A 51,084-nucleotide genomic window follows, 5' to 3' on the forward strand; every position below is an offset into this window, starting at 1 on the left:
GAAACTATTTTAGCAGTAAAACGATCGCTGGAAAGTATATATCTGTTAAGATTGTGACTAACTCGAAAATGAAGGCGGTTGAAACCGCTGCCGACTTTTCCCCGTGTCTGAAGCCAGGGGCTTGTGTCTCGTTTTTCGGTCAGTCTGGAATCCTTCAAATTCTAGGATAAATGACACAGGACAATTTTGAGCAACTCAATCAATAAATTTTCAGAAAAATATGTCACCTCGTCAACACTCATCTTTCCTCTCCGAACCCCTTTCTGTAACAGAAATCTTACCAGCCATTCAGCAAGGCAAAAGTCTAGCTCAAACCAACCTTCCGGGAATCAACCTCAGCCAGATGGATTTATCTGGTATTGATTTCAGTGGAGCAAACTTGATTGGGGCAAACCTCAGTCAAACCAATTTGCAAGGGGCAAATCTCAAAGGGGTTGATTTACGAAGGGCAAATCTCAGAGATGCCAATTTGAGTGGAGCGAATTTACAAGAAAGCTATCTTTTTCGTGCAGATTTACAGGGCTGTAATTTAGTCGATGCCCAGCTACAAGAGGCCAAATTAAAATTAGCTCAATATGACGATCGTACCCTGTGGCCAGAGGGATTCAATTACAAAAATTCGGGAGCCATTGGCCCCCAAGCCAATCTCAGTGGAGCTTTTCTGAATACAGCTTACCTCAGAGGCGCAGATTTACACGGCTGCAATCTGCGAGGTGCTTATCTCAGTGGAGCCGATTTAACTGGGGCAAATTTAGAGGGAGCCGCCTTAAGTGGGGCAAGTCTTCAGAATGCCTTTCTGACTGGTGCTTATTTACGAAATGCTATCTTAATTGGAGTCGAATTACAAGGAGCGGATTTACGAGGTGCTGACTTAACTGGGGCAAATTTAGAGCAATTAAAGAGTATTGCGGGCGCTGATTTTACCCTAGCACAAGGACTCACCCAAGAGATGAAAGCCATGCTTTGCAGTCGCGATCGCAAAGAATTAGGAACTTGGAATGCTTTTACTCGTAACAATACGGCTCAGAGTCTTGGCTCTGGGGTAGGATAAATTTACACTGATTGTTGAACTTCTGGAATGTGGCGTTCTAAATCGAACAGAAAACCGTGAATATATTCCTCAGTCCACTCCTCACCATAAAACCGCGTAAACATTCCCCTCGCGGGATCTTTTGCAGCACGATAATTAATATAACGTCGCTGTGCCTCAAGAATCTCTCCAAGTCGCTGACTGTCTGTGACAGGTTGCGATCGATCGACCAAATCGAGATAAGCTTGAAGATAATCCTTAAAAGCTTCAAAGACCGTAGTTTGCACGGCCTCGGTTTCCTTGGGACGAGTCCAAAGAAAAGCAGGTGAAAAGAAAGGTTTTGCCTCGTCGGGAAAATCTCCTCCCCAAGGCAACTCCTTTTGATAAGTCTTGAAAATCGGTAAAATCGGCTCTGAGTATTGCTTCTGGTAAGCCGAATCGTGAAAAAGAGGCTGCATATCTAAAGCAATTAAATGTCCACCCGGCAAGGTTACTAAGTCCGCCCCAAAAAAGGGCAAGTCATAATTTAACTGGGGAAAAATCACAAAATTAAGTACCTGGAGAGCATCACCACCCTCAACGTGAGCTGCCCGAATTTGGCGTAATTTTGAGGACTTAAAAGCATGACTTGTCGTCACAACCAACTGCTCTTTTTTCCCCTTCCCAGTTAGAGATTCTTTCCGTTCAAAACCTGCGGGAATGGGATAGGGAGCCAAGTCAAGTCGTGCTTTTAGAAGTGGGAGAGCGTAATCTAAGAAAGGCTGATAAAGAGTCATTTTTAACTTATCTTACTCCCGCTGGAACTGCTAAGGGAACAGCATCTTCAAACAAAAACTCGTACAGAAATCGCTCTGACCATTCATGCCCAAAATAGCTGCCGAATAGCCCTGATGCTGGATCGCGTTCCGCACTATACTGATCGTAATCTTTCTGTGCCTTCACAATCCGCTGCATTTCTTCGGGAGTGTTAAGCGGGGAGGCTTGCTCTAGCATTTGCCAATACAACTGGACATATTCTTGATAGGCTGGAAACAAACGATTTACAACCGTTTCTGCATCAGTTTTAGCAAACAGCAAGTTCTTGGAAAAATACTGGTTCGCATCGTAAAACTTCATTTCTAAGTCTTGCGTTAAATCCTTGTATTTATCCTTAATTGCGCTCATTGGCTCGATATACTTGTCTGTGTAGGCGCGATCGCGGAATAAAGGTTGAAAATCCAAGACCACCAAGATTTTCTTCTGTCCAAAGGCTAAAAAATCAATTCCTAATAAGGGCAGATCGTAATTATAATTCGGATAAATGACACTATTGAAAATTTGTGCCGTTTCTCCAGCATCAATGTAGGTGTAACGAATCTTTCGCAATTGGGGACATTGATAGCACCAACTTTGAATCGTGGCGGGATTTTTGCCTCTTTCACTCACCACCGATTCCAATCCAGAGGGAATGGGACGACTCTCTAGAGCAAAACGTCCAAACAGTTCTTTTTCTAAGAATTCCTGAAACGGCTTAAACATAGATTAAAATTTAGCTCCTTCAATCTTTCCCTCAAAACACAATCATAAGGGATTGCCTTAAATCTTGTCTCTGTTTTTGACAAACAAAGTAATATTTCGTTACGAAACTCTGTTGTGCGCTCAGGATTCCCAAGCAAAACCCTGTAACAAACATCATTAAACTACTGTAATTGTAATAAATCTTAACAAAGTGCCTCATAATTTTAGTATATGCTAGTAAATTATGTGTAATTTAATGACTATGCAATTAAGTGAAAGAGCAAAGCAATTAATTCCCCAAGCCAGAATTGTCAGTTTTGCCACTTGGAAAAACTTATATTCAGATGAAATAATTGCCATTTTTCAAGAGGCTGACAATCAAAGTCGATATCTCACAGATGAGGATTTAGAACGCATTAAAAATCTCGCTCCTAATCTCTCTTTAATGCTAGAAAAAGCCAGATTATTGCGAGATCGAGCTCCTAATCTTGTTGCTGATGCGAGGAAAAAGGTATTAGCCGACTTTCCCAATATCACTGAGCCTGGCAATGACCTTTATCCTCCCGAACGTGCTGAAGCCTGTTGGCGCGATTTTTGGCAGTTCCTACGCTGTATCACCTATGGAATTGCAGGTAACAGTCCTCAATTTACTAGCCAAGAAGGACTCAAAAACATGGAGCTACTCTATCAAGAATTGCGGGTTCCTGTTTCTGCGATGCTCTGTGGACTCGAACAGTTGAAAACCGTTAGCTTGCAGCAATTTAATTTTGAAGACCGGAATTTATTGAGCCTCTATTTTGACCATTTAATCACTGGGCTAAAAAAATTTAGTCAAGCTTAATCAACTAAACAGTATCAGATTCCTTACTGTTTATTTGATTAAGCAGATTTTCTAAAGCAGCAGCAACGACTCGATGATTTGAGTCTTGCCGAAGTTGACTTAAGATTTCCCTAGCCTGCGGATCGTCAAAATGTTGCAAAGCAGATGCGACGTGCTGACGCATACCTTCATACTCAGAATTAGCCAGGATTAATAACTGAGAAAGTGCAGCCTGTTCCTGATTAGTTCCGGCCAATGTACCAAGTGCATCCACAGCGGCTTCCTGAGTGGTCATATCTTCGCCAGCTAAGGCTTCCATACAGACCTCAAAGAGTTCGCTTTCGCACTCCATATCAACCAAAACAGCCAGAATACTACGACGAACTAACCAGTGGTCATCCTGAAAAAAAGTCAAGACTAAATGAGATGCAGCACATCGACCAAAAAGCGAAAGAGAATTAGCAGCCTCAGCTCGCACATTCGGCGTATTATCAAATTTCATAATTTGGAGCAATGCGGCGAAGGAATCGGCGGTTTGTTGTGTCCCAAATGCCCGGCTGACAAAGGAACGTACTAAGAATTCCGGGTCATCGAGTTTGCCCTTGAGCAAGGGAACGGCAATCTCCGGTTTATAATCCTTGAGAGCCGCGACGGCTTTGAGTCGATACTGAAAATCAGGATTGTTCAGAGACGTTTCGATTTCGTGAATCTCCATAACCACAACCAAGTATAATTTTGCTTTATTTTAACCAAAAACTTCCTAATTGTGCAAACAACCAAAGATATTTTAATACTTAATAACCTTGGCGGTTGTTATAGCTAAGCTCTTTGATCGAATCGAGTCTGAAAACAGCCGTACTTGAACCAATATTGTCGCAGTTCATGATGAGGTGTATGCAAACTGGCTTTAGCCTGATAGAGAATCACTTGTCGATGATTTCCCATCCAAAGTCGTTTGCCTGGTTCAACAGAAATTAAGCACCCTCCTAGACTGTTAACACATTCCTCAAATCGCTCAACTGCTGGATAGTCTAAAGTTTCAAAAATTAGCAATTGACCGGAAAAAATTAGGTGACGACTTCTGATCCAAGCCTGCATTTTTTTAGCAGCTATTGGGGGTAGCATCTTTCAGATACTCAGCTTGAAAACCGAGTGATTTATTTTTATTTTCAAGATTTACAGAGAAAAAGAGCGAATAATAAACTCGCTCTAGAGAAAGTAGGAGATGCCAAACTTAAAGGAAGACAAAGGTGAAGTCTAGGTAGATTTAGCCAACTTCAGTAATACTGAGAATTTTGCCTCCCATTTTCTGAATATTTTTAATTTGCTGAGACATTTGAGCATAGCTGACTTCATAGCTGATATTGCTCGCTCTGACCTTAGCACCACCAGACTTAGCAGCAGCAATCCGAAAACGTTTACCAGTTGTGCTAGAGGCTCCACTGGTACCAACGCTAGAAAGTTTGATTTTCTGAGGCAGATTGCTCGCAATCGTAGCAATTAATTGAGCTTGATTGCTGCGATCGCTAGTAGCTGCTCCTCCCAGTAAAGAAAGCATCCGATTAAACCCGACATTCTTGATACCAGTTTGGCTGCGAATGCTCCGAGGATAAGGCACAATATTCTCGCCAAAGTTCTGGATGTAATCGTTACTATCGATATAAGAATCGATTTCGGCTTCATAGCCTTGAGTGTTACAAATTTGGACGTGATGCGAAATCTCTGTCTGTTCTAAAGGAGCGCGACCAAGCAAATGCTTGCAGTTTAACTCGATGAACCGATAGGCAGAATTGGTGTTAAAAAAGAGAGACTGATACAGGTCTGATTTTGCCACTTGTCTGACAAATTCACGCACCGTAATATCACCATTGCGAAGCAAAGATTTGGCACTGGTGAGACGCTGACTTTCCATCAGGTGAGCATTTCCTAACACCTGTCGGTAAGCAGCACGAATGACGACTTGTAAATCGTCTTCCGTGGCATTGGATCGCAGTTCTACTGGGTCACTGACAAAAGCGGCTGTTAAACTGGACATTGTTTTTTCCTAACGTTAATTAAAGTTTGATTGAGAGTGTAAAAAAAAGTTACTGTTGGTTGAAATAGCTTGACATAGGCGAACACATCTGTTACTTAGGCACAGAAAAACGCTCGTTTCTATCGTTATCGCTTTCATAATTGCGAGGGCGATCGGATAAAAATAGCGATTGTTTCAGAGAGGGATAGAGAAGTAACTTTTTACTTCTCTACCCGCTAATCACTCTATGCCTCAAGCAACTTCTGTGATGCTGACAATTTTGCCACCTGCACGATGAATGCGCTGAATTTGCGGAGTCATATTCGCACCGGATACAAGATATTCAGTGTTACTTACTCGGCGAGGACTATCAAATTTAGACCCCTTGACTAAAATCTTGAAGGTCTTTTCGGTGGCATCTTTGTAAGCGCTGATCCGACCGCCTGTTGTTGGTAAAGTAATCTTGTTACCGCTATTGCCTGCCACAAAATCTACTAAGCGAGAAGCGGTAAAAGCACTATCAACTCCTGCATAACCTTGATACAGGGAAAGGGTGCGATTATAGCCGACTTGCTTTTGTCCGACTTGACTTTTTGCTCCTTGATAATAAGGGACTGTATTCTCGCCAAATTTTTCCTGATATTCTGGACTATCGAGATAAGAATCAATTTCTGCCTCGTAGCCTTCTTGGGTAGCCCGGCAAATATGCTCAGAAAGTTCCTCTTGAGCTAAAGGAGCGCGACCCAACAAATGTTTGAAGTTTAGCTCGACAAAGCGGTAAGGAGCGCAGGATTCAAAATACCGACTGCGATAAAAGTCAGATTTAGCCACAGCGCGAACAAATTCTCGTACTGTTATCGCGCCATCGCACAATTTGGATTCTGCAATCGTCAGGCGTTCACTTTCCATGACATGGGGATTGCCCAATACTTGCTTGTAAACAGCGCGAATTACCGCCTGTTTATCATCGGAGCTGCTGGTAGGCCAAAGTTCTACGGGCGCATCTAAAACGACACTCATTGAGTTTCTCCTAAAAATAAATAACGCTTCAAAACAGGGAATTAGGGATTGTGAAAGACACGCTCAGGGAGATAATTCCCCAAGTCGTTAAGGCTGAAGTTTGAGCGGTTGTTAGTTGACAGCAGTAATGCTGGAAATTACGCCGCCTTGTTTGTGGATGCGTTGATATTCTTGCGAGAGCCTATCAAATGGTACGAGATAGGCTTGATTGCTAGAGCGAAATTTAGAGACTCGGTTCATCACAGTCGTTCCTGTAGAACGATATCCAGTCACAGTAATGCGATAAACTTTGCCTTCTGTGGAGGCGCCTAATCCAGCACGAGTACGTGAATTGGCAGCAGACTCTTGGAACGCCCAACCATCTCCAACTGCACCACCTGAAGGGGGAACTATTGGTAGGGGGGTTTGCTGAATCACGAATTTATTCAGAACAGGGGATTTGCCAGAAAGACTGCCTTTGAGGTCGCTACTGGAAGCTCCCCGCAAGAGAGCAAACATATGAGTAAACCCAACCATATTTTGTCCGGGCTGGGTTTTGTAGCCTCGGTAATAGGGAACGATATTTTCCCCGTAGGCATTTTGGTATTCATCGCTGTCGAGGTAAGAATCAATGTCTGCCTCGAAGCCTTCAGTATCTAAAATGGTGCTATGTTCTCTCATTTCTTCTAAGCCATCAGGAGCCCGACCTAGAAGATGTTTGAAATTGAGTTCAATAAACCGATAGCGAGGACAAGTATCGAAAAAGCGAGAGCGGTAAGCGTCTGATTTTGCCAGAGCGCGGACAAATTCGCGCACACTGAATTCACCACTTTTGAATTGGGATTCAGGAATCGTCGCTCGTTCACTTTCCATGACGTAAGCATTACCCAAAACTTGCCGGTAAACGGCACGAATAATGGTTTCTACTTCTTCTTGTGAACGTCCTGGCATCAGTTCTAAACAGGGTGTTTCTTCAAATAAACTGACTCCAAGTCGAGATGCAGGTCCAAAAACCATTGAAAAAATCTCCACAATTGTATTACAGGAGAAACTATCATACTTCGAGGTTATATTAAAAAAATTTACATAAGTTAACATTATGCCTGATTTTGCAGCTTATTTGTACTACATAAAAAGGTTGATATCTTGGTTTGGAGTCTTTTAGTGGAAGCTTTTTGCTGTAGTACGAAGTGATTTTTTGTAATATAAGGCGATGTGACTTGAAATTATCAAGCCGATAACTTATAAGATGTGAGGTAACTCAGTGGCAAAACTTTGACGCTTTTCAAACTGTAGAGAGCCAAAACCCGAACCCCAAACCTGTTGATGAGTATTCACATCTAGACCTCGATCGAGGCTACTCCAAGTTGTTTCTGTAATCTCGACATCACTGACTAGGTAGGTGGAACAACCTCTTTTTTCGATGAGACAAAGGTTTCCAGGTTCCACACGGCCTCGAAACATTTCGCCGTCTCGTTTAAAAATCATGGAACAGTTATAGCGTCGTTGCAGACAATCTGGTTTAATAGTTTTGAGAATGCTTAATTCTCGTGCGGCTCCGGCGTACTGTATTGGGTCTTCGAGGCTATAATTTTCAATATAAATTTGAGTTCCCCGGTCAATTAAGCGATGAACTCCCTGACGATAGGGAGTCCACAGATCGTGATCGTAAACCTGTTCAGAGTAAAAGCCAATGGCATTGAAAAATTCAAAGGGTAAGGGACGAAAAAATATCCGAATATGGGCAAATTGTTGTGGGTTATCAAAGGATTGTTGATAGTTACTAAAATCCCCAGCCATCCACTGAGCTAAAGTGATTAAATCATTGCTTTTAACTGAATTCATAAGCTAAAAAGAAGGTAGAAGAAAGTTGATTAATAGCAATTAGTAATTCACTAATTCCCTGAGAGCGAACGAATCTCTGATGAAAATGAGGCGGTTACTACCCCACTTCCTCCACTGGTTTTAATTAGGGAAACACGAAACCGTAAATTAGGATTAGCAAACCAAATTTTTTCTTCGGCTGCGGCGTTATCGTAGGTAGTCAACAGCACAAAAGTTCCATCCTCTGTGATGTGATAGTCACTTGCTGCGGCAATAGTTTCAGCATAACCTCGATCTCGTAATAACTTACCGCGATTAGGCACATTTGGATCGGGGATTGGTACAAGAATGCAAGTCCCCTTAACCTCAGAATTCTCATCCCAATCTGACTCACCCTCCCAACTCATTTGAAAAGGCATTACGGCTTGGGATGGGTCAATATTATACAATTGACAGAGTTCGATTACTGCCCGATCGCCCGGTGAGATAGCAACGATATCAATGACTGACTGCACAGCTTCAAAGTGTCTGAATGTCAAATGATGGGCGCTGCGCTGCGATCGCCACCGCCCTAGAGAATTTTCAACAAACTGCTTAATATTGTTCATGGAAAACATTGTACAGGGGCAAGAGCCAAAATATTCTTGTCTTCAGAACTCCACTTTTTGCGCCCCTGTCCGCGAAAAAAAGTGCTTTTAGCCACAAAAGTAACAAATTGTTACTTTGTTTCTCAGGAATGAGACAGAGGGAACACCCCAGAGATATATTCAAAACCATCAAGTTAGTCACCAAGTTGACCAACTCTGATTCAGAAATAATTTTTCTAAGTTAAGGAGAACTCAATGCTTGACGCTTTTTCAAGAGCTGTAGTTTCAGCCGATGCCAGCACCTCCACTGTCGGTGATATTGCTGCCCTCAGAGCTTTCGTTGCCAGCGGCAACCGACGCTTGGATGCTGTAAACGCGATCGCCAGCAACGCTAGCTGCATGGTTTCTGATGCTGTTGCCGGTATGATCTGCGAAAACCAAGGCTTGATTCAAGCTGGTGGTAATTGCTACCCCAACCGCCGCATGGCTGCTTGTTTGCGCGATGCAGAAATCATTCTGCGCTATGTCACCTATGCTTTGTTGGCTGGTGATGCTTCTGTTCTTGATGACCGTTGCTTGAATGGTTTGAAAGAAACCTACGCAGCTTTGGGCGTGCCCACCACCTCCACCGTGCGTGCCGTTCAAATCATGAAGGCTCAAGCCGCTGCTCACATCCAAGACAACCCCAGCGAAAAATTTGCTGGTGCTAAGTTGCGGAAAATGGGATCTATCGTAGTCGAAGATCGTTGCGCTACTCTCGTTGCCGAAGCTTCCAGCTACTTCGATCGCATCATTTCGGCACTGAGCTAGTCTGTTGCTAATCGCAATCCGCTCAGCAAAATTGAAACTACGCTCACTGTCAAAATCACTTTAGGAGATTTAGGAAATGAAATCAGTTCTCACCACCGCTATCGCCTCTGCTGATGCAGCAGGCCGCTTCCCTAGCACCTCAGATTTAGAATCAGTTCAAGGTTCTATCCAACGCTCTGCCGCTCGTTTAGAAGCTGCTGAAAAACTGGGCAACAACCTGGATGCAGTTGCTAAAGAAGCTTATGATGCTTGCATCAAAAAGTATCCTTACTTGAACGAAGACGGTCAAGCTAACTCCACCGATACTTTCAAAGCAAAATGCCATCGCGACATCAAGCACTACCTGCGCTTGATCCAATACAGCTTAGTTGTTGGCGGCACAGGCCCTCTGGATGAATGGGGTATTGCCGGTCAACGCGAAGTTTATCGCGCTTTGGGCTTGCCTACTGCTCCTTACGTTGAAGCATTGAGCTTTGCTCGCAATCGCGGTTGCACTCCTCGCGATATGTCTGCTCAAGCTTTGACTGAGTACAATGCTCTTCTTGACTACGCGATCAACTCCCTGTCCTAATTAACTGACAGGTTTGTAATGTCGTGACAGGGTAGTTTCTACCAGACAAGTCTAGGAACTCTTGGCTCGTTGCTTTACCAATTTTGGTGAGGTAAGGGTAAAGAATTCCTAGGCTTGTTATTGTGTTTTAATAGGCATATCATATTATAGTTATTGCAGACTGCTAATTTTATGGATAAACGCTTTTTTAGTTTTTTTAATTTAACGGAAGACCAGGCGATCGCGCTTTTAGATACGCCCCAAGCTGATATAGGTGAAGAGGATTCCCGCTACATAGCTGCTTCCCACTTGATCAATTTCTCAACAGATCGATCGATCGCAGCACTGATGCGAGCAGTACAACAAACCGATCCGGTGCTGGAAAACCGGATTGTGCGCCGCAAATCGGTGGAAACCTTGGGAAGACTGCAAGCTGTGCAAGCATTGCCGGTGATTCGCACCTGTCTGGCGGATGATGATTGCTACACGGTGGAAAATGCTGTTTGGGCGATCGGCGAAATTGGCACTCAAGATCCGGATATTTTAGAAGAAATTGCTCAATTGCTGGATAAACCGGGACAAACCTACCGGGTAATTATCCACACCCTGACTAAATTAGATTATCAGCCAGCCACAGCCAGAATTCGCAGATTTGTCGATGATATTGACCCGCCGACTGCTAGTGCTGCGATCGCCGCAATTTGTCGCTTAACCAGAGACTTTTCTCAAATGGGAAAAGTTGTCGCGATGTTGCAACACAAAAATGTCCTCGGGCGCAGATTATCCATTCAGGATTTGATAGATGCGCGTTACTACGATGCAATTGGCAATATTGCCAGATGTCCGGTATCTTTAGTGTTTCGGCTCAGAGGAATTAGGATGCTAGCAAAAGCGGGAATTGCTGACAAAATCCTTACCTTTGCCACCATTCAACCTTATTTGGAACAAACCTTAAGAGACTATCCAGGGGATTTAGATTTAGTGCATAGTTATGAAAAATTACCCGACTTACCGTTTTTGATTCGCCAATTATACGAAACAGATTTTGGACGTTGCTATTTAGCCGCTAAAACGATACTTGAAAATTACTCCGAGGATGCACCAGCAGCTTTGTTTGCGACCTTTGCTGAAGAAGCAAATAATGACTATGGAGCGCATTTTCATGTGGTAAAATTGTTTGGTTGGTTAAAACATTCTGCCGCCTGCGATTTGTTATTGGAAGCTTTGCATCAATCCCAACCCCAGTTTCAAAAATCCCGTGCAGGGGCGGCGATCGCCCTGGGGGAACTGGGAGAACAACGTGCTATTCCAGAATTGAAAATCTGTCTGGAAACTAAAATCTGGGATTTGAAGTATGCTGCATTAATGGCACTAGAAAAACTTGGTGATGTCAGCGGTTATGAAATTGCTGCGGCCGACCAAGATTGGTTGGTTAGAGCTAAAGTAGATGCTCATACTTCTGTAATATCCGAATTATCTTAATAGGGCATCGGGCATCGGGCATCGGGCATCGGGCATCGGGCATCGGGCATAGGGCATAGGGCATACCTCACCACGCTTGAGAACCGCCATACAACTGTCAACTATCAACTATCAACTGTCAACTGTCAACTGCTATAAAACCACAAAAACCATGACAACAGATGCTTTGTTTGAAAAACTAAAACACCCGAATCCTCATCTGCGCGATCGGGCAATGTTTGAAATTGCTGATTCCCGCGATGAAAATACAATTTCTCGATTGGTGGGCATTTTAGATGAAGAAGATGTCACCTATCGTCGGGCGGCGGTAAAAGCCTTGGGCGCGATCGGTGAAGATGCCGTGCCATCGGTGGTTGAGGCATTGTTAAACAGTGATAATGTGACTGTGCGAGGGAGTGCGGCGAAGGTATTGGCACAAATTGCGATTAATTATCCAGAGTTGCCGTTTCCTGAAGCGGGTTTGCAGGGATTAAAAAAGGCGATCGACGATCCGAATCCTGTGGTTAATATTGCTTCAGTGATGGCCTTGGGGCAGATGGGTTCAAGAGCTTTTGAGATTTTGGTGGAGTCGCTGAATACAACGGATAATGTGGCGGTACAAGTGGCGATCGTGAATGCTCTTGCTTCTGTGGGCGATCGCCGCTGTGTAGAAGTTCTCACCACATTTGCAAATGATGAAGCCGTGGATTCCTATGTGCGGGAATCGGCGACAAGTTCTTTATCGCGGTTGGATTTGGTGATGAATTATAAGCGTGCAGGTAGTTAGATTTATTGACATTTTTGGCACCACTCTCGATCGCACACAGCACTTGCAGCCAACGCGAGCGCGGTTGGAGTTGACGCAATCAGTCGAGCTTTTTTAACTCTTGTGACTGTTCTTGCGATCGAGTTTCGAGACTCTGGCACACAAGTTCGCATAAATCAAAAATCATTACCGTATTGGATAAGCTGTTGCGGCATTTAATACCATTTCTCTAAAATCGTGCAACACTCTTCGACCCCCCCTAGCCCCCCCTTGCTAAGGGGGGGAACGAGAATACTGTTGCATTCTTTTTTAAAATTGGTATAAATTGTATGTGAAAAAACAATCAAACTCTTGTGGGGAGTAGGGTTGGGCCTCTCGCCCGCCCTGAATGTACAATTTAAATGCGCGACAGCTTATTGCGATCGCAATACCCAATACTTTAAAATTACCAGTGGGTCGATCGCCAATACCTTAACGGCACTTTCTTCCTCTTTGCTACTCATACCCCATAATCTGAAACCCAAGGATCGAGCTTAAATTCTGACGATAAAAAATCAATAAAACAAACTATCTTTGCCGGATAAAAACGACTGCGACGATAGACCGCCTGAATTTGCAACGGAGTCGGCTGATAATCCTCCAATACAACCTTGAGATCGCCCCGGTAAATCTCATCACCAAACATCCAGACCGGCGCTACCGCAATGCCCAAACCCGATAACACTGCTGCTCGAATCGCCACAGAACTATTAGTTTGAAAACAGCCCCCAACCCGCACCTTAATAGTGCCATCTGTTCCTTGAAAATGCCACTCATTGCCCGTTGCCAGATGGGTATAGACAATACAATCATGATCCGCTAAATCATCAGGTTTTTGGGGTTCTCCCGCTTGCTCAAAATAGCCTGTTGTTGCCACTGTGACGCGGCGAGTCGTGCCGATGCGATCGCCAATCAGGGAACTATCCAGACGATTACCAATGCGGATCAAAAGGTCTAAACCATCCTCTACAATGTCCACAAAATGATCCGCCATCATCAGATCGATCTTGACATCGGGATAGCGTTTCATAAAGGCTTTTAAACGGGGGACAATTTGCATTTGCCCAAAAAGCACAGGACAGCCCAATCGTAAAATTCCTGTAGCCCGTTCTTTTCCTGTTAAACTGGCCTCCGCTTCGGCGACGGTTTCCAAAATTTGCTGACAGTATTGATAATATTTTTTGCCCTCCTCGGTCAAACTCAAATGGGTAGTAGAACGAGTGAGTAATTGCACCCCCAGATATTTTTCCAGAGCGGCGATTTGCTTACTAATGGTCGGTTGCGTCGTCTGTTGTTCCCGCGCTACGGCAGAAAAACTGTTCATTTCGATCGCCCGAACAAAACTCTGCATACAGGCAATTCGATCCATAGCGTACTTATTCCAAAATGGCATATACCATATTCTATTTTGCCTGCTTCTCAAAGAAATTAAAATAGATGAGGATAGTCTCATCAACCGTTCTCACCCCAAAAACGCAGATGTTAAAACTCAAATCCCTCAGTCCTCTGTTCGCTCCCCTAGCCCTCGCTAGCGTTATCAGTGCGGGAGATATGGCTGTACATAGCTTTTTGCCCCAATTTCTAAATACGGCGATCGCTGCCCCGGAAATGACGGTTCAGCAAAAGATCGATATCATCAGTAAAAACAAGGGACAAGTTGGTAGTGGCGACCAATTGCGGCGATTTTTCTATGGCGATTTGTTACCTCTAGGAGTACAACCGGGTGGAGCAGGCATGGTGGTCAATCTCTACAACAAAGCCAACGATGTTACCTTTTCCTACTGTGCAACCTATGATGTCGTCGTAGCTGTGAAAAAAGGCAAAGTGCCAATGTTTACAGCCGCTGAAGTAAAGTAATTTGTTTTTTCCCTTGCAGATGGAATGTGAGGGAAAATTTCCTATATATTTATAGGGAAATCCTGTGAATTTACAACTTGAACTCTCGAAATTCCAACGGGAATTTTTTTCAAAAATTCCTCCTGCAAAAGCGGCAATCATGCAAGGAGCAACCCAAGCTTTAGCGAAGGAATTTCTAAGCCGAAGAGCCTTGAGAATTGACGATGAAGCCCCCGATTTTGTCCTACCAAATACTGACAGTCAGCAGATTAGTCTTTACCAGAAATTAAATCAAGGAGCGGTTCTTCTCTGTTTTTATTTTGGCAGTTGGTCTCCCTATTGCAATCTAGAATTACGGGCTTATCAGGGGCTATTACCCAAAATTCAGGCATTAGGAGCTTCAGTTTTAGCTATTTCTCCCCAAAGGCTTGATGCTTCGCGAAAAACAGCGATTAAAAACGCGCTTTCCTTTGATATTCTCAGTGATGCGGGTTGTCAAATTGCCCGTGATTATGGGGTTGTCTTTGAAATTCCCGCTCCTCTTAAGTTACTTTATACCGAACTGGGTCACGCTCTCCCCGATTACAACGGGACGGAAGATTGGCTGTTACCTGTTCCTGCGACTTTTATCATCGATCGCCGTCGTCATATTGCCCTAGCTCATATTGACGTGGACTATAGTAAGCGTTATGAACCAGCCGATGCGATCGCCATTTTACTGTCTCTGTTTCTGGCTGCTTAGTGCAAATTGATTTTGATTGTCCCTGAATCGTTCATTAATGGATCATTAACATGGAACTTCAAGATACATTGGCTTTATTACATCCGGCGATCGCCATTATTGTGGTCTTTCCCTTAATCGGAATTGTGCTGAATCGCGCCCTACTCACCCGTCAACGCCGTTTGCAAGTCGCCGATGGGGAAAAAAGTAAAATTCCGCCAGTGGTAGGTTCCGAGCACGTAGCGATCGGTAATTGGTTGAGTCGCTCAGTGGTAGGAGTTGCCCTACTGGGAATGGCCTATCCCATCTTCTCAAAAATGCTCGGTAACGACACCTTTACCAAAGAACCCTTTCGAGTCTTTTTTGCGATCGCCATTTTCCTGTTAAGCATTGCTTCTTTCACACTACTATTTAAGGCAAGAGTTAAACTCTGGCGGGGTATTTTTGCCACTTTTACGGGCATGGGATTGATTATTTTAGGAGCTCAGCCAGAAATTTATCGTCGGGATAATGAATGGTTTGTTTCCCATTATTACTACGGTATTACAGCCGCTTTATTGATGATTTTTTCAGTGGCGATCGTCCAAGATATTTATCAGGATAAAAAAAATAGCTGGCGCACCGCTCATATTATTCTCAATTCTTTTGCTCTACTGCTTTTTATCGGTCAGGGAATGACTGGTGCAAGGGATTTATTAGAGATTCCCCTCCATTGGCAAAAACAGCATATTGAGCAATGTGATTTTACCAATAAAACCTGTCCTCAACCCAAATAAAACGGTGATTTGAAAATGATGAAAGCAAGAATTTTTGCCCTAGAAGCTTTTGTGCGTTTCTCCGATCGAGTCGCTACGGTGACAGAAATTATTCAGACTGAAAATTCTAGCATCGCTATTTGGGGAGTCAAGCCTGGTCAAATTGTTAAAGCTCATTGTCACCCCGACGGACAAGATACTTGGGTGATGCTCCGGGGTAGTTTGACGTATTATTTAGGCAATGGTCAAAGCCAAAGCTTGAATGCTGGTGAAGTTGCGATCGCAGAAAAAAATCAGATTCATGGAGCAGTGAATGACAATAGTGAAGATGCTGTGTTTGTCTCCATTTATTCTGCTCCCCAGATTGGCTATGAAAAGGCATCACCTTAAGCTAATCTTTGTGTCATAAAATCAAAATCAATAAACAGCATGAAAGTTGCCAATAAAGTACATGAGTTTTTAATTCGAGTTCCTAGCCCGATGTATCTTGGCATTGCTATTTTGATTTTTGCTGCTTCTAATTCCATAACTCGTAAAATTGTGGAAATTGGACAAAATCATGCTATTAATGGCATAAATCCTATCTCACTGTGCAATGTTTTATTTGTGGGTAATATTTGTGCTTTAGGGTTAATGACTCTAATTTTTTATAAAGACTGGGCACCGAATACTCTGAAAGCTCTGACTCGTAAAGATTGGATTAGTTTAACTATTACAGGTATTTTATCGGGGGCGATCGCTCCAGCATTGATTTTTACAGCCCTGGGACAGACAAATATTACCAATATCGTTTTAATTGGGCGTATCGAACCAATTTTAACCCTTGTGTTGGGTGTTTGGCTGTTGGGTTCGCGGGTCGATTTTTGGGCAAGTGCAGGGGCCCTGATTTCCTTGGCTGGGGTGATAGTGACTGCTTTTTTAGGTAGTTCAGGGCAGATGATGACGGTGGCTGGATTTCAAATTGGAACAGGAGAAATCTTTGTGGCGATCGCTGCTATCATTGGTTCCATTGCAACCGTCGTTGGTAAACTGCAATTACAATCGATTCCCTTGGGAATTTTTACGATTTATCGCAATATTCTGGGGACGGTGATTTTTTTCATCTTGGCTAATCTCCTTTACGGGCCAAACCATTTTGCAGAAGTGTTATCTCCTTTTCTTTGGCAATGGATGATCGTCTATGCGGCGATTATTGTCGTCACGGGTCAATTATGCTGGTTAGCGGGTTTAAAAAATGCGACTTCAACGGAACTCAATTTAGCCAGTTTATTGAACCCAATTGCAGCTATAATAATGGCTTATTTGATTTTAGGGGAAACTCCTACTTTAGCTCAATATTTAGGGGGAAGTTTATTGTTTGTCGGGGTGATCTTGGGTTTGGTTGGCAACCTATATCAGGCTAAAATAAATCGAGAATTAGTTAAGCCCAGTCCTCGCGATGCAATGGAAATGGCGATCGGTTTCCGGGGAGTTTAATGTTTTTTTCTGCATTTTTAAGTAGCTGACAGGCTAATAAACTCAGTCCTAGACGCATTTCTTGCCAAAGAAACCGGGTTTTTTACCTAATCTGATGGCTCCCGCCAAAGATTTTAGCAAAAAAACCCGGTTTCTGATGTCTTTCGATTTCGGATTAAAGAATTGGAGATGATAGACTGCATAAGGATTTGGAGCTTACCTACAGTTGCATTATTTTTTTAAAATGGGTATCAATACCCAAGAGTTCAAAATTATCACTGGCTCGATCGCTCTTCAATTCGGTACGATCTCTTGTTGTCTGTAGCCCGAACGCTCTTGAGAGAGAGTGCGATCGCTTTTTGGTTGGGCGATCGCCAAGTTGTACTATACTGTCCTCTGTCAAAGACTACTAAAACCCAGAAAGGGTATATTATAACCTTAACCAGATCATTTCTTCCCCAAGGATATGTTCTACTGCTCGAATCCAAGGTGCTCTAATCCTTTCAATCCCGACAAATCTAAATTTTGTCAAAGTTGCGGCCAGCCTCACCTCAGCCCTCTATTCAGAAACCGCTACCGCGTGATTCGACTGTTAGGCGAAGGGGGATTTGGCAGAACTTATGAAGCGGTAGATACCGATCGCATGGACGATTCCTGCGTCATCAAGCAGTTTTTCCCCCAAGTTCAGGGAACATCAGCACTTCAAAAGGCTACAGAACTGTTTAAGCAAGAAGCGAAACGACTTTACGAACTCGGCGAACATCCCCAAATTCCTCGATTAATTGCTTATTTTGAACAAGACAAGCGGCTTTATTTAGTACAAGAATTGATTGAAGGGCAAAATTTACTGGCTGAATTAACTCAGCAGGGCGCTTTTAACGAAGAAAAAATTTGGCAGTTGCTGGCAGATATTTTACCGATTCTGAAATTTGTGCACGATCGCCATGTCATTCACCGAGACATCAAACTTGAGAATATCATCCGCCGCCGCACCTGCCCCAACTCATCTCTACCAACAACCGGAAATTTGCGCAATTCCGCTTTCAAAAGGGGAGGAAGGGGAGACTTAGTTCTGATCGATTTTGGGGTTTCCAAACAAGTGACGGACTCGCTGGTGAGCAAAGCAGGCACGACGGTGGGCACGCCCGGATATTCGCCGGTGGAACAAATGCGCGGTCAAGTTTTCCCCGGAAGCGATTTGTACAGTTTGGGGATAACTTGCCTGAGACTGCTAACTCAATGTTTGCCAAAAGTTGACGGTTCAGATGACCTTTATGACCCGATTAACGGCGGCTGGATTTGGAGAGAAAAATTGCCGCCCGGTACAAAAGTCAGCAGCGAACTGGGAACAGTTTTAGATAAATTGATTCAAGATTCTCTCAAAAATAGGTATCAATCTGCTGATGAAGTTATCAAACTTTTGAATCTTTCTTCTTTACCTCCCCAACCGCCCGCTGTTAAGGGAGGGCAACTTGCTGTCAATTCTTTGCTGACCAAAGGAGGGCAACTTGCGGTTAATTATGGGGAGGCAAAGAGAGGGCAACTTGCTGTAAAATATCGCCACACGAGTTTGCAACTCAATACCAATCCTCCCAATAAAAACAGCAAAACAATTAATACTAATTCACCTAATAATAACCGAAATAGATCAGAAGTTGCTGGTAATAAAACTTTTGAATTTGAGGTAGTGACAGTAGATAAGCGCGGCAACCCAACTAATGTTAATAAAAGCAAATCGCGTTTTTTTGAGGAAATTATCGGCAGCGGTAAAGTTATGGAAATGGTAGCCGTTCCTAGCGGTACTTGTTTCATATGTTCCCCCCAAAGACGAGGGCGACAGCGATGAAAAACCGCAGCACCAAGTAACTTTAGCAGCTTTCTATATTGGCAAGTTTCCTGTCACTCAGGCGCAGTGGGCGGCAGTTGCAGCTTTGCCGGAAATTAAAATGTTTCTCAATCCCGATCCTTCCCGTTTTAAAGGTGCAAATCGACCAGTTGAAAATGTTTCTTGGTACGAGGCTGTGGAGTTTTGCGCTAGACTTTATCGGAAAACTGGCAAGATAATATTGTTTGCCCAGCGAGGTCCAATGGGAATATGCTTGTCGGGGCAAAACTGTGACGGCTTTTCACTTCGGGGAAACGATTACTAGCGATTTGGCAAATTATAATGGGAATTCAACTTACGTGGATGGGCCGGAGGGAGTTTACCGCTTTCAAACCACAGAGGTTGGTATGTTTAACCTAATGCTTTCGGATTGTACGATTTGCACGGCAATGTTTGGGAATGGTGTGCGGATTCTTGGCACAATAATTACAACGGCGCGCCGGCTGACGGGAGTGTTTGGCAGTCGGGGGGCGACTTTTCGCTAAGGTTGTTGCGGGGGGGCTCTTGGAACGATCGTCCTCCGAATTGTCGCAGCGCGTGCCGTCTTAGATATCAGCCGGATTGCAAGGCTAGTATTGTGGGTTTTCGAGTGGTTGTTTCTGTTGTTTGATTTTGTGTCCGTTTCTATACTTCGTCTGGCGGCGCGGGTTTATGAAAATTTGGGTTAAGCTGTTCCACATTTAAACTGCATTATTTGTGGTCTATACCCCATACTGTAAGGGGTTCAGGCAAGAAATTTAAATGACTAACAGCTTAGTAATTAAAGATATTGGTGAACCCGTCCCGGAGTGATGTTCCGTTATACAATAACGAATAGATTTGATATATAGCGTTTCCCCACCCAGTGAGGTACAGTTAATAGTCATTGCGGGCACCGAACACACTACGAGTCGGAGCAAATGGGGTATGTCACGAACGCTTGAAATGACCAAACCTCATAATTTACATTATTTTTGTACAGTGCGTAACTCCTATGATCGATCGATCTTCTATGGCAACTCCAGATAATGAACCCCTACCTTTGCACGAACTGATTTCCCACATTCTGGAATCTGAGACAGACTTATCCGATCGCTCAGCTTGGAGAATTCCGGCACTAGGAACCATGCAGCCACTCAATCAAAGGCTTGCCAATCAGCCTGTTTTGAATTTTTTCAATGCTACCTTGCGCGGCATTGGACAGGCAATTTTTGTTAATAATCCTATTAGTGGGCTGCTGATTATCATTGCCATTTTCATCCAATCTCCCTGGCTGGGAACCCTGAGCTTACTGGGGACTGCCGCCGCTAACCTAATGGCGATCGCCCTCAAGTTGGAGCGCGGTACAATTCAAAATGGCATCTTTGGTTTGAATGGGCTGTTGATTGGTGCAACGTTGGCGTTTTTCGGGCTGCTTGGTGGCAAAGGTGTCTGGAATCCCAGTTGGATAATCGCGGCAATTGTTCTTTCTGCCCTGTCAACCGTTGTCTTGCAGACAGTGGGGACATGGTTTGCCACCCGGTTCAGAGTCGCTCCGCTTGGCATCGCTGTTCATGTAGTCTTGGTTGCCTTCCTGCTCCTGATTGCGGTTGTGCCTCAACCCTTCTTTAATATGGGTTCGCCTCCTCCCCTTGCTCCTCCCGTTTCACTAGATGTCTGGCGAGTGGCTCAATCCCTCCCTGTTAGTCTGGGGCAAGTCTTTTTCGTAGACAATCTAATTTCCATCTTTCTGGTTTTTCTGGCAGTTGTCATTTCCACTCCGATCGGTGCAATGGTTGGATTGCTGGGTTGTGCCATGTACCTGCTGGCAGGTTTGCTAGTTGGAGCCAGCCCCAATCAACTGTATAGCGGGTTTTTGGGCTATAACGCCGTTCTTACTGCTGTGGCGATCGGCGGAATGTTCTACGCTCCAAACCTCCTGAGTATTTCGCTGGGTGCAGCTTGTGCGTTCCTGGCATCGATCGCCAGCCTTCTGTTGTTCCCCCTATTCTCTGTGGCTAAGTTGCCTGTGATGGCTTTGCCCTTTGCCATTGTGACGGTAGGATGTTTGCTGATCGTGCAGCGAGCGCTGCCCTCCTTGGTACCCGTCTCGCTTTATACAATAGCCACTCCCGAAGAACACCGACAGCGTTTCCTGGTTGCTCGCGACATCATCACCCGCTTTCGCAAACAACTGACGGCGGCGATTAAGGGGGAACGTCATAACGTCCTATTTGAAAAGGCATCTCCTGAAATCAAAGGCAACCTTCGCTATATTTTTGATGCCATCGATCGCGATCGCAGTGGTGAACTTTCAACTCACGAATTAGCGACACATCTGCAATCAGCAGGAAAAGCCTTCAACGAGGGTGAGTTAACGTATTTATTCAAATCGATCGATCGCGATGGCAGTGGAGAAATCGATTTTGAAGAGTTTGGCGAATTAATGCTGCGTCACCGCCGTCTCATGTCGAGGTACACTGAATTTGTCACGTATTTTCTACCGCTTGATGCTGACGAAGATGAATCGATCAGCACCAAGGAAATGAATACGGCGCTCTCTAGTGTAGGAGAACCGCCCCTGACTCAGGAGGAAGTGGAATTTTTGCGCGATCGCACAGGAGGACAGCCGTTAACCTGGAATCGGTTTATTGAAGTGCTGCTTGTGACTTAAAGCAAAATTCCGCTTACTACAAAACTCAACAATTATATTCAGGGGTAAAAGACTATGACGTTCACCGAACGGTTTAAAAGTTTCACAATTTTGCATTCAAATGATATGCACGGAGACTTTCTCGCAGAAGCTACGGGTCTAGCAGAGGGTCATGTAATTGGTGGGATGGCGCTGCTTTCAGGCTATATCAATAAAGTTCGCCAGGAAGAAAAAAACGTGCTTTTTGTTATTTCTGGTGATATGCTCCAAGGTTCTACGATTGATGTGGAGTATAAAGGTCTTTCAACCATAGAAATTATGAATTACCTAGCTCCAGACGTAGTGACGCTAGGAAATCACGAATTGGATTATGGGTTGCCTCACTTACTGTTCCTGGAAAAAATGGCAAATTTTCCGATCGTGAATGCCAACTTGTATATCAAAAAGTACAACAAGCGCTTGATGAATCCTTATATCATCCTCAATGTAGATGGATTCGATATTATGTTCATCGGGATTATTACTGAAGAAGCTCTTAAGACCTTAAAACGTGACAGCGGTATTGGCACATTTGTAGGTCTTGAAGATGCTGCATCAGAAGTTGGTAAAATTTGCAACGCCTACAAAAATGATGACATTGACCTAACAGTCATCCTGACCCACATCGGTTTTGAAGAGGATAAAAAACTAGCGGCATTACTAGACCCGGAATGGGGTGTAGATATGATCATTGGCGGACACTCCCACACATTTTTAGAACAACCTGCGGAAGTTAACAACATTCTCATAGCACAAGCCGGAGTTGGCACAGACCAAATTGGGCGTTTCGATATTGTAGTGGATGACGATACTAACAGCATCGTTGAATGGAAGTGGCAACTCCTGCCTGTAGATAATAATCTGGCTGAGCCAGATACCGAAATCGAAAAGCTGATTGCTACTTTCAAAGAAGATGTAGATCGTAAGTACAATCGACTGATTGGACGATTAGCCCGTAAACTGACTCATCCTAAGCGTGAAGAAGAAACTGAATTGGGTAACTTATTCGCTGATATTTTTGCCCAATTAGATCGGTTAGATGTAGTTTTTGTAGCCAGTGGTGCAATCCGGGGAACAGAATTAGGCCCGCCAGTGACATTGAGCGATCTTAAACAAATCTTCCCTTACGAAGATCCTCTGCATAAATTTAGCGTTACAGGGGTACAACTCACTAAAATATTCGCACATATTATGAGACTGGAAAACAGAATCCCCGGTGAAAGTGAGTATCTTCAGGTCAGTAAAGGTGTTGAGGCAGTTTATAGAGACGCGGAAGAAAAGCTTGAATCTTTGAGCATTAATGGACAACCTGTACAAGACGATAAACACTATACCATTTGTATGGATGGCTATCGTTTCCAAAATTCAGAGCATACTCTAGGCATAACCCATGAAGAATTAACAAAATTAGCCGATCCAAAAGTAGTCACAACATCTTGCCAGGATGTGGTTGAAGAATACTTTAGTCATCATCAAAATCTTGACAGCCATATCGAAGGCAGATTTGTCTACAAGTAAAGAGACTTTCAACCCTTGCTTTACGGGTTCCGCCTGTGTAGCCAGGGTTTATATCGCCTTGTGATTAGTTTTATGGAGCAGTAATTAGCATGATCGCCCTTCCAAATCAGTCCGTGCCAGTAATAGTAGATACAGACGGTGGTGTTGATGATGCCTTGGCTCTGATTATGGCATTGAATTCACCCCAATTAGACCTGAAAGCCGTCACCGTTGTCGCTGGCAATATTAATGTCGAGCAGGCAGCTAATAATGTGTTGCGCGTCATCAGTATTGTTGAACCCGATACTTCGCCCATTGTTGCCAAAGGCTGTCAAAAACCACTGGTGAAACCCACCTTCAATGCAGCAGGAATTCATGGTGCAGATGGTTTGGGTGAGTTGGAGCAATTTAAGGAAGCTGATGGTACACCTCGCTATCCCAAACTTACTACTAAGCCATCTACAGAGAATGCTATCGATCTGCTGCTCGAGGCAGCTCAAGAGTACGATAATCTGACCATTATTGCATTAGGCCCGCTTACAAATCTAGCCACAGCGATTCAGGAAGATGGCGCAACCATGAAAAAAATCGGGCGAATCATCATCATGGGTGGGGCTGTTACAGTACCGGGAAATATTTCAGCAGCGGCTGAATTTAACTTTTTTGTCGATCCCGATGCGGCTCAAGTCGTTATGGAATCGGGGATTCCCCTCACCTTAGTTGGTCTAGATGTGGCGATGAAAGCTCCTTTATCCCGCCAAGTCGTTGAAGATAATTTACAGCGTCGTCCTTCAAAAGTTACCCAGTTTATTGCCGATTGCACGGGAATTTATATGGCTTTTTATCGTGACAACGAAGGCTTTCACGGGTGTTATTTACACGATCCCTTAGCGATGGCGGTTGCAATAGATCCCAGTTTGGTAACGACAGAATCGCTACATATGATGGTTGAAACTCAGGGACGATTTACGACTGGAATGTCACTAGCCGATCGACGCGATCGCAGAGATGAGGAAACTAATCCCCCCAATGTAGAGGCTTGTTTGGATGTGGATACTGAACGGTTTATGCAGTTGTTTGCTCAACTCGTATAAAGCGGTTCTCAATTCGATTAGAATACATCTGGAGTCAGGAGTCCGAAGCCACAAGTCAGAAATCAGAAGAGAGAGAATTGTGTTCAACTCATTTGATAGCAGCTATAAAGCATTTGGTAATATAGCGTTTTCTAGTAAGCGTGAGGTACAGTACAGAGAAACCCGGTTTCTTGAAGAAACCGGGTTTCTGAATAGCCGATCGCCCAAATTCTTGCCTTAACTAGCCTTCTTTTGAGGAGCCATTATGCGTTCCACACTCATAGCAGCCACGCTCAATGTCACCACAGCCATGCCCAGAATTGCCACAGGCTGCAACTTCTCATTGATAATTATAAACGCAAAAAGTGCGGTCATCGCCGGCCCCAAAGTGCCAATTACTGACGCTAAGGCCGCCCCCGCAAAGCGGATGGCAAAATTATTCAAAAGATAGCTAAACAGCGTCAGCACCCCTAAAACAACGCCTCCCACAATCAAACCCGGCCACACATTTTGGTCGATTTTAGGAGCCAAATTTTCCGACAGCGGCACCCACAAACTCAGCGAGGAAAATACAAAAATTGCGGCGAAATTAACTAAACTAAAAGGAATCGGGTGCAGCTTGCCCGCGGCCATTTGCGTCAGCAATACGTAACCTGCAAAGGTAATCCCAGAAGCCAGTGCCGCCGTGACTCCCGCCCCGACATTGCCGCCGCCCGGAGCTTGCACTGCAAAACTGGGCGACCCAGCCAAAATCAGACCTGCGGTAATTCCCAACATCGCCAAAAAGCCGATCGTACTGGGGCGAGCGCCAAACAATAGCCAAGAACCGAGTACGGTGACGATCGGGTAAATAAAGAAAATCGTAATCGCAATCCCCGCCGGAATATTGCCGATCGCCAAATAAATCAAAACCTGAGACAAAAACAGAAAAAATGCACTTCCTAAAACCTTGCCCCACAAAGCTCGATCGCCCGACTGGAACAACCGCCTAATATCTTTCCAAACAGAAGGATACAGAAATGTCGCCAATATCGGCATCAAAGCCATCACCACGATCAGCCGCATCAACAAAATCAACAAAGAATTTCCAAAACCTGGAGTCACCACCCCCGGAAATTCAAACAAGCCAAAAACCATCCGAGGATTTTTGCCTTTAATCAAAATTCTTAAACAAACATTAAACAGCGACAATACCACCGCCGAAGACAAAGCCAGCACCAAACCTGTCTGTACTTGAGAACCTGCTTTAGCGGGTGCAGCAGGCACTGAAGAAGGCTGCGGCACGGCTTCCCGCGGCGCATCCGCAGGTGTGGGCGGGAGAAATTGCGGGCGGACAGAATTAACAGAATTAGTTGATTCCTCGGGATAGGAATCTTGAGCGTCGAAAGGATTCTCAAGATATGTTTCTTCTTCTTCGAGTTCTTCCCTGATGCGGTTTACGAGATTTTGTAACAGCTCTTCCCCTTGCAGTTCCAGGGTTTTCATGTTGTTGAGCCGCACGGAAAGCTCGCTTTCGTAACTGGTTAAATCTTGTTCCAGCATCTGGAAACTGCGATCGATCCTTTCATCCAGCGCCGCCAGCAATTCCGACGCCCGTTCGTCGTAGTTGCTCGGCGGCAGGGGTATCGGGAACTCGCCGCTGGGAATCGGGCTGCTGAGAGAATGTCCCGAGTTAGCGCTGAGTTCGTTGAACCGCTGCACCAACAAATCCTGCAAATTGTGAGCCAAAACTTGAGCCAACTGCTTCAGCCACAATTGCTGCTGCTGAATGTATCGCCCAGACAGAGATTCCATTTGCTGAGACTGCAATTTGCGATATTGCTCCCGGAGGTCTTCAATATCGTCAATCAGGTGATTTTTTTCAGTTTGCAGCCGAGTAATGTCTTGATTTAACTGGCCTTTGACATTTTGATGCAAAGCGTCCAGTTCTTGCATTACTGAGTGGAGGACTTCTTCTGCTGATTGTACATCCTCTGGCTCGCCCTTTGACGAGTATACGTTCCGCTGCGCCATTAGCCTATAACCTCTAATTTAAACTGCACGTGAGAGTGTTCTTAAGTATTTTGGCTGCATCAGGTCGCAAGTTTTAGTGAGTTGATCTAAAAGATTGCGAGCACTGTTGAATCAATAGTAGTCGCTAAGGTAGAGATGTGAGAAATTTGCGTGAAGCAAAGCTATCCCGAAGGGAATCGCCCCAAGAACACTTTGTGCAATTACAAATCATCAGAAAAATGGGTAGAAACCCCGTCCTTTTAGGACGGCTTTACATTTTTGATTTACTACCGCCTTGGGACTGGTTGGCTCGGTGTGCTTTTGTGTTGCACTTTCAACGGGACAATTACCGCCTCAAACTTCCCAGCCCTGTACGCATAGTGTTTTGCTCTTTCGAGCCTCCCTTGCGGGGTAAAGTTAGCTTGTCGGTCAAGGTTTAATGAGCTTGTTAGGCCCGTAGCACTGTCTCAGTGACCTTAAGACTGTTTAACTACCAGCGACAGAGCAGGGAACTAGCTTCGCATTCTCCCGGTGTCGTGACTCAAAAAACGTAGCCAGTTAAGACTTAGGCTGGTCAGAACGGCTTGTTAGATTTCTCCTTCAAGCCTCATGCCTGATAGCTGAGGTTCCTGACACTACAACTTGACCTCTCCACGAATTGCTCCCGGTAATTCTCGCATATAACTCACCCGATCGCACCCGACTCACAAACCTAAGACTCAGTTGGGCGACTAAATTTGATTGGGGGGTCGCACTCCTAGCCCCTCAACGGATAACTTGATGCTGCGGCCAGAAACCGGGTTTCTTTTGCCCGCGTCTCTCCCGCACTCCCGCACCCAGATTTATTATATTAAAGGTTCCGATCTTTTGCTCGCGAAAGTTTTTAGAGGCGATCGCACCGTCAAAAAGCCACCCCGCGCCATCAAAAAATTAACACATCCCATCCCCCAAGAGCAACAGATATGGCATCCGAAATTTATGACAATTCCTTTACAAGCGATCGACAAAAACTGAATATTTCCTCAGAAGCCGAAGTATGTGTCTTTCCGGCATCATTTGCCCAGCAGCGCTTGTGGTTTCTCGACCAATTCTCACCGGAAAACCCTTTCTATAATGTAGTAACCGCACTGCGCTTAACTGGTTCCCTCAACTTAACAGCCCTAGAGCAAACCTTCAACGAAATAGTGCAGCGACACGAAACTTTGCGAACCACTTTTGCCGCAGTATCGGGGCAACCAGTGCAGCTCATCTCTGCCGCTTTCAAGACTAATTTAAAACTCTTAGAACTGCAACATTTGCCGCCAGAACAACGGGAAATAGAAGCAAATAAACTCGCCGCAGCAGAATCTATTCGCCCTTTCAATTTATCCACCGGGCCGCTGATGCGAATCACCATCCTGCGGCTTACAGAAACCGAGCATATTCTATTGCTAAATATGCACCACATAGCCTCCGATGATTGGTCGATTGGTGTGCTAATTCGAGAAATAGAAGCTATCTATACAGCGTTTATAAATCAACAGCCATCTCCCCTCTCAGAATTATCGCTTCAATATGCCGACTTTGCCGAATGGCAGCGCGAATGGCTGCAAGGTGAAGTATTAGAAACTCAGCTAGCTTATTGGAGGCAGCAATTGCACGGGATTTCAGTGTTAAATTTGCCCACAGATCGCCCTGCACCAGCTAGGCAAAATTATCGCGGAAAAACTCAATATTTAGAACTGCCTAAAAAGCTGAAAAACGAACTTTTAGCGCTCTCGCAGCGAGAAGGAGCGACTTTATTTATGACAGTCCTCGCAGCATTTCAAACTTTGCTTTACCGCTACTCGCAGCAAGCAGATATTGTTGTCGGTTCGCCGATCGCCAATCGCAACTTGACCGAAATAGAAGCATTAATCGGTTTTTTTGTCAATACTTTAGTGCTGCGAACAGACTGCTCGGGAAACCCGACATTTCGAGATTTTTTGAGCCGGGTGCGGGAAGTAACCCTGGGAGCTTACGCTCACCAAGATTTGCCTTTTGAGAAGCTAGTCGAGGAATTGCACCCAGAGCGATCGCTCAATCGACATCCGCTGTTTCAGGTGGTATTCGGGCTGCAAAATGCGCCGCTGGACGAGCTAGAATTGCCAGAATTAAAGTTGAGTTATTTTCATTTGGAGACTCAAACAACGCGCTTTGATTTAGAGCTGTATTTGTGGGAAGCTTCCGATAATTTTAGGAGCAGGTACGGCGAACATTGGGAAGATTCGGAAGGCCTGAGAGGCTTAGCTGTGTACAATACGGATTTATTTGATGAAGTTACGATCGCCCGAATGCTGAGGCATTTTAAAACGCTGCTGGAAAGCATTGTGGCTAATCCCGAACAAGGAATCGCTAACTTACCTTTATTGAGCGAGGATGAAGTGAATCAATTATTCAGAGAATGGAACGATACTCGCACAGATTATCCTCAAAATAAGTGCATTCATCAGTTATTTGAAGAGCGAGTTGAGCAGCATCTGGAGAATGTCGCCCTAACTTTCGACAGCCAGCACCTGACTTACAGAGAACTCAACAGTCGCAGCAACCAACTGGCGCGCTACCTACAAAAAATGGGCGTGGGGGCGGAGGTTTTGGTGGGGCTTTGCGCGGAAAGATCGATCGACCTAATTGTGGGGATGTTGGCTATACTGAAGGCTGGAGGAGCATATCTGCCGTTAGATCCGAGCTATCCGCGCGATCGGCTAAACTTGATGCTGGAAGATGCTCAAGTTAAAGTCTTGCTAATTCAAGATAAATTGATTGAGAATTTCCGAGACTTCTCGAATACAGTGATTAAGTGCGATCGCGATTGGGAACACATAGCCAAAGAAAGCGCCGAAAATCCCGCCAACACCGTAACAGCAGACAACCTAGCTTACGTTATTTACACATCAGGATCGACAGGAAAACCCAAGGGAGTTGCTGTCACCCACAAAGCAGTAAATCGGCTGGTACTCAACACAAATTATATAAAAATAGAACCTACCGATAAAATTGCCCAAGCATCAAACGCTTCATTCGATGCAGCCACATTCGAGATTTGGGGAGCCTTGCTTAACGGCGCTCAACTCGTGGGAATTAGCACAAATATTACCCTTTCGCCTCACGATTTAGCCTTAGAACTGCGCCAACAAGCCATCACAGTTTTGTTTTTAACAACAGCCTTATTTCAACAAATTGCTAGAGTTTTACCGCAAGCTTTTGATTCGCTGCGCTGCTTGCTGTTCGGCGGAGAAGCGGTCGATATTAGATGGGTGAAAAAACTTCTCAAACACGCGCAAACCACTCAATTAATTCACGTTTACGGGCCTACAGAAAATACCACATTTTCGGCTTATTATTGCGTGCAAGACGTACCCGAAACCGCAACATCTATCCCCATCGGCCGCCCGATCGCCAACACGCAAATTTATCTCCTGGATGCGGATTTGCAGCCGGTGGCGATCGGTGTTATAGGTCAATTGTACGTCGGCGGTGACGGATTGGCGCAAGGCTACCTCAACCAGCCAGATTTAACTGCTGCTGCATTTATTCCTAATCCTTTTAGCAATAAATCTGGTTCATGTCTTTATAAAACAGGTGATTTAGGTCGCTATTTAGCTGACGGCAACATCGAGTTTTTAGGTCGCATTGACGACCAAGTAAAAATTCGCGGCTACCGCATCGAATTGGGAGAAATTGAAGCGGCTTTGTGCCAGCATCGCCAAGTGCGCGAAGCAGTAGTAATTGTGAGGGAAGACATCCCCGACGATAAACATTTGGTAGCTTATGTTATTCCTGAAGGCATCAATAAAAAATCAGAAAGTCAAAATCTAAAATCAAGTGACTTGCGCCAATTTTTGCAAGAAAAGTTACCCGGATATATGGTTCCGGCAGCTTATGGAATGCTGGAGAATATGCCGCTGACGCCCAACGGCAAAGTCGATCGCCGAGTATTACCTAAGATAGATACAAACAGAGAGGATATAACAGAAAATTATGTAGCGCCTCGGACTGATATCGAAGACGTGCTAGGGAAAATTTGGGCTAAGGTTTTGAACAAACAGCAAGTTAGTATCTACGATAATTTCTTTGAATTAGGCGGGCATTCCCTGCTAGCAACTCAGTTAATTTCTCGCATCCGAGACGCTTTGCAAGTCGAGTTACCTGTCAGCAATTTGTTTGAGGCCCCGACTGTGGCGAGTCTGGCAAAATATATTGAAACAATGCGCTGGGCCGCGAAAAGTCAAACAACTACCAACCCGATCGATGATACTAGAGAAGAGGTAGAATTTTGAAGATAGTTGAGTTTTTATCCTACCTTCGCAGTCTAGATATTAATGTTTTTGTTGAGGGCGAGATCCTGCGCTGCAACGCTCCCGAAGGAATTATTACACCAGAACTGCGCGCCGAAATTTCTCAGAAAAAAGCCGAAATTATTTCATTTTTAAAAGCAGCTAATCGTACTTCTAGTTTCACTCATACACCGATTGTTCCGATGGGGAGGGACGGAAATCTACCGCTTTCCTTTGCACAGCAGCGCTTGTGGTTTCTCGACCAATTAGTACCGAACAATCCCTTCTATAATGTTCCCGCAGCATTGCGTTTGACAGGTTCGCTCAATTTTTCGGCGCTGCAACAAACCTTCAATGAAATTGTGCGCCGCCACGAAGCTTTACGCACGACTTTAGCAGTAGTTTCGGGGCAACCTGTTCAGAGAATAGCTGCTGCTTTCCACCTTCCAATTAATGTAGTGGATTTGCGAAACTTGCCAAAGGAATCTCGACAAACTGAAGCAAACAGGCTCACCACTGAGGAATCTCAACGCTCTTTCAATTTGTCCAAGGACTTGTTGCTGCGAGTCACATTATTGCAGTTAGATGATGCCGAATATTTACTAATGCTGAATATGCACCACGTTGTCTCCGATGGTTGGTCTATCGGAGTGCTTATTCAGGAATTAGGCGCACTTTACACGGCATTTGCTAGCGAAAAACCTTCGCCTTTACCGGCTTTGTCGATCCAGTATGCAGATTTTGCAAAATGGCAGCGCGAATGGCTGCAAGGGGAAGTTTTAGAAACGCAGCTTGCTTACTGGAGACAGCAGTTAAACGGCATTTCTATGCTAAATTTGCCTGCGGATCGACCCAGGCCAGCAATTCAAAGTTACCGAGGCAAAAGGCAATTTTTGCAACTGCCAAAACAACTGAGCGAGGCTTTAGAAATGTTTAGCCAGCGCGAAGGAGTGACGCTGTTTATGACAATGCTGGCAGCTTTTAAAACTTTGCTTTACCATTACGCGCAGCAAGAAGATATTGTGGTCGGTTCGCCGATCGCCAATCGCAACCGCAGTGAAATTGAAGCATTAATCGGGTTTTTTGTCAACAGTTTGGTGCTGCGTACAGATTTGTCGGGAAATCCAACTTTTCGGGAAGTTTTAAACCGAGTCAAAGAGGTAGCATTAGGAGCTTACGCTCACCAAGATTTGCCGTTTGAGAAGTTAGTAGAAGAACTGCACCCCGATCGCGCGTTGAACCAAAATCCCTTATTTCAGGTGGCGTTTGCGCTGCAAAACGCGCCGGGGAATCGGTTAGAATTGCCAGAATTAACACTCAGCCCGCAGCAGTTAGATGTGGGTACAGCGCGGTTTGATTTGGAGTTTCATTTGTGGGAGCGATCGCCCAACAGCTCGGGAAGCAACCAATCGCCCAGCAATAAGCTGTGGGTTGATAGCTCGGAGGGCATCAGCGGCATGGTTATTTACAGCGCCGATTTATTTGATGAAGCTACGATTTGCCGAATGTTACGGCATTTTCAAACGCTGTTAGAAAGCATTGTCTCAAATCCAGAAGATCGCATCGCAAACTTGCAATATTTGAGCGCCCAAGAGCGCTATCAGTTGTTAGTTGAATGCAACAATAATCAAGCAGATTATCCGCAAGATTTGTGCATTCATCAGCTATTTGAAATGCAGGCGGATCGGACACCGGATGCGGTGGCGCTGGTATTTGGAGAGGAGCGAGTTACCTACCAGCAGCTCAATCTCCGCAGCAACCAACTAGCACGTTACCTGCAAAAAATCGGAGTGGGCGCGGAAGTTTTAGTCGGGCTTTGTGTAGAGCGATCGATCGAGCTAATTGTCGGGATGTTGGCTATCCTGAAGGCGGGCGGAGCTTATCTAATTTTAGATCCGAGCAATCCTGTTGCGCGATCGCACTTTATGCTAAAAGACGCTCAATTATCTGTGTTGTTAACTCAGCAAAAATGGGTAGAAGATTTGCGATCGCCCAATTTACAGATAATCTGTTTAGACACAGACTGGGAGATGATTTCCCAAGAAATCGCCGACAATCCCACCAGCGCAGTCACAGCCGAAAATCTGGTTTACGCGATTTACACCTCCGGTTCCACGGGAAAGCCGAAAGGAGTGGAAATTGAGCACGGGAGCTTGTTAAATCTCGTTTTTTGGCATCAAAAAGAGTTTGGAGTCTCAGCGGGCGATCGAGCAACGCAAATTGCAGCAATAGCTTTTGATGCTTGCGGGTGGGAAATTTGGCCTTATCTCGCCGCCGGAGCTAGCATCTACTTTCCCGAAGATGATATTAGGCGAGATCCTGAAAAACTACAAAACTGGTTAGTATCAAAAGCAATAACAATAAGCTTTTTGCCAACACCTTTAGCCGAGAAAGTTTTGCTATTAGATTGGCCTCAAACAACAGCTTTGCGAATCTTGCTCACAGGCGGCGAAAAACTGCAACAACATCCTTTAAAATCCCATCCATTTAAGCTAGTAAATAATTACGGCCCAACCGAGAACACCGTCGTCACAACTTCCGGTTATATTCCTGTAACAGAGCAAACAGACATCGCCCCGACAATTGGCCGCCCCATTGCTAACACTCAAATCTACATATTAGACAAATATTTGCAGCCAGTTGCGATCGGCGTTGTTGGCGAATTGTACATCGGCGGAAACGGACTCGCTCGCGGCTACCTCAACCGCCCCGATTTAACCGTACAAAGCTTTATTGTCAATCCTTTTAAACCAAATTCAGGCACCATTCTCCCTGACTTGTTTAGGAACAGGCAAGATGCCTGTTCCACAAGAGATGAATTTTATTGTGGAACAGGCAAGATGCCTGTTCTCGATAATGGTGCAACATCTCAGTTAAAACCAAATTCAGGAGAGCGAATTTACAAAACCGGCGACTTAGTGCGCTACAGAGCCGATCGCAACCTTGAATTTTTGGGACGCATTGACGAACAAGTAAAAATTCGCGGTTTCCGCATCGAATTAGGAGAAATCGAGACAGTATTAACTCAACATCCGGCGGTGCAGCAAACTGTAGCAATAGCTTCGGAAGATGGACAGGGAAATAAACGTTTAGTAGCTTATATTGCGCTGAATCCAGAATATAGCGTTGCCCGCGAAAAAAACCCAATAATGCAATTGCAGGACGAACAGGTTTTGCAGTGGCAAATGCTCTACAATGAAACTTACAATCAACCTGCTGTTGACTCAGATCCAACCTTTAATATTGTCGGCTGGAATAGCAGTTATACTAATCAGCCAATCCCAGCAGAACAGATGCGCGACTGGGCGAACAATCAAGCAGCCCAAATTTTAGCTTTGCAGCCGAGCCGAGTGTTAGAAATTGGCTGCGGCACAGGTTTGTTGCTGTTCCAAATTGCGCCTCGCTGCACTCAATATTGCGGAACAGACTTTTCACCTATTTCGCTCAACTATATTCAGCAGCACTTGGCAAATCAAGAGTTAGCGAATGTAACGCTGCTTCAGAAAATGGCGACTGACTTTGAAGGAGTAGAGACAGCAGCTTTTGACGCGGTGATTCTCAACTCTGTCGTGCAATATTTCCCGAATATCGACTATCTCGTGCAGGTGCTAGAAGGTGCGGTGAAAGCAACTGCTCCCGGCGGCTTTATATTCATCGGAGATGTCCGCAGCTTGCCGCTGCTGGCCGCTTTTCACGCTTCGGTACAACTGTATCAAGCCGAACCTTCTCTCGCGGGCGAACAGTTGCAGCAGCGAGTACAAATGCAAATATTTCAAGAAACAGAGTTAGTTATTGAACCAGATTTTTTTAGCGCATTAAAGCACCGCTTTCCGCAGATTGGCGGCGTAGAGATTCAATTAATTCGCGGTAGTTACCACAATGAGTTAACTGATTTTCGGTACAATGCTATTCTGCATATTACGTCGGAAACAAATCCCGCCCAATCCCCGGCAGAAGGGGAGTTGGGGGGATCAAAACGGCTGGATTGGTCGGCTGAAAATCAGAATTTGACTGTTACCAAGGTGCAACAAATATTATTGCAAAATCAACTCGATGTTTTAAGAATTGCTAATGTGCCTAATGCGCGGGTAACGGCAGCAGTTAAGGCGGCAGAGTTGCTGTCTGTTGGCGATAAATTTCCAACAGCAGGTCAGTTGCAGAAAGCCGTGGAAAAAGTCGAGGATTTAGGAGTAGATCCCGAAGGGTGGTATGCTTTGGAAGTTCCGTATAATGTTAATATTAGTTGGTCTAATTCCGACAGTCAAGGGCGCTACGATGTAGTGTTTGCACGGGGCAAAACCAGAGATTTTGTGCGAGAAACCCGACGCGATAACTTGCGTCCTTGGCGCTCTTATGCTAACAATCCCTTACAAGCTAAAGCAGCGCGGAAATTAGTGCCACAGTTGCAGGCTTATCTAGCAGAAAAACTGCCTGAATATATGGTTCCGTCGGCTTTTGTGGTGCTGGAGTCGCTACCTGTGACGGCTAACGGAAAGGTCGATCGCCTCGCTTTGCCTGTACCGGAGCCGATTAAGTTAGAATGGGCTGGCGGTTATGTTGCGCCTCAGACTTCTATTGAGGAAGTTTTAGTGAAAATTTGGGCTGAGGTTTTGGGGATAAAGCGAGTGGGTATCCGCGACAATTTCTTTGAATTAGGAGGCCATTCGCTGCTGGCGACTCAGCTTGTTTCTAGAGTGCGAGATGCTTTCGGGGTAGAGTTGCCTTTGCGCCGGGTTTTTGAAGCACCGACAATCGGAGATTTGTCTAAGATTGTGGAGAGTTTAAAGGATAAGAATGCTAAAAGCGAAGTTCCGGCTTTAGTGCCGATTTCGCGCGATAGTCGGCGGCGGAAGCTATCATCTTTTAATAGACCTCTTGGATAAATTTTTGATCGGTCAACCGCAGATATAAGGCAGATTAACGCAGATTAACGCAGATGATTTTAAGAGGGTTGGTGAATGAGTGCAAGAGAGATAATCTAGAAAGTCAATAAAAATGATGGCTGTTGAATAGGTGCAATTTCGATAAATATGCAGCAAGAAATAGAAGTTTTTGTATTCCCCGCATCGTTTGCTCAGCAGCGGCTTTGGTTCCTCAATCAATTAGCACCGGACAATCCTTTCTATAATGTCTCAACCGCGCTCCGCTTAACAGGTTCGCTCAACTTCAGATCCTTAGAGCAAACCTTCAACGAAATTGTGCACCGGCACGAAACTTTACGCACCACTTTTACGCTTTTGGAAGGCGAACTCGTACAAGTTATTGCTCCCATTTTAACCGTATCTATTCCCACAATCGACTTACAAAATCTTTCGCCAAATCAGCAAGAAACCGCAGCGCTGCAACTCGCAACCGATGCAGCGCAATGCGCTTTCGATTTAGCCGCCGGGCCGTTATTCAAAGTAACGCTGTTACAACTCAGTGAAACAGAACATATATTGTTGTTGAATTTACATCATATTGTGGCTGATGGTTGGTCGATTGGAGTGCTAATTCGAGAGCTGGGAATGCTCTACACAGCATTTGTAAAAAATGGGCTCTCGCACTTACCAGCACTGCCCGTGCAGTACGCCGACTTTGCAGAATGGCAGCACCAATGGTTGCAGGGCGAAGTATTAGAAACTCAGTTAGCTTATTGGCGGCAGCAGTTAAACGGAATTACTACACTCAATCTACCAACAGACAGGCAAAGACCTGCCGTTCCATCCTACCGCGGCGCTAAACAATTTATAACACTATCACCTGCTTTGAGCGAGGCGCTAAAGTCATTTAGCCAGCAAGAAAGCGCGACTTTATTTATCACTCTACTAGCCGCTTTTCAAACTTTGCTGTACCGCTATACAGGACAAGTAGATATTGCAGTAGGAACGCCGATCGCCAATCGCAACTTGAGCGAAATAGAAGCATTAATCGGTTTTTTTGTCAACAGTTTAGTGCTGCGTGCAGATTTATCAGGAAACCCAACTTTTCGGGAACTATTGCATCGGGTAAAAAACGTCGCAATGGCAGCCTACGCTCACCAAGATTTGCCCTTCGAGAAGTTGGTTGAGGAAATGCACCCCGATCGCGAATTGAGCCGCAACCCCCTATTTCAAGTTAGTTTCAGCCTGCAAAACACTCCTGTAGCAGCGCTAGAATTGCCGGGAATTGCTTGCGAGGCGATCGACTTTGACGCGGGAACCGCCAAGCTCGATTTAGAGTGCCACTTGTGGGAAGATGCAGGAAGTATTCAAGGGCAATTTGTCTACAGCACAGACTTATTTGATAGCGCCACAATTGCGCGCATGGCGGGACATTTCCAAACGCTGCTCGAAGCCATTGTTGCCAATCCCAAACAGCACCTCAGCGACTTGGCTTTGCTAACAGCGCCAGAATACCAGCAATTATTAATCGATTGGAATGACACTCAGAGAGATTATCCGCAAAACCAGTGTTTCCATCAGCTATTTGAAGAGCGAGTCGCGCTAACGCCCGATGCTGTAGCCGCCGTCTTTGAAAACCAGCAGTTAACCTACCGCCAACTCAACAGCCGAGCCAACAAACTTGCACATTACTTGCAGCAATTGGGAGCAGCACCAGAAATTTTAGTGGGGCTTTGTGTAGAACGTTCCTTAGATGCGATCGTCGGAATCTTAGGCATTATCAAAGCAGGCGCAGCCTACCTGCCTTTAGATCCAACTTATCCTCAAGAGCGCCTTAACTTTATGTTAGAAGATGCTGGCGTGTCAATTTTGGTAACTCAGCAGCACTTAGGCAAAAACTTGACGCATCCGGAAAATTTCGGAGTTTTTTCAGTAGTCTGTTTGGACTGCGACAGAGAAATTATCGCCCGACAAAACCCCGAAAATCCAACTACAAATATCCTACCAAAAAACCTAGCCTACGTCATTTACACATCTGGTTCAACCGGAAAACCAAAAGGCGTTTTAATCGAACATCGGGGACTGTACAACTTAGCACTAGCTCAAATTGAAGCTTTTAACTTAAACTCAAATCACCGCATTTTGCAATTCGCATCCCTGAGTTTTGATGCCTCAATCTTTGAGATTGTCATGGCCTTGGGAACCGGAGCAACACTTTACTGTGCCAAGAAAGAATCTTTGTTGCCCGGACAAACATTAATCCAATTTTTGCAGGACAATGCTATTACCCACGCTACCCTCCCGCCCTCGCTGCTAGCTGTCCTTCCAAACGCCGAACTTCCGGCCCTGCAAACAATTATCTGTGCTGGCGAATCCTGTTCCCCGGATGTTGTTAAATGCTGGGGTTCCAGGCGCAGATTTTTTAACGCTTACGGCCCTACAGAAGCGACAGTCTGGTCAAGTTTAGCCGAAATTGGCGATTCCCTGCGGGATAGCTTCGCTTCACGGCAAAAACCGCCAATCGGCCGCCCAATTGCGAACACTCAACTCTATATTTTAGATGAAAATTTACAGCCTGTACCCGTCGGAATTCCCGGTGAATTGTACATCGGCGGCAGCGGATTGGCGCGAGGCTACCTGAACCGCCCCGAATTAACCGCCCAGCGATTTATTGCTAATCCGTTTAGCCAGAAAGCAGGAGAACGAATTTATAAAACTGGTGACTTAGCTCGCTATTTTCCGGATGGCAATATTGAGTTTTTAGGCCGCACTGACGAACAGGTAAAAATTCGCGGTTATCGAATAGAATTGGGAGAAATTGAAGCGCTGCTGGTTCAGCATCCAGCAGTCAAAGAAACAGTGGCGGTTGCTGAAGATAATTTGTCTGGCAACAAACGCCTTGTTGCTTATATCGTTCCGAATCAGACTCAGGCGCTCAATCCCTTAGAATTGCGCAATTTCCTCAAAGAAAAGCTACCCAACTACATGATTCCCAATGCTTTTGTGGCGATCGACTTTCTGCCCCTAACTCCCAACGGCAAAATCGATCGCCTGCGCCTACAAGCATCGGCAAATATCACTAGCAAATCAACAAATCGAAGCTGCATTGCACCTCGCACGCCAACCGAGTCAACTCTAGCCAAAATTTGGTCAGAAATCCTGAATGCCCAACCAGTTGGTATTCGCGACAACTTCTTCGATTTGGGTGGAGATTCCCTGCTGGCAATCCGCCTCATCAATGAGATTAACCAGCAATTTGAGCGCGAGTTGCCGCTATCTGCTCTTTTTTTAAATCCGACAATTGAAGGTTTAACCGATTCGCTAAATTCAGGAAGAAATTCTCTGAAATGGTCGCCTTTAGTTGCAATTAAGCCTCGCGGTAAAAATCCCCCGTTTTTCTGCGTCCATCCCATCTTTGGCGTCGTATTTCCTTATTGCGAGTTAGCATTTCAGCTAGGAGAAAATCAACCGTTTTACGGGCTGCAACCAAAGGGGATTGACGGCGAAAGTTCTCCGCTAACTAGCATTGAAGACATGGCGGCTGACTACATCGCAGCCTTGCGTACAATTCAACCAAAAGGGCCTTATTTTTTAGGAGGCTGGTCTTTTGGAGGTTTGGTTGCTTTTGAGATGGCTCAACAGTTACTCGCAGCCGGGGATGAAGTGGCTTTGCTTGCTGTGCTGGATACTTTAGCGCCGGTTTCTGCTAACAAACCTTCTTTTTGGGACGGTTGCAAGTTTATTCTGACTACAGTTTCGCGCTCTATCTGGCCTTTTATAGTAGATTATTTTCGCTTGGTGGCTGCTGCGGAAAATGTTCAAAGTGGCGGTATTTTTGCCAAATTTCCGCAATTAAATAAGATGCTTAATTTGGTAGCTAATTTTTTGCATCGCTGGAATTGGAAACAGGCGGTTATGGTTAGCATCCTATCTCAGGAGTCAAAAGAAAGAAGCTGGCGCGAGCTGGCAATTCCTTCGATGTTTACTGTATTTCAGGCTAATAGTCAAGCAACTCTCAGCTATCGACCGAAAATTTATCCGCAGCGAATTACTCTGTTTAGATCGAGGGAAAAGCTAAGCACGAACCATCAAGATCCGACTCTTGGCTGGAGCGATTTAACGGCGGCACAAGTAGAGGTGATTAGAATTCCTGGGAATCATCTTACTATGCTGAGAAAGCCAGGGGTCGAGGTGCTGGCTCAACAGCTAAAGCAGTTCTTGGATCGGGAATTAAGTGATTGAGTTACCTGCGGGCTTGTGCGAGGTAAAAAAAGTGCGATCGCCAGAAGCAAACTTTGTGAAACTAGAAATCATATCAAATCTGTTAAGAGCGGAATTATTCCCTCTATTCTTTTCATCTGCGTGAATCCGCGTCAATCCCTTGTCATCTGCGGTTAATACATTCTCTTTTTTTAACCGCAGATGAGGGCAGATCAACACAGATTAACGCAGATAAATTAGATCAATTCCGGTTGCACTATCCATCCGTGATTGTTGACTGTTGACTGTTCTGAAATGCCTCAATCTAAAATCTAAAATTTAAAATCCATTGGGCGATGCTGAAGATGATAGCACCCAAACCTGCTGCGATCGGAATTGTCACTAGCCAAGCCGAACCAATTGACAGCAAAGTTTGCAAGCGTACTGTTTTCCAAGCTTTGACAAGCCCGACTCCGACAACTGCACCGACTAAAGCGTGGGATGTGGAAACTGGCAAACCGAAGCGGGATGCTAGCAAGACTGTGGTGGCTGTGGCTAATTCCGCGCAAAATCCGCCGCTGGGTTGGAGTTCGATAATTTTTTCGCCGACTGTGGCAATTACATTTTTGCCCCAGATGGCTAAACCGATGACTATTCCTGCGCCTCCGACGACTAAAATCCACAGGGGAACACTGAAATCCTCTGAGGGAAAGGAACCTGTGCGCCGGATGTAGGCGATCGCAGCTAGGGGAGCAACTGCATTTCCTACGTCGTTGGAACCGTGGGAAAATGCTACAAAACAGGCGCTCAAGACTTGAAATCTCGCCATTTGTTGCTCGATGAGAGAGTGGCGGGGAGGGGGAGAGGGGGAGAGGGGGAGAGTGGGAGAGGGGGAGAGGGGGAGAGGGGGAGAGGGGGGGAGGGGGAGAGTGGGAGATTGGGAAAATATTCTCTCTTTCTTATTCCTTGCCTCCGTTACATCCGTTACATCCGTTACATCCGTTGCATCCGTTACATCCGTTACAAAATCCGCTGCCGAACCTTCTTCCTTCTCAACTGATTCTAATTTTTTCCAGCTATTGAGTGTGAGCCCGATCGCCCCAATACTCCCGATGCCAATGACAATATCGTGAATTGGCAGATTCCAGCCAAATCGATCGTACACAAAGGCGATCGCCCCTGTCTGCACCAAAGCAACATCCACAATAGACGGCAGTACAATTATCCCAAATACGCTCAGCATTGCTGCACTCAGCCAAGGTATCCACTCGCGCATTTGAGATAGAGGATCTGGTCGATCGAGAATCGAATACTTCACCACACTGTAAAATAGCGCTGCTAAAGCACCGCTGGCAAAAGGTGTCGCCACCCAAGTTAGGGAGATCGTGCCGATGGTTCGCCAATCAACCGCATTAATTCCGGCTGCAACACAGCTAAAACCCGCGATCGCGCCCACCACTGCATGGGATGAAGAAACTGGCAAACCTCGACTGGTAGCGATTTGCAGCCAGATCCCGCAAGCTATCAGCACTGACACCATCCCGATCAAAAATACTTGCGGTTGAGCAGCGAACACTTCTGCATTCACAACTCCTGTTGCGAGAGTTTCGGAAACTCCTTGGCCGAACAGCACTGCGCCGGAAAACTCCAGTATGCCTGCAACAATTATTGCCTGCCGCAGCGTTAGCGCCTTCGAGCCTACGGATGTCCCCATCGAGTTAGCGACATCGTTTGCCCCCAAGTTGGCGGCGACGTAGAAGGCGAGTGCAGCCATTGCCCCCAGTTGCAGAAATACGACCCCAGAGGTATTTAACATAGAAGTTTTTTGACATAAAACTGGTAGTTCGATATATGATAAGGGATTGTCAGTAACCCAGGTCTAAAAGACACTGGGCTTGCAAGAGCAATTCGCGCAAGCCGTACTGACCAGCCTCAGTCTTAAGTGACTACGTTTTTTGAGTCACGACACCTGGAAATGCGTAGCTAGTTTCCTGCTCTGTCATTTGCAATTAAACAGTCTTAAGGTCACTGAGACAGTGTTGCAAGTCTAAAAAGCTCTTAAAACATTGGCGAAGCTAACATTACTGGAATGGCAAGGCGCTCCCGGCAATACAGGGATTAGACAAGTACCATTCCTCTACTTGTCTAGCCCCGAAAGGGGTAGGCGGTTTAAACCGCTCGTGTCGTTTCCCTCTCTGGGCTCAAGCCTCTGAGTGTCCAACTTACCGAGTTTTTTTATGAAAGGCGCAGAAATAATCCGTTCTATCGAAACGGCAGAAATAAATAGAGTCAAGGTAGAACTCAGCAAAGTTCTCCCCGAAATTTACGTCGGCGACACAGTGCGAGTCGGCGTGAGAATTAAAGAAGGCAGCAAAGAACGGGTTCAGCCCTACGAAGGGACTGTGATTGCCATGCGTAACGGCGGGATTAATGAAACAATCACCGTCCGCCGCGTGTTTCAGGGCGTCGGAGTGGAACGGGTGTTTTTGATTCACTCGCCCCGCATCGCCACGATCCAAGTGATGCGCCGCGGGAAAGTTCGCAGAGCAAAACTTTACTACCTGCGCGATCGGGTGGGCAAAGCTACTCGCGTCAAACAGCGGTTCGATCGCTCCCTGTAGGAATGCACCCAGCTTCCCCTTGGTTCATCAGAAAATTGGGTAGAAACCCCGTCCTTTTAGGACGGCTTTATCTTACAATATAATTGGTCAACGACCCACCCGTGACGATGGATCAGACAGCCTATACGAGCGAAGTTCAGCTTGGTGCTGACGGCGAAGCAAAATCGGTAGACCGGGAAAAGAGGATAGGGCAATGGTAAACATCCCTAGAATCAAAACTACGAAGAATTCCGTTTGGTATTCGACACGTAAAAACCGCAGGGCTTGTGGGGTTAGTCTGTGGAGCAAACATAAGACCAAATCTCTTTGAGGGTGGAGGCAGTTGCGAAGAAACAGAAATTCAAATCGTGAGGTTTGGGAATCCCCGTCCGCGACGGTCGGGGTGGATGTCAAGGTTCATGGGAAATTGAAAAAAATCAAAAAAAAGTTTCCCATTTACGAGCGCACTGTGTTAAAATAGAAATCTAGAGGTTAAGCGAATTTCAGCAACCTCACCTGTGCGCTCTTAGTTCAGTTGGTAGAACGCAGGTCTCCAAAACCTGATGTCGGGGGTTCAAGTCCTCCAGGGCGCGCTGAATCACCAAACATTAAATTCTGCCCGAAAGCGCCCGGATTATTGGCTGGCAACAGTTAAAACCGCAAACTTTCGGGTAGAATTAATTTTTGTGGGCGGTTCGCAAAAAATGCCATCAACAAATGCTCGGTGTGGCTTCTGGCTCGTCGGTTTCGGCGGCATTCACACCGTTTATGGGTTGGGCTTGTAAAAAAGTGATGGCTTTGGATTTGAGATTTGGACTTGGGCGTAAGTGGTTAGTGTCAAAAAATCAGATAGCCGCGAGCTACTCACACAATTCTTTAATCTAAAATCTAAAATAGCAAGGGGGATTCAATCGTGGCGAAAAAAGACGAAGCTCAAGAAACTCAAGAAATAACGGCGCCTGGGTTTAACCCTGCGGGTTTTTTTAAGGAAACTAGAGAAGAACTCGACAAAGTGGTTTGGCCTAGCCGGCAGCAGCTAATCAGCGAGTCTTTGGCCGTGCTTTTGATGGTAATCCTCTCAGCAAGCCTGATCTATTTTGTGGATAATTTCTTTAACTGGGGCGCGGGAAAGGTGTTTGGGCCATGACTTTTGCATCAGAAGAATCTGAGTATTCCACAGAAGCGACGGGACAGGCAGCATCGCCAGATGTGCCGGAGATTGATGCTCGCTGGTATGCTGTTCAAGTTGCCTCTGGCTGCGAGAAGCGCGTGAAGGCCAACTTGCAGCAGCGGATTCAAACTTTGGATGTTGCCGATCGCATCGTTCAAGTCGAAATTCCGCAAACTCCGGCAATCAAAGTCGGCAAAGACGGTTCCAGGCGGCAGTCAGATGAAAAAATCTTTCCCGGCTACGTACTCATCCGTATGTTTATGGACGAGGATACGTGGCAGGTGATCAAGAATACCCCGAATGTAATTAACTTTGTCGGGGCAGAGCAGAAACGCCGCTACGGGCGCGGCAGGGGTCACGTCAAACCGCTACCTCTGAGTCATTCGGAAGTAGAACGGATCTTCAGAAACGCTCAGGAATCAGAACCGGTTGTCAAAGTATCGATGTCTGCTGGAGACCACGTTGTGGTACTTTCCGGGCCGTTTAAGGATTTTGAAGGTGATGTGATTGAAGTTAGCCCGGAACGAAACAAGCTCAAAGTTTTACTCTCGATTTTTGGGCGCGATACGCCTGTAGAATTGGAGTTCAATCAGGTTCAGAAACAGAACTAACTAATGGCAAAGAAAGTTGTTGCAGTAATTAAGTTGGCGATTACAGCGGGAAAAGCCAACCCAGCTCCTCCGATCGGCCCGGCTCTGGGTCAGCACGGCGTCAATATTATGATGTTTTGCAAGGAGTACAATGCTAGAACCGCAGACCAAGCGGGTCTGGTGGTTCCGGTAGAAATTTCGGTTTTTGAAGACCGCAGTTTTACGTTTATTCTCAAAACTCCGCCGGCGTCGGTTTTGATTCAAAAAGCTGCTGGCATTGCTAAGGGTTCGGGTGAACCTAACCGCAAGCAAGTAGGGACAATTACACAGGCTCAGTTGCGAGAAATCGCTGAAACAAAAATGCCTGACCTCAATGCTAATGATGTTGACGCTGCTATGAAAATTGTGGCGGGAACGGCTAAAAATATGGGCGTGGCGATCGCCGATTGAAGGAAGAAGGAAGAAGGAAGAAGGAAGAAGGAAGATTTTTCCTAGTCCAAGTTCCAAATTGCTAATCCAAAATTCCTGATTTTGAAGCTAAAATCTTCAAGCTCAAATCGCAAATCCTAAGTCGGTTCAGGGGGAGAAGCAAAGCTTCGCTAGTAACCGAAAACGGGTAGATTTTAAGATTGTCCGATAGGTTCAATCTAAAATCTAAAATCTAAAATCGACTGACCCCAGGAGATAACAATGGCAAAGAAAGTATCCCGAAGACTGCAAGAACTTCAAAAGAAAGTTGAAGAGAGGCCTTACCTACCGCTGGAAGCTCTGCAACTTTTGAAAGAAACAGCAACCGCTAAGTTTGGCGAATCTGCTGAAGCTCACATCCGTTTGGGAATTGACCCGAAATATACTGACCAACAGTTGCGGACAACTGTATCGCTGCCAAAAGGCACTGGTCAAATAGTCAGAATTGCGGTGATTGCTAAGGGCGAAAAAGTTAAAGAAGCTCTGAATGCCGGCGCGGATATTGCTGGTTCTGAAGAGTTGATCGATGAAATTCAGAAGGGCATGATGGACTTCGATTGCCTGATTGCTACCCCAGATGTGATGCCGTTGGTCGCAAAATTGGGCAGATTGTTGGGCCCGCGCGGTTTGATGCCTTCTCCGAAAGGTGGCACGGTGACGGCTGACATTGCTCAGGCGATCAACGAGTTTAAAGGTGGTAAGATGGAATTCCGTGCCGATAAAACTGGCATCGTTCATGTTATGTTTGGCAAGGCCGCTTTTTCAGCGGAAGATTTGCTGGTCAACCTTCATGCTTTGCAAGAAACTGTTGACCGCAACCGTCCTTCGGGTGCTAAAGGTCGCTACTGGCGCAGTTTGTATGTATCCGCAACAATGGGCCCGTCGATCGAAGTCGATATCAGTGCCCTGCGCGATACCAAAGTTGATGCTGCGTAGAAAGAATTAAGCAGAAGGCAGAAGGTAAAAGACAGCTTCGGCTGTCTGTGTAAGTCTCTCACAAGACTTACGCCAGACCCTTGCTAATGTCTGCCTTCTTGTGATAGCCTAATCAAAAATCAATAAGCTGAAGACCGCAGGTGCCGATCGCTTAATTTCCTGCCGAGGCTGAAGAAATAAAAACTCAAGACTCAAAGATTAGAAATTTTCTATTTTTAATTCTGACTTGTTAATTTTTAATTCTCTGCCCCGGCTTGATGGTCGGGGTTTTTGACGGGAAATTTTCAATCCTAAAAGGAGGTGAAATAAGTATGGGCAAAAGTTTAGCAGTAAAAAATGAGATTATTGCAGACCTCAAGCAAACCTTGAGCGAATCTCAATTGGTAATCGCGATCGACTACACGGGCTTAACTGTTGCTGAAATCACAGATTTGCGGCGGCGTTTGCGTCCGAAAGGCAGCAGTTGCCAAGTGGCAAAAAACACGCTGATGCGAATTGCTGTTGAAGGCAACGACACCTGGCAGCCGATACAGGAATTGCTGACCGGTACGTCGGCATTTGTGTTCGTGCAAGAAGATATTGGCGGCGCGATTAAAGCTTACCAAGAATTCCAAAAAGCTTCTAAGAAGACTGAACTTCGCGGCGGCGTGATGGAAGGACGGGTGCTGAAAGAAGCTGATGTTAAAGCATTAGCCGATCTGCCGTCGAAAGAACAACTCATGGCTCAAATTGCTGGCGCTATCAACGGTGTCGCAACCAAGTTGGCTGTGGGTATCAATCAAGTTCCTACTTCGATCGCTCGCGGTCTTAAAGCTTATGCTGAAAAAGACGGCGGTTCCGCAGAAGTAGAAGCAGAAGTAGAAGCAGAAGCACAACCTGAAGCGCAACCTGAAGCAGAAGCACAAGCAGAACCTGAAGCAGAACCTGAAGCAGAAAGCGCATCTGCTTAAATAGTTTTGGTTGGGGATTTTGAGTTTTGAATTAAGAAATCTTGAACTTAAAATTCACAACTGACAACTGACAACTGACAACTGACAATTAATCAAATCGAATTAGGAGTTCAAAAAATGTCTACTGCAACTGATGAAATCTTGGACAAACTTAAGTCTCTGACTTTGCTCGAAGCCTCTGAATTGGTCAAGCAAATTGAAGAAGCTTTCGGCGTCAGCGCTGCTGCTCCTGTAGGCGGCATGATGATGATGCCCGGTATGGGTGGCGGAGCCCCTGCTGAAGAAGTAGAAGTACAAACTGAGTTCAGCGTGATTCTTGAAGAAGTTCCTGCTGACAAGAAAATTGCAATTCTGAAGGAAGTCCGGGCGATTACCGGTCTGGGTCTGAAGGAAGCGAAAGACTTGGTAGAAGCTGCACCGAAGGCAGTTAAGGAAGCTATTGCTAAGGAAGCTGCTGAAGAATTGAAGAAACAGCTTGAAGCTGTGGGCGCAAAGATTTCTATCAAGTAGTCAGAGAATGTAGTTGATATCAATTCCGGTGAAACCGGAATGATGGTTGACTGTTGACTGTTCCCTAAACGGAACTCCCCCGCATACGGGGGAAGTTCCGGTTAAGCTGTTGGGACAGTTCCTCCGTCAATCACGTGTTCTGTACCGGTAATAGACGCTGCGCGCGGTGATGCCAAAAACGCGATCAGATTTGCCACTTCAGCCGGTGTTGATGGTCGCCCGAGTGGAATGCCACCCAGCCATTCCATAACGATCCGCTTGCCTCCTTCGTAATCGGTGCCTGCTTGTTGGGCAAGGCGTTCGGCTAAAGCCACGGATGCCTCGGTTTCTACCCATCCCGGAGACACGCGCAAGACTCGTACACCTTTTGGCGAGACTTCTTTAGACAAGCTTTTGCTGTAGGTTGAAAGCGCGGCTTTGGCTGCCGCATAAGCAGTGGTTGAGTCCGGCAGGGGAAGCTGGTGTTGAATTGATGTGACATGGATAATTACCCCCTCCCCTTGCGTCACCATTCCGGGCAGTAGGGCACGGTCTAGGCGTACTGCGGGAAAAAGGTTGAGATTCAATTCCTGTTGCCATTCTCGATCGTCGAGTGCCGCAAAACCGCCAGCCGGTGCTGATGAACCACCCAACACATGAACGATGATATCTACGCCACCAAGACGTTCGTTAACGGCGTCCACCACAGCGTTACATCCCTCTAGGGTCGTCAGATCGGCGGAGATAAACAGTTTTTCTGGAAAGGAGCGAGGGCGGACTCGTGCCGCAGTCAGCACACTGGCTCCACAATCTTGAAAGAGAGTGACAACGGCTCCACCAATTCCTTTGGTGCCAGCAGTAACCAATACTCGTTTCCCGTTCAGTTCTAAATTCATAGACATCAGTTAATCTCCAGAGATTGGATTTTGCCACTTTTAAGTTGAAAAGAGTGACGGAGTTGTATCGGGCTGCCGGGAAAATTCCCGGTGATTTTGGCAACGACTGTCACAGACTCTCCCACTTGAGCGGTGCTAATTGGCTCTGTACAATATTCAAATTTTTTCCGCGACTCCTGAAGCCACGACTGAATCGCTCCATGCCCTCGATGAGTCTTGCCTTCGTCAAACACTACGGCATCCTGCGTGAAACAATCCGTTATCCGGGTAGTGTCTGTGCCGTTACAGGTGACGAAATAGGTGCCGATCAATTCAGCCAGTTGCAGATTCATTTTTGTTTCTCTTGCTGGAAAGTTGCTGTACAAGAATTCTCTGCTTAGACTTGCAAATAATCAAGAACGCACGAAAAAGTAAGTTGCACACCTATGAGAAAGGTTTACACCCCCTCGACGGCAGCGGCAGATGTCGCAGAAGTGATACGGTTGCTGGAAGGGCGCTGGAAGCTGGTCATCCTCTTTCATTTGTTCGACGGCAAAGTGCAGCGCTATTCTGATTTCGAGAAACTTATTCCGGGCATCTCCCAAAAGATGCTGTCCCAGCAATTAAAGACGCTGGAAGCTGACGGGATTGTGATCCGAAAGATCTATCCGCAGGTACCGCCTAAGGTTGAATATAGGCTGACCGCGTGGGGACAGGCTTTGTGCCCTGCTCTGGATGCACTTCTGAATTGGGCGGAGCAGAAGGGTCGTTTCGAGGACTCAGCTTAACAAAACATTGCACTAGACATCTCCAGAAATTCTAAATTTTGAACGATATTATTAGGGTTTCAGCCCTGTTTTTCGTAATTATTGGAGATGTCTACTGGGCAAATCGGTGAACGTGGCGTTAGACCGCCAGGTCTCAATTAGGACGGTCGCTTGAAGTTACTTGCAGGGCATTCAAAATTAAAATCGCTAAGCATGAGTAGCTGTAACGACGATTTGTAACAACAATTAGTTAGTGCAGCCGTCGTTTAATCGGAACTTACCCCCTGCGGGGTAGTTCCGCCTAAATTTAATCGCGCGATAGTTACATCTCTCGCGCGATTAATTATTTTTTGCGCTAGGGAAACGGCACGGTGCGGTGGCCTCTTAGATTTTAGAGGCGGCTTCCATTTGTCGCACTACTGTTAAAGCTGAATAGGAAACACCGGCAGTGCCTTCTCCGGGATGGGTGGAGTCGCCTACTAACCACAAGTTTTTAATTGGTGTGCGGTTGGCAAATCCGAAGGGGCCGAAGGTTGGTATTCGCTGCCCGATGCCGCCGACAACTCCTTTATCTCTCGCTGTGTAGCGGGCAAAGGTGCGGGGTGTGGCGGCTTCTTTGTGTACAATTTTTTCGGGCGTCAAATTGAAATATTCGCTCAAACGGGCGATCGCCCCTGCGGTATATTTTTCCTTCAATCCTTCATAATCAACCGAATTCCACCACATTCTAGTATCGGTAAATGACGAAGCGATAATTGTCGCCATTCCCTTCGGTGCTCGGCCATCACCCGGATGACTGACTGAAACAAATAATGAATTATTCTCCCCAATCTCACCTTCGTAATCGTAGAGAAACTGAAGGTGGGGCGGACAATTTTCTGGAATTGCGCTTTCATGCACTCCCAAATATATCACGAAAGCACCGGATGCGGGCGGCAATTTATCTACTCGATATTTGTAGCCTGCCATTTGATTTGGGAGTTTGTTTGTTGTCTCTGAAGTCTCTGATTTAACGGATAAATTCTCTGTTAATTTTTCTAAAACAGGCTGGCTTGACAACAATTTTACTAGATTTTGCGCGGTCACGTTGGCAACAATGCGATCGGCAGTTTCTGTCCAAACTTCGCCTGTTTTGTGATTGCGAATCACTGTACCGGTTGCTTTGCCGTTGGCGGTGACAATACTTTCAACTGTGTGACGGAGTAAGACTTTGCCGCCGTAGAGTTCGATCGCCCCTACGAGTCGATCGCTCAACACCTGCATACTTCCTTCTAGATGATACAATCCCTGCGGCTCTTGCGAAACTCCTAAAGCCGTCGCCGCATAAAGTAGCGCCGTTTCTTCGGTATCGACTTGAGAATACAATTTTAACTGCAAATCCAGAAAAGTTCTCAAGCGCAAATTGTCGCCCAACCCGCAAAGCCGCAAAGCATCTCCCACCGTCATAAAAGTGAAAGGCAAAGTAATTAAAGTATCCGGGCGAACAGCTTGAATTAATTGCCAGAAATCCCAGAAGTTTCTGGGCGGTAAAACTGGATCGCGCCCTTGAAATTTCCAGCTAGCTTTGAACAGTGCAGACAATAATTGCCAAAAAGGTTCGCTTCCGGGAAACTGCCGCTGCCTTTCTTGCTGCCACTTTTGCGGGTCTCGCCACACGCTAATCGGTGTCGTTTCTCCCGGCAAAAACACCGCACAAGCCGGATCGCAGGGTGTGGCGGCGGGAAGTTCTATGTCTAATTCTGAGAAAATTCGGTGGTGAATTCCTCCGGGTTCCAATCCTGCAACCTGCGTGGCGCCGACATCGAAGGTAAAGCCTTGGCGTTTGAAGGTGGAAGCGCACCCGCCGGGGACGATCGCCTGCTCTAAGACTAGCACTTTGTATCCTCTGCGGGCTAGCAAGGCCGCTGCTGTGAGCCCGCCGATTCCGCCTCCGATTACCGTCACGCGGGATTTGCGTTGAGAGGTGCGATCGCTCGTCATAATTTATTTACTGTAATATTTCTTAATAGTATGCTCATATTTTGCAATAGACCTCTTGCAAAAATCCTTTTAATCAAATTCTGGAACGGGCAAGATGCCCGTTCCACAAGAAAAAAAATTTTGTGGGATGGGCATCTTGCCCGTCCTAGTTATTTTTGCAAGAGGTCTAATAAAAAGCTCTTGTAGCGACAGGTTGAAATCTATGGCTACAAGAGGAAGGAGTCCGAGTTGAGAGGACGTTTTGTTTTAGGGGTAAGCTGCTCCGGGCGCACCCGGAGCGTTAGACTGTGCCGTGCTGATGAGAGAATCAGCGACGGCGCCACTTGTTGAGATAAGCTTCGCCAATCCCAGCCACAGCCTGCACTTGAGCTAGCTGTTCGCGTAAAGCTTTGATGGTTCTTAGCTGTTCTTGAGACTGTTGCTGCAAAGCGTCGTTACTTCGCTGTATCGCCGCACTGTGGCTCAATTGATTTTCTAGAGATTGCAACTTGGTCAGTTGAACTTGGAAGTCGCCGATCGCACTTGACTTTTCTGCCAACTGGTGCTGTAAAGATTCGTAACTTGACTTCGCTACAGTTTCGGCTAATTGGCTTTCGAGATTTTGCTTTTCGCTGGCTAATTGCTGCTGCAAAGAAGCGAT

42 protein-coding genes, 1 tRNA gene, 2 pseudogenes and 1 other annotated feature are annotated in these 51,084 nt (G+C 45.7%); of the genes and pseudogenes, 29 read left to right on the top strand and 16 right to left on the bottom strand.

Features of this window, described 5'->3' with window-relative positions; genetic code table 11:
- Positions 1-220: 220 nt before the first annotated feature.
- A complete protein-coding gene (locus QUB70_RS13150; RefSeq protein ID WP_332980896.1) occupies positions 221-1,051 on the top strand; it encodes a pentapeptide repeat-containing protein in 831 nt (276 codons plus the stop codon).
- Between the two features lie 2 nt (positions 1,052-1,053).
- On the opposite strand, the gene QUB70_RS13155 is transcribed toward QUB70_RS13150, so the two are convergent.
- Together QUB70_RS13155 and QUB70_RS13160 are read right to left on the bottom strand one after the other, a co-directional pair.
- Complete coding sequence (locus QUB70_RS13155) at positions 1,054-1,806, bottom strand: phycoerythrobilin:ferredoxin oxidoreductase (RefSeq protein ID WP_332980897.1); 753 nt, start codon at positions 1,804-1,806, stop codon at positions 1,054-1,056.
- A 7-nt stretch (positions 1,807-1,813) separates the two neighbouring features.
- Positions 1,814-2,548: a 15,16-dihydrobiliverdin:ferredoxin oxidoreductase gene (locus tag QUB70_RS13160; RefSeq protein WP_332980899.1), complete on the bottom strand. Its 735-nt coding sequence runs from the start codon at positions 2,546-2,548 to the stop codon at positions 1,814-1,816.
- 241 nt (positions 2,549-2,789) lie between these two features.
- On the opposite strand from QUB70_RS13160, the gene QUB70_RS13165 reads away from it, so the two are divergent.
- Positions 2,790-3,368, top strand: coding sequence for a phycobilisome protein (locus QUB70_RS13165; RefSeq protein WP_332980900.1), 579 nt, complete (start codon positions 2,790-2,792; stop codon positions 3,366-3,368).
- A gap of 4 nt (positions 3,369-3,372) precedes the next feature.
- Here QUB70_RS13165 and QUB70_RS13170 read toward each other — a convergent pair whose 3' ends face one another.
- From QUB70_RS13170 to QUB70_RS13200, 7 genes are all read right to left on the bottom strand, one after another.
- Positions 3,373-4,062 (bottom strand): HEAT repeat domain-containing protein, encoded by a 690-nt coding sequence (locus QUB70_RS13170; protein WP_332980902.1) that lies wholly within the window; start codon positions 4,060-4,062, stop codon positions 3,373-3,375.
- A gap of 104 nt (positions 4,063-4,166) precedes the next feature.
- Complete coding sequence (locus QUB70_RS13175; RefSeq protein ID WP_332980903.1) at positions 4,167-4,472, bottom strand: CpeR family transcriptional regulator; 306 nt, start codon at positions 4,470-4,472, stop codon at positions 4,167-4,169.
- A 142-nt stretch (positions 4,473-4,614) separates the two neighbouring features.
- Positions 4,615-5,382: a phycobilisome rod-core linker polypeptide gene (locus QUB70_RS13180; protein ID WP_332980905.1), complete on the bottom strand. Its 768-nt coding sequence runs from the start codon at positions 5,380-5,382 to the stop codon at positions 4,615-4,617.
- Between the two features lie 231 nt (positions 5,383-5,613).
- Positions 5,614-6,381 carry a phycobilisome rod-core linker polypeptide gene (locus tag QUB70_RS13185; protein WP_332980907.1) on the bottom strand — a complete coding sequence of 256 codons (768 nt, stop codon included), beginning with the start codon at positions 6,379-6,381 and terminating at the stop codon, positions 5,614-5,616.
- Positions 6,382-6,492: 111 nt separating this feature from the next.
- Entirely contained in the window at positions 6,493-7,377 is an 885-nt protein-coding gene (locus tag QUB70_RS13190) for a phycobilisome linker polypeptide (protein WP_332980908.1), read from the bottom strand.
- A gap of 225 nt (positions 7,378-7,602) precedes the next feature.
- A complete protein-coding gene (locus QUB70_RS13195) occupies positions 7,603-8,205 on the bottom strand; it encodes a chromophore lyase CpcT/CpeT (protein WP_332980909.1) in 603 nt (200 codons plus the stop codon).
- Positions 8,206-8,255: 50 nt separating this feature from the next.
- Positions 8,256-8,792: a phycobiliprotein lyase gene (locus QUB70_RS13200; protein WP_332980910.1), complete on the bottom strand. Its 537-nt coding sequence runs from the start codon at positions 8,790-8,792 to the stop codon at positions 8,256-8,258.
- A 234-nt stretch (positions 8,793-9,026) separates the two neighbouring features.
- On the opposite strand from QUB70_RS13200, the gene cpeB reads away from it, so the two are divergent.
- From cpeB to QUB70_RS13220, 4 genes are all read left to right on the top strand, one after another.
- Entirely contained in the window at positions 9,027-9,581 is a 555-nt protein-coding gene (gene cpeB / locus QUB70_RS13205; RefSeq protein WP_332980912.1) for a C-phycoerythrin subunit beta, read from the top strand.
- A gap of 76 nt (positions 9,582-9,657) precedes the next feature.
- Entirely contained in the window at positions 9,658-10,152 is a 495-nt protein-coding gene (locus tag QUB70_RS13210; RefSeq protein WP_332980913.1) for a bleomycin hydrolase, read from the top strand.
- Between the two features lie 171 nt (positions 10,153-10,323).
- On the top strand, positions 10,324-11,613 hold the full coding sequence (locus QUB70_RS13215; RefSeq protein ID WP_332980914.1) for a HEAT repeat domain-containing protein: 1,290 nt from the start codon (positions 10,324-10,326) through the stop codon (positions 11,611-11,613).
- A 151-nt stretch (positions 11,614-11,764) separates the two neighbouring features.
- Positions 11,765-12,379, top strand: a complete 615-nt coding sequence (locus tag QUB70_RS13220; RefSeq protein WP_332980916.1) for a HEAT repeat domain-containing protein — start codon at positions 11,765-11,767, stop codon at positions 12,377-12,379.
- Between the two features lie 478 nt (positions 12,380-12,857).
- Here QUB70_RS13220 and QUB70_RS13225 read toward each other — a convergent pair whose 3' ends face one another.
- Positions 12,858-13,790 (bottom strand): LysR family transcriptional regulator, encoded by a 933-nt coding sequence (locus QUB70_RS13225; protein WP_332980917.1) that lies wholly within the window; start codon positions 13,788-13,790, stop codon positions 12,858-12,860.
- Between the two features lie 86 nt (positions 13,791-13,876).
- On the opposite strand from QUB70_RS13225, the gene QUB70_RS13230 reads away from it, so the two are divergent.
- The 9 genes and pseudogenes from QUB70_RS13230 (at position 13,877) to QUB70_RS13285 (ending at position 24,290) form a co-directional block, all read left to right on the top strand.
- The gene (locus QUB70_RS13230; protein WP_332980919.1) at positions 13,877-14,254 is read left to right on the top strand and encodes a hypothetical protein; all 378 of its coding nucleotides are present in this window, start codon (positions 13,877-13,879) and stop codon (positions 14,252-14,254) included.
- Positions 14,255-14,318: 64 nt separating this feature from the next.
- Positions 14,319-14,975: a peroxiredoxin-like family protein gene (locus tag QUB70_RS13235; protein ID WP_332980920.1), complete on the top strand. Its 657-nt coding sequence runs from the start codon at positions 14,319-14,321 to the stop codon at positions 14,973-14,975.
- A gap of 50 nt (positions 14,976-15,025) precedes the next feature.
- Complete coding sequence (locus QUB70_RS13240) at positions 15,026-15,730, top strand: DUF4079 domain-containing protein (RefSeq protein ID WP_332980921.1); 705 nt, start codon at positions 15,026-15,028, stop codon at positions 15,728-15,730.
- Positions 15,731-15,745: 15 nt separating this feature from the next.
- The gene (locus tag QUB70_RS13245; RefSeq protein ID WP_332980923.1) at positions 15,746-16,099 is read left to right on the top strand and encodes a cupin domain-containing protein; all 354 of its coding nucleotides are present in this window, start codon (positions 15,746-15,748) and stop codon (positions 16,097-16,099) included.
- Positions 16,100-16,138: 39 nt separating this feature from the next.
- A complete protein-coding gene (locus QUB70_RS13250) occupies positions 16,139-17,185 on the top strand; it encodes a DMT family transporter (RefSeq protein WP_332980924.1) in 1,047 nt (348 codons plus the stop codon).
- Positions 17,186-17,630: 445 nt separating this feature from the next.
- Positions 17,631-19,659: pseudogene (locus tag QUB70_RS13255) on the top strand (SUMF1/EgtB/PvdO family nonheme iron enzyme).
- A 363-nt stretch (positions 19,660-20,022) separates the two neighbouring features.
- Entirely contained in the window at positions 20,023-21,681 is a 1,659-nt protein-coding gene (locus QUB70_RS13275) for an urea transporter (RefSeq protein ID WP_332980928.1), read from the top strand.
- A 54-nt stretch (positions 21,682-21,735) separates the two neighbouring features.
- A complete protein-coding gene (locus QUB70_RS13280) occupies positions 21,736-23,217 on the top strand; it encodes a bifunctional metallophosphatase/5'-nucleotidase (protein ID WP_332980930.1) in 1,482 nt (493 codons plus the stop codon).
- An 89-nt stretch (positions 23,218-23,306) separates the two neighbouring features.
- A complete protein-coding gene (locus tag QUB70_RS13285; RefSeq protein WP_332980931.1) occupies positions 23,307-24,290 on the top strand; it encodes a nucleoside hydrolase in 984 nt (327 codons plus the stop codon).
- 216 nt (positions 24,291-24,506) lie between these two features.
- Here the strand turns inward: QUB70_RS13285 and QUB70_RS13290 are convergent, their stop codons facing one another.
- Positions 24,507-26,282 carry an EamA family transporter gene (locus QUB70_RS13290; protein ID WP_332980933.1) on the bottom strand — a complete coding sequence of 592 codons (1,776 nt, stop codon included), beginning with the start codon at positions 26,280-26,282 and terminating at the stop codon, positions 24,507-24,509.
- Between the two features lie 759 nt (positions 26,283-27,041).
- Between QUB70_RS13290 and QUB70_RS13295 the strand changes: the two genes are divergently transcribed.
- From QUB70_RS13295 to QUB70_RS13310, 4 genes are all read left to right on the top strand, one after another.
- Positions 27,042-27,275, top strand: coding sequence for a hypothetical protein (locus tag QUB70_RS13295; RefSeq protein WP_332980934.1), 234 nt, complete (start codon positions 27,042-27,044; stop codon positions 27,273-27,275).
- Complete coding sequence (locus QUB70_RS13300; protein WP_332980936.1) at positions 27,224-30,559, top strand: non-ribosomal peptide synthetase; 3,336 nt, start codon at positions 27,224-27,226, stop codon at positions 30,557-30,559. Before QUB70_RS13295 ends, QUB70_RS13300 begins: the two co-directional genes overlap by 52 nt.
- Positions 30,556-35,439 (top strand): amino acid adenylation domain-containing protein, encoded by a 4,884-nt coding sequence (locus QUB70_RS13305; protein WP_332980938.1) that lies wholly within the window; start codon positions 30,556-30,558, stop codon positions 35,437-35,439. The genes QUB70_RS13300 and QUB70_RS13305 overlap by 4 nt, the downstream gene beginning before the upstream one ends.
- A gap of 147 nt (positions 35,440-35,586) precedes the next feature.
- A complete protein-coding gene (locus QUB70_RS13310) occupies positions 35,587-39,660 on the top strand; it encodes a non-ribosomal peptide synthetase (RefSeq protein WP_332980941.1) in 4,074 nt (1,357 codons plus the stop codon).
- 283 nt (positions 39,661-39,943) lie between these two features.
- Here the strand turns inward: QUB70_RS13310 and QUB70_RS13315 are convergent, their stop codons facing one another.
- Positions 39,944-41,434, bottom strand: a complete 1,491-nt coding sequence (locus tag QUB70_RS13315; RefSeq protein ID WP_332980944.1) for an inorganic phosphate transporter — start codon at positions 41,432-41,434, stop codon at positions 39,944-39,946.
- A gap of 421 nt (positions 41,435-41,855) precedes the next feature.
- On the opposite strand from QUB70_RS13315, the gene rplS reads away from it, so the two are divergent.
- From rplS to rplL, 9 genes are all read left to right on the top strand, one after another.
- A complete protein-coding gene (gene rplS, locus QUB70_RS13320) occupies positions 41,856-42,239 on the top strand; it encodes a 50S ribosomal protein L19 (RefSeq protein ID WP_332980945.1) in 384 nt (127 codons plus the stop codon).
- Between the two features lie 499 nt (positions 42,240-42,738).
- Positions 42,739-42,811 (top strand) — tRNA-Trp (locus QUB70_RS13325).
- Positions 42,782-43,003, top strand: a complete 222-nt coding sequence (locus QUB70_RS13330; protein ID WP_332980947.1) for a hypothetical protein — start codon at positions 42,782-42,784, stop codon at positions 43,001-43,003. The genes QUB70_RS13325 and QUB70_RS13330 overlap by 30 nt, the downstream gene beginning before the upstream one ends.
- Before the next feature lie 128 nt (positions 43,004-43,131).
- Positions 43,132-43,365, top strand: a complete 234-nt coding sequence (gene secE, locus QUB70_RS13335) for a preprotein translocase subunit SecE (RefSeq protein WP_332980948.1) — start codon at positions 43,132-43,134, stop codon at positions 43,363-43,365.
- On the top strand, positions 43,362-44,000 hold the full coding sequence (nusG, locus tag QUB70_RS13340) for a transcription termination/antitermination protein NusG (RefSeq protein WP_332953948.1): 639 nt from the start codon (positions 43,362-43,364) through the stop codon (positions 43,998-44,000). The genes secE and nusG overlap by 4 nt, the downstream gene beginning before the upstream one ends.
- A gap of 3 nt (positions 44,001-44,003) precedes the next feature.
- A complete protein-coding gene (gene rplK / locus QUB70_RS13345; RefSeq protein WP_265239320.1) occupies positions 44,004-44,429 on the top strand; it encodes a 50S ribosomal protein L11 in 426 nt (141 codons plus the stop codon).
- A 240-nt stretch (positions 44,430-44,669) separates the two neighbouring features.
- On the top strand, positions 44,670-45,383 hold the full coding sequence (rplA, locus tag QUB70_RS13350) for a 50S ribosomal protein L1 (RefSeq protein ID WP_332980950.1): 714 nt from the start codon (positions 44,670-44,672) through the stop codon (positions 45,381-45,383).
- A 109-nt stretch (positions 45,384-45,492) separates the two neighbouring features.
- Positions 45,493-45,665 (top strand) — a sequence feature (ribosomal protein L10 leader region).
- 29 nt (positions 45,666-45,694) lie between these two features.
- The gene (gene rplJ / locus QUB70_RS13355) at positions 45,695-46,333 is read left to right on the top strand and encodes a 50S ribosomal protein L10 (protein WP_332980953.1); all 639 of its coding nucleotides are present in this window, start codon (positions 45,695-45,697) and stop codon (positions 46,331-46,333) included.
- A gap of 117 nt (positions 46,334-46,450) precedes the next feature.
- Positions 46,451-46,843, top strand: a complete 393-nt coding sequence (gene rplL / locus QUB70_RS13360; protein ID WP_332980954.1) for a 50S ribosomal protein L7/L12 — start codon at positions 46,451-46,453, stop codon at positions 46,841-46,843.
- Between the two features lie 101 nt (positions 46,844-46,944).
- Here rplL and QUB70_RS13365 read toward each other — a convergent pair whose 3' ends face one another.
- Positions 46,945-47,718: an SDR family oxidoreductase gene (locus QUB70_RS13365; RefSeq protein WP_332980956.1), complete on the bottom strand. Its 774-nt coding sequence runs from the start codon at positions 47,716-47,718 to the stop codon at positions 46,945-46,947.
- Positions 47,719-47,723: 5 nt separating this feature from the next.
- The gene (locus QUB70_RS13370) at positions 47,724-48,050 is read right to left on the bottom strand and encodes a nuclear transport factor 2 family protein (protein WP_332980957.1); all 327 of its coding nucleotides are present in this window, start codon (positions 48,048-48,050) and stop codon (positions 47,724-47,726) included.
- Positions 48,051-48,143: 93 nt separating this feature from the next.
- Here QUB70_RS13370 and QUB70_RS13375 point away from each other — a divergent pair, with 93 nt between their 5' ends.
- Positions 48,144-48,485 carry a winged helix-turn-helix transcriptional regulator gene (locus tag QUB70_RS13375; RefSeq protein ID WP_190740656.1) on the top strand — a complete coding sequence of 114 codons (342 nt, stop codon included), beginning with the start codon at positions 48,144-48,146 and terminating at the stop codon, positions 48,483-48,485.
- A gap of 363 nt (positions 48,486-48,848) precedes the next feature.
- On the opposite strand, the gene crtD is transcribed toward QUB70_RS13375, so the two are convergent.
- Entirely contained in the window at positions 48,849-50,444 is a 1,596-nt protein-coding gene (gene crtD, locus QUB70_RS13380; RefSeq protein ID WP_332980958.1) for a C-3',4' desaturase CrtD, read from the bottom strand.
- Between the two features lie 307 nt (positions 50,445-50,751).
- Positions 50,752-51,084: pseudogene (locus QUB70_RS13385) on the bottom strand (CopG family transcriptional regulator); the annotation flags it as partial.

Origin of the sequence: Microcoleus sp. A003_D6, assembly GCF_036702825.1 — a bacterium.
Taxonomy (GTDB): domain Bacteria; phylum Cyanobacteriota; class Cyanobacteriia; order Cyanobacteriales; family Microcoleaceae; genus Microcoleus.

What these genes read in the sequence shown, in the direction of transcription:
- QUB70_RS13150 (WP_332980896.1), top strand. Translation starts at nt 221, where the DNA reads ATGTCACCTCGTCAACACTCATCTTTCCTCTCCGAACCCCTTTCTGTA.
- QUB70_RS13155 (WP_332980897.1), bottom strand. Translation starts at nt 1,806, where the DNA reads ATGACTCTTTATCAGCCTTTCTTAGATTACGCTCTCCCACTTCTAAAA.
- QUB70_RS13160 (WP_332980899.1), bottom strand. Translation starts at nt 2,548, where the DNA reads ATGTTTAAGCCGTTTCAGGAATTCTTAGAAAAAGAACTGTTTGGACGT.
- QUB70_RS13165 (WP_332980900.1), top strand. Translation starts at nt 2,790, where the DNA reads ATGCAATTAAGTGAAAGAGCAAAGCAATTAATTCCCCAAGCCAGAATT.
- QUB70_RS13170 (WP_332980902.1), bottom strand. Translation starts at nt 4,062, where the DNA reads ATGGAGATTCACGAAATCGAAACGTCTCTGAACAATCCTGATTTTCAG.
- QUB70_RS13175 (WP_332980903.1), bottom strand. Translation starts at nt 4,472, where the DNA reads ATGCTACCCCCAATAGCTGCTAAAAAAATGCAGGCTTGGATCAGAAGT.
- QUB70_RS13180 (WP_332980905.1), bottom strand. Translation starts at nt 5,382, where the DNA reads ATGTCCAGTTTAACAGCCGCTTTTGTCAGTGACCCAGTAGAACTGCGA.
- QUB70_RS13185 (WP_332980907.1), bottom strand. Translation starts at nt 6,381, where the DNA reads ATGAGTGTCGTTTTAGATGCGCCCGTAGAACTTTGGCCTACCAGCAGC.
- QUB70_RS13190 (WP_332980908.1), bottom strand. Translation starts at nt 7,377, where the DNA reads ATGGTTTTTGGACCTGCATCTCGACTTGGAGTCAGTTTATTTGAAGAA.
- QUB70_RS13195 (WP_332980909.1), bottom strand. Translation starts at nt 8,205, where the DNA reads ATGAATTCAGTTAAAAGCAATGATTTAATCACTTTAGCTCAGTGGATG.
- QUB70_RS13200 (WP_332980910.1), bottom strand. Translation starts at nt 8,792, where the DNA reads ATGAACAATATTAAGCAGTTTGTTGAAAATTCTCTAGGGCGGTGGCGA.
- cpeB (WP_332980912.1), top strand. Translation starts at nt 9,027, where the DNA reads ATGCTTGACGCTTTTTCAAGAGCTGTAGTTTCAGCCGATGCCAGCACC.
- QUB70_RS13210 (WP_332980913.1), top strand. Translation starts at nt 9,658, where the DNA reads ATGAAATCAGTTCTCACCACCGCTATCGCCTCTGCTGATGCAGCAGGC.
- QUB70_RS13215 (WP_332980914.1), top strand. Translation starts at nt 10,324, where the DNA reads ATGGATAAACGCTTTTTTAGTTTTTTTAATTTAACGGAAGACCAGGCG.
- QUB70_RS13220 (WP_332980916.1), top strand. Translation starts at nt 11,765, where the DNA reads ATGACAACAGATGCTTTGTTTGAAAAACTAAAACACCCGAATCCTCAT.
- QUB70_RS13225 (WP_332980917.1), bottom strand. Translation starts at nt 13,790, where the DNA reads ATGCCATTTTGGAATAAGTACGCTATGGATCGAATTGCCTGTATGCAG.
- QUB70_RS13230 (WP_332980919.1), top strand. Translation starts at nt 13,877, where the DNA reads ATGTTAAAACTCAAATCCCTCAGTCCTCTGTTCGCTCCCCTAGCCCTC.
- QUB70_RS13240 (WP_332980921.1), top strand. Translation starts at nt 15,026, where the DNA reads ATGGAACTTCAAGATACATTGGCTTTATTACATCCGGCGATCGCCATT.
- QUB70_RS13245 (WP_332980923.1), top strand. Translation starts at nt 15,746, where the DNA reads ATGATGAAAGCAAGAATTTTTGCCCTAGAAGCTTTTGTGCGTTTCTCC.
- QUB70_RS13250 (WP_332980924.1), top strand. Translation starts at nt 16,139, where the DNA reads ATGAAAGTTGCCAATAAAGTACATGAGTTTTTAATTCGAGTTCCTAGC.
- QUB70_RS13275 (WP_332980928.1), top strand. Translation starts at nt 20,023, where the DNA reads ATGATCGATCGATCTTCTATGGCAACTCCAGATAATGAACCCCTACCT.
- QUB70_RS13280 (WP_332980930.1), top strand. Translation starts at nt 21,736, where the DNA reads ATGACGTTCACCGAACGGTTTAAAAGTTTCACAATTTTGCATTCAAAT.
- QUB70_RS13285 (WP_332980931.1), top strand. Translation starts at nt 23,307, where the DNA reads ATGATCGCCCTTCCAAATCAGTCCGTGCCAGTAATAGTAGATACAGAC.
- QUB70_RS13290 (WP_332980933.1), bottom strand. Translation starts at nt 26,282, where the DNA reads ATGGCGCAGCGGAACGTATACTCGTCAAAGGGCGAGCCAGAGGATGTA.
- QUB70_RS13295 (WP_332980934.1), top strand. Translation starts at nt 27,042, where the DNA reads ATGCTGCGGCCAGAAACCGGGTTTCTTTTGCCCGCGTCTCTCCCGCAC.
- QUB70_RS13300 (WP_332980936.1), top strand. Translation starts at nt 27,224, where the DNA reads ATGGCATCCGAAATTTATGACAATTCCTTTACAAGCGATCGACAAAAA.
- QUB70_RS13310 (WP_332980941.1), top strand. Translation starts at nt 35,587, where the DNA reads ATGCAGCAAGAAATAGAAGTTTTTGTATTCCCCGCATCGTTTGCTCAG.
- QUB70_RS13315 (WP_332980944.1), bottom strand. Translation starts at nt 41,434, where the DNA reads ATGTTAAATACCTCTGGGGTCGTATTTCTGCAACTGGGGGCAATGGCT.
- rplS (WP_332980945.1), top strand. Translation starts at nt 41,856, where the DNA reads ATGAAAGGCGCAGAAATAATCCGTTCTATCGAAACGGCAGAAATAAAT.
- QUB70_RS13330 (WP_332980947.1), top strand. Translation starts at nt 42,782, where the DNA reads ATGTCGGGGGTTCAAGTCCTCCAGGGCGCGCTGAATCACCAAACATTA.
- nusG (WP_332953948.1), top strand. Translation starts at nt 43,362, where the DNA reads ATGACTTTTGCATCAGAAGAATCTGAGTATTCCACAGAAGCGACGGGA.
- rplK (WP_265239320.1), top strand. Translation starts at nt 44,004, where the DNA reads ATGGCAAAGAAAGTTGTTGCAGTAATTAAGTTGGCGATTACAGCGGGA.
- rplA (WP_332980950.1), top strand. Translation starts at nt 44,670, where the DNA reads ATGGCAAAGAAAGTATCCCGAAGACTGCAAGAACTTCAAAAGAAAGTT.
- rplJ (WP_332980953.1), top strand. Translation starts at nt 45,695, where the DNA reads ATGGGCAAAAGTTTAGCAGTAAAAAATGAGATTATTGCAGACCTCAAG.
- rplL (WP_332980954.1), top strand. Translation starts at nt 46,451, where the DNA reads ATGTCTACTGCAACTGATGAAATCTTGGACAAACTTAAGTCTCTGACT.
- QUB70_RS13365 (WP_332980956.1), bottom strand. Translation starts at nt 47,718, where the DNA reads ATGAATTTAGAACTGAACGGGAAACGAGTATTGGTTACTGCTGGCACC.
- QUB70_RS13370 (WP_332980957.1), bottom strand. Translation starts at nt 48,050, where the DNA reads ATGAATCTGCAACTGGCTGAATTGATCGGCACCTATTTCGTCACCTGT.
- QUB70_RS13375 (WP_190740656.1), top strand. Translation starts at nt 48,144, where the DNA reads ATGAGAAAGGTTTACACCCCCTCGACGGCAGCGGCAGATGTCGCAGAA.
- crtD (WP_332980958.1), bottom strand. Translation starts at nt 50,444, where the DNA reads ATGACGAGCGATCGCACCTCTCAACGCAAATCCCGCGTGACGGTAATC.